The sequence below is a fragment of the Flexivirga caeni genome (assembly GCF_003724155.1).
In the GTDB taxonomy this organism is placed as follows: domain Bacteria; phylum Actinomycetota; class Actinomycetes; order Actinomycetales; family Dermatophilaceae; genus Flexivirga; species Flexivirga caeni.
In genome coordinates, this window is the sequence record NZ_RJJQ01000001.1 from 396,141 (window position 1) to 452,527 (window position 56,387).

A 56,387-nucleotide genomic window follows, 5' to 3' on the forward strand; every position below is an offset into this window, starting at 1 on the left:
AGCTTCGTGCCGTCACACTTGGCCGACACGGTCAGCGTGCCGCCGACCGCGGTCTTGAACGTGCCGGAACCTGCAGCAGCCGAGCCGGAGAACTCGAGGCCGTAGGGATCGGAGTACGCACCGGACGTCCAGCCACCGGACGTCTGTCCGGTGGTCCCATCGCCCCAGGCCACCCCGTAATACGTGGCACCGGAGGCAGCCGAACTCGAAGTGCCCGCCGCCACCAAACCAGCAGCAGCACCAATGCCCACCACCAGCGAGGCGCCGAACAACGCCGTGTTGCGTTTCATGATCTTGCTCCCCATCTTCTATTCCAATTCAGTCTTTGGGCCAGCGACGCGGGCCGTGATCACGGGATCTGAGCCCGCGCCGCTGGTGAAGCGTTGCTTCGGAGCGTCAGCCGCCGAAGGCAGTCAGGAAGTTCCCGCTCGGCTCGCCGAGCCCGGTGACGTCATCCCAGCCGGCCGTGATGCGCAGCGAGTCGGCCGGCTCCTGCAGGCCTTCCAGGATGTTGTCATGCGGTGCCGCGTTGAGCTGACCCAGCCAGACACCCCAGGTCCCAGGGAGCGGCTTGACGTCAGTGATGGCAGACGTGCCCTTCAGCTTGTAGAAGTACGGCGCGGCGTTGCCGATCTTCCGGCCGGTCAGCGCCTTGGACGCGGCGACGAGCGACGCGACAAGCGGGGAGGACTGGCTGGTGCCACCGCTGGTCGTTGCAGTCTGGCCGTCGAAGGACAGGAGGACGCCTGTTGCCGGGTCCGCGATAGCGCTGACATCCGGGAAGACGCGCTTGGTGGTCGAGCCGGTGACCTTGCCCTTCTGCCAGGCCGGCTGGGCATACATGTTGCTGACCCCGCCACTGGCGCCCACAGAGTTCTGGAAGAAGGGGTACTGCTTGATCCCGCTCAACGAGGCACCATTCGGCTGGTCCCACAGGGTGTTGGACCAGCCGGTGGTGAACTTGCGCCCGCCGGAGGAGTTCTCGCCAACCGCGGTGCCGCCGACCGCCGTGAAGTACGGAGAAGTCGCCGGATACTGCGGCGTCTTTGCTCGGTGGTATACCTTGCCCGTGGTCGGATTGATCGCGATGCTGCCGTCGCCCATGTCGCCGCTGCTGGCGAACAGACTGATGCCGGTGACAGACGCCTGCGCGGCGAGGCGGTCGAACTGCTGCTGGAACGAGCCCTTCTCCTCGTCGCCACCCCAGGACATGGAGATCGTGCTCACCGTGTGCTGAGTGACGGCCTTCTGGAACATGCTCACCAGCGCGGCGTCGGTCGGCGCCGACGCGCCGTAGTAATAGATCGACGCGTTCGGCGAAATGTAGTGCGACATCTGGACGTCCATGTCCTGCTCGCCGTTGGCGTCGGCCAGGCCGGCTCCCGAGCAGAAGCTCGGGTTCGAGGCGACCGACTCGTCGTAGTAGTGCTTCAGCGTCGGGTAGTCGTATGCCGCTGAGATCGTATTGGTCTTCGTCTGGACCTGCTTGTCCGCGCACCACAACAGAACGCCGATCTTGGGACTGACCGTCGCTGCCTTCTGTGCGTTGTAGAGGTCGGCAGTTTGCCGCGGGGTGTAGCCGCACTGGATGTTGGACATGTTGGTGAACTTCTTCGCGGTCACCGCGAGACGCTCACCCCAGTACGGCGCACAACCACCTTGGGCCGCCGCAGCCGTCACGCGAGACTTACCGAGGGGAACCGAGTGCTTGCGGACCGGGGAGGTGGGCAGCAGTGTCCTGCGCTGCAATGACACCGCGTGGGTGGGCACCGTGTTGCGGATCGGACCGGTCTGGCGGGTCGTGACCGTGTTCAGCCCCACGATGCTGCTGATGCCCAGCTTCTTCGGCACCTGCGGGCTGACGTTCGGAGCCAGTCCGGTGTGAACGCCGAGCGCGACCCGCTGCATCTGCAGCGAGAACGCCTTGTTGACCGTCCGCACCGGAGCACTCGCGCTGACCAGACCGCTTGCTGAGTCGCTTGACGTAACCTTCAGGCCCTGCTGCCTCGCCCAATCGGCCACCCTTTTCAGCGAGGCCGGCGAGGCGCCGAACAAACGGGTGTATTCGGCCGGCGAGATGACAGTGCCCTTGGCGAGCATCGAGTCGAGCAGTGCCTGATTACGTAGCGGCACTGCCAGTGTCAGGCTCATGGTGGTGCCAACGGATGCGCTGCCGAGGGTGCGCAGTTGCTGACTGCTGGGCAACGCGGTGCGGCCCGAGTTGGCCAGACGGACACTGTCGTTGATGTTACCGGCCGCGTGCGCCATTCCAGCACCCGCCCCTGCCATCGCGATGGCCGTTGTCAGTGCGACGGCCCCCGCCGCAATGTGACGACGCTTCATCGAAAGTCCTCCCAGTAGATTCATGCCTGATTCTTATGTGATAGATCGGGGTTTGAAATGTGGCCTGGCTAACCTACAGCGGGCCTATGTAGTTGGCTACCGATCCCACCTGTGAGGTCCCTGAACTGTCTCGCGGACCGGTCAGGTCACGATGTCGACCGGGGTGCCGGTCGGCAGCTTGGCAAACATCTTCAGCGCCGCAGCCGGCACCCGCACGCAGCCGTGCGACACATAACCATGCCGACCGGCAGCAGTGGGCCAGCCGTGTACGGCCACCGTGCCGGGGCCGCCGCCAAACGAATCAAGGGTGTTGGAGTGTGCTCCGAGCGCGTAGATGATCGGTGAGAAGGTCTGTGTCGGGTCAACGAATCCGCTGAGCAGGAACGTCTGCCCGGTCGGTGTCGGCGTCGCGCGCTGACCCTGCCCGACCGACCAACTCCCCTGCACGTGACCGGCTTTGCGCACGGTCAGGGTGCCCGCGCTGAGGTTCACGAGGACCGACCAGTCGGTGCGCGCTTCGTTGAGGCCGGCCATCGGCACCCATGCCGTGGCGCCGTTCGGCCGGGCCGGGAGCCGCACCTGCGCCCAGCCTGCTCGCGTGTGGATCACCGGCAGCCAGGTCGTCATGCCGATCTGCTTGTTGGGAATCAACACGATCGGATCGGCGCCGGGCCTGGCAAACCCCGGCATGTTCCGCGATATCTCGAGGGTCCGCCCGCCGCTGGGCGCCGTCAGGTTGATCACCGCCTTGGGCACCTTGCCCTCGGTGGTCGCCAGCGGAAGCTTGTCGAGCACCGCTTGCGACACATGCGGGACAGGTATGACGGGAGTGGTCGTCGTGCTCTGCGTCGGCGGAGCGACGGCCTTGGCCGGCGGCTTTTTGTGGCCGTTCTGGCCGAAGACCTCTGCGCCCATGACAACCAGCAGCGCCACGACCACGAATCCGGCGATGACCCCCACGATCACCGTGCCGACGCCGCCGAGCGGACCCGACCCCCGGCGATGCCTACCTGGCTGCGTCATACCCGCGCTTCTCTGTCTCGACCGTCACCTGGCGCCGCCCATCCCCCGGGCAGGCGTCGCTCGGCATTGTCCACTGCCAACCTGCATTTCACCCAATGGGGCTGTTCCGGACGTGGTCAGGCCCCGGTGGCCGGCTAGGTGCGACGGGCGGGTCCAGCCTCCTACACGCTCGCCCCAGAGCTGCCTGACCGAGGATGGTTGGCCTGCTTCCACGCTGCGGCCGCCAGTTCTCGTACCTGCGTGCTGCTCGCGCCGAGCGTGTTGATCTGCAGATAGTTCTTGCCGGCGGCGATACCGACGAGGGTGGTGACAACCGTCACGCCGCTCTTGCTTTCAGTCTCAGTCACTATCACCGTTTTGTCTCCGTATGGCGAAGCGCCGTTCGCAAGTTTCACCGTCACACTCACGCCCGCAGCGGCGTCCTTCAGGGGCGCATGGTAACCCGACACCCATTGCTGAAGTTTCGCCAGTTGGGCGGCCGGTGTCGCGCCGGAGGAAAATTGCTGGACCGTCTCGGTCGTCGCCGAGTCCTTGCCAGTGGGCGACCCGGTCTTGACGAACGCGACTGCCGCTCGCGCCGAAGGCTTCCCGCTGATGATTCCCTCCGAGGTCGCGGCTGCCGCCAGCTTCGAGCAGGTACCGCCAGAGCCGGTCAATTTCAGCCGCGGACTTTCCGACCCAGCCTGAGTGCCGGACGTCGACTTGCTGGAGACAACGCCCAACACTGGCTTGACATCGGCGGTCGTCAGCAGCGCCCCAGGCAGCTTGGCGGGGCTGAGGTGTGCGAACGACGTGCCGGAACTGCCCGGCTTCGATGGCGAGGAACTTGTCCCGGACGGGCTGCCGCTGCTCGACGAACTCGCACTGGCCGACGAGCCGGGGCCGGTCGGCGAACTGCCGCCCTTCGACGAGCTACCACCGGCGTGGCTGCTCCCCGACGAACTCCCACACCCGGCAACACTACCGATCAGAACCGAACCGGCCACCAAGCCGACGGGCCCTGACCCTGGTTCTTGGACACGCTGAATCCAGCATCTGCTGGGGAAGCGAGATGATCGACGCATCATGGCTAGGAAGAATTATGGCGAGGAGTTTCGTCGTCGGGCGGTGGACTTGTACGAGTCGACGCCGGGTGCCACGGTCCGTGGCATCGCCGAGGACCTCGGGATTGTGCGCGGCACGTTACGCGGATGGCTCGAGGTCTACGGGACTGGGAAGAAGACCGGCGCTGACGGGAGCTTGACCACCAGCCCACTGCAGTCCCGAGCGGCCCCTGATCCTGTGCCGAGGGATGAGTCGCCGCAGCAGACGATTTCCCGGTTACAGGCGGAGAACGCGGCGCTGCGCGCCGAGACGGTGAAGCTGACCACCGAGCGGGAGATCTTGCAGCGGGCGGCCAAATATTTCGCCGGGGAGACGCGCTGGTGAGTCGCTTCCAGTTCGTCGCCGACAACTGTGCCACCTACCCGGTGAAGCGACTGTGCGAGCTCGTCGAGGTGACGCGCTCATCGTTCTACGCCTGGCAGGCAGCAGCACCCGCGCGGGCGAAGAAGGCGGCTGAAGATGCCGAGTTGGTGACGCGAATCCGCAAGGTCCACGACGACGACACCACCGTCGGCGCGCCGCGAGTCACTGCCGAACTCAACGATGGTGTGCCCGAAGCCGAGCGGGTGAATCACAAGCGGGTCGCTCGGGTGATGCGTGCTGCCGGGATCGCCAGCTACGTCAAGAAACGCCGGGTGCGCACCACCGTGCCGGAACCGGCCGATCAGAAGGTTCCTGACCTGCTGGGGCGGGACTTTACCGCTGAGGCGCCCAACCTCCGCTATGTCGGCGATATCACCTACTTGCCGCTGGCGGACGGCACGAACCTGTACCTGGCCACGGTGATCGACTGCTACTCCCGCCGCCTGACCGGGTGGGCAGTCGCGGACCACATGCGCACGTCGCTGGTGCAAGACGCGCTGGCCGATGCTGCCGCGACCCGTGGCGGCCTGGCCGGTGCGGTCTTCCACTCCGATCACGGATCTGTTTACACCTCAAAGGATTTCGCCATGACATGCAAGGATCTCGGTGTTACTCAGTCGATGGGCGCGGTCGGTACCAGCGCGGACAACGCGATGGCCGAGTCGTTCAACGCGACGATGAAACGCGAGGTGCTGCAAGACGCCAAGTGCTGGAGTGATGAGCTGACCTGCCGTCGGCAAGTCTTCCGATGGCTTACCCGGTACAACACCAAACGGCGGCACTCCTGGTGCCGATACAAGGCACCCAACGACTACGAAGCCGCCCACACCACTACGCTGCCGGACGCAGCGTAATCAACCCCCGTGTCCAAGAACCGGGGGCAAGGCCCCTGTTACCCGACCCGTACGACCACTTCGCAAACGCTCCGGTCGGTGACGTGGACTGCGTCACCGAGTGGCCACTGTTGACACCCGATGAGTAACTGTTCGTCATCGTGCCACCGACGCCATTCGTCGCGGACGCGACATCGTTGAACGGCGTATAGGTGGCTGATTGCGAATGCCCCAATGGATCAGTCGCCTTGGACACAAGCTCGGTAGTCGGATTCAGGGCATACGTCGTGTGCGGCACCGAGCCAACCGCGCTCAACTGATTGGTGTCCGGTCCGGCAACGTCGGTCTCGGTCGACGACACGTAACCGAACCGAGTCACTGCCTGATCCGACCCTACACCCTGCGACACCGAGGTGACCCGATGCGAAGAGTCATAGGTGAACGCGGTCGTGTCCCCGTCGCCATCGGTGATCGAGGCCAGATCCCCGCCCGACGTCCAGGCGAACGACGCCTCCAGGGTGCTTGGTATCACCGGGCTCGGGGCAAAGTGCGCTGGAACCTGCCGGATCGAGGCCAACCGTCCCGAACCGTCATACAGGTATTCGACACCAGGCGGCACGCCGCCGCTTTGCTTGCTATCCGGGCCGTCCCAATCGGTGATGCCGGCAATCCTGCCATCGTCGTAATGACTGACTTGGACGTAGAAGTTGGCCGCAGACTGGATCGAAGACACCTCCCCGCTGGTGTACGTGAACGTCGTGACATTGCCGTTGCGATCGGTGATCGTGTCCAGCCTGCCACCCGTGGTGAAATGCAGCTTTGTCAAGGAGGGCACGTCCAAAACCGTCCACGTGCCGTCACTGTTACGAGTCAGCGTCTTGTTCATCGTCGCCGGCGCCACGTAGCCCCCTCCGCTGGCCGGCTTGAATAGTCCCTGCTCGGAGTCCATGCCCAGAAACAGCACCAAACCATCGTCGTTCTTGACGAGCCGGGTGTCCGCACCGAAAGGCATGAACCAGCCCCGACCGCCCTCTCCGCTGCTCACCGCCGAACCCGACCCCAGAGTCAACGAGTTGTAGGTCAGCCCTAACGACTGCAACTGGCCATTCAATGCCCCGATCAGGTGATCGGTTGTCGTCACCATGAGATTGCCTGTACCCACGTCGACCGACGCCGAAACCTGGGGGCTGACCGTGAACGGCACTCGGGTCGCGGACTGCCGCGCTCCCGTCAACACCGGAGACACCTGCGCGCTGCCCGCGCTGGAGACGACATACATACCCCCGTCGTTGCGATCAACCCGACGGACACTGCAGCAACCAGTACTGAACGGCACGGCACGTTGCGCATACCAGACTCCCCTTTGAGACCATGACCGAACTCCTCCGCAACCACGTCTTTGTGATCCCTATGTTTCGGTCGACGTTGAGCAGTCTGCCCGCGTTCGCCCTCCGTGTGCGCTCACAGAGCGGGAACGGGCGGAGTTCCCCCGTGCCCTTGTGCTACTCCTGCTAAGCGCGCAGCCTGCGACTCCACCTCGTCGACCGCCTCGACCGCACGCTCGGCCTTCGGCGCCAGTCGCTCACCGTCAGCGGTCAGCCCACCATCCACGCCTCCGCTACCCCGGCGCAGCAGTCGCAACCCCAGCTGGCGCTCCAGCCCGCGCACGTGCGACCGGATCGTCGAGGGGTCGTAGTGCTGCCGCCGCGCTGCGTCGCGCACGCTCCCCCACCGTGCCACCGACACGAATGACCGCAGACCCTGCAACTGCCGCAACATCGGTTTCCCCGCTTCCGCTCGCTTCGCGCGCCAACCTATCCGAGCATGACGGGTCGTCCGGCCGGAACGATCTGGAGAGTTTCAGCCGATCTCCTCTCACCATCCGACCAAATACTGACCGGTTGATCAGTTTTTCTCGCGCGGACGAGTCGACGATGCGATGCTGAGGACATGAGCGAGCGCAGCGAGCGATCCAGAAGGCACCGGGCGAATGCCGAGCGCCGAGGCACGAGCCGGTCGGTATGAGCTCACTGGATCATGTGCACGCGATGTGGCGGGAGGATCGCGCGTCGGCGGCACAGGGCATCGAGTTGGTCGACGTCGGAGTGGATGACAAGGGCCTCGGCTACGCCCGTGCCCGCATGCGCCTGGCCGAGCAACAGGTCAACGGGCACGGCATCGCGCACGGCGGGCACATCTTCCTCCTCGCCGACTCGGCATTCGCGCTCGCCTGCAACGCCGGCGGTCACACCACGGTCGGGTCCGGAGGCGACATCTCCTTCATCACCGCCGGACGGCTCGGCGACGTCCTGGTCGCCGAAGCTACCGAGCGGCTCACCTACGGCCGGTCCGGCATCACCGACGTGACGGTGCGCCGCGAGTCCGACAATGCAGTGATCGCTGAATTCCGTGGCAGATCAAGGAGATTGAAATGACCGGGGCACAGCTGGACGACGCCGAGAAGTGGTCGCTCGACGAGTTGCGCGCACACCAGCTGAAGCAGCTGCGGGAGACGGTCGCCGCGGCATACGCCAATGTGCCGCACTATCGCAACGCGCTGGACTCGGCCGGGGTGCACCCCGAGGACATCCGTGACCTCGCGGACGTGCGCCTGCTGCCGTTCACGGGCAAGGCCGACCTGCGCGACAATTATCCGTTCGGGATGTTCGCGGTGCCCCGCCCCCAGGTCGTCCGGGTGCACGCGAGCAGCGGCACGACCGGCACGCCCACCGTCGTCGGGTACACCCAGGCCGACATCGACACCTGGGCCGACCTGGTCGCGCGGTCGTTGCGCGCCGGCGGAGTGCGACCGAGCGACGTCTGCCACGTCGCCTACGGATACGGCCTGTTCACCGGCGGACTCGGCGCGCATTACGGAGCAGAACGTCTCGGCTGCACGGTCGTGCCGATGTCCGGAGGTCAGACCGCCAAGCAGGTGCAGCTGCTGCGCGACTTCGGCGCGCGGGCGATCATGGTCACGCCGTCATACTTCCTGTCCATCCTCGACGAGATGGCCGTCCAAGGGATCGACCCTGCCGGGCTTCCGTTGCAGATCGGCGTTTTCGGCGCCGAACCGTGGACCGACGCGATGCGCACCGAGATCGAGCAACGCGCCGGCATCGACGCCGTCGACATCTACGGCCTGTCCGAGGTCATGGGCCCCGGCGTAGCGATGGAGTGCGTGGAGACCAAGGACGGTCCGACGATCTGGGAGGACCACTTCCTGCCGGAGATCATCGACCCGATCACCGGCGAACCCGTCGAGGACGGTGCAGAAGGCGAGCTGGTGTTCACCACGCTGAGCAGGCAGGCGATGCCGGTGCTGCGCTACCGCACCCGCGACCTGACGCGTCTGCTGCCCGGCACGGCGCGACCGGCGTTCCGCCGGATCGCCAAGATCACCGGACGCAGCGACGACCTGATGATCGTGCGAGGCGTCAACGTGTTTCCGACACAGATCGAAGAGCTGACCCTGGAGTATGACGGGCTGTCGCCATACTTCCAGTGCGTGCTGAGCCGGCCAGGACGGATGGACGAGTTGACCGTGAATGTCGAAGCAGCAGAGGGCTTTCCGCAAGAGCAGTGGAGTGTCGTCGAGGAACGCCTCAGCCGCGACATCAAGGAACGGATCGGCACTTCCGCGCGGGTCACCGTGCTGCCCGTCGGTGGCATCGAGCGATCCATCGGCAAGGCGCGCCGGATCGTCGACAACCGCCCGAAGTAGCCGCGGACCTCGATACGCCCGCCGGTCTCGATACGCGGCCAGCCAGCGGGACGCTCCCCGAGCCACTCGGTCGCCCTGGCGGCAGGCACGCGCAACCCGGGTGAACGATCAGCGGACGCCCGCGAGGCGACGACCAGGTCAGGGGGAGCGACGGGCGAGCTTGCGAGCCGTTGCTCCACCTGCCCTGCAAGGAGCCGAGCCAGTGTCACCGCGAGGAGCCGAGCCAATCAACTCAGCGGCCGGATGCGTTCCAGCTGGTCGAGGAAGTGGTCGACTGCGGCGGCGTCATACCCGCCCCTGCCCGGGCGCGCCATGTGGAACTGCGCGCTGCGGATGTCGGGCAGCGGTTCGCCGTTCGCCATGGCGCGCAGCACGTTGTCGAGGAAGTCGTCCACTTGATCGGTTTCGTATGACGAGCCGAATCGCGTTGACACGAAAGTGATCTCACGCACCCACACCTGTTGTTCACGAGACCAGGTCAGGCCGGCGCGTTCGGGTGCCGGTCGTTCGCCGGCCGCGACCTCCACAGCCTCCTGCTGCTGGCTGAGCTGGCGCTGCCACTCGGCGACGTTGTCGAAGAGTGCCTTGACGGACTCGGGCGAGTAGCCTTCGCGGAACCGCGCCTGACGCAAGCCGGCCGTGCTGATCGGCGGAACAGGCTGCCCCGCCCTCATCAGTGAGGCGACGCGGTCGAGCTGGCGCTTGACGTCAGCGACGACGTAGCCACCGCGCGGTTGCAACGACAGCATCGGCTTCTCGATGCGGCTGATGTGATCAGGTGTCCACCGGGTCCTCGCCACACGCTCCATCCTTGCACCGTAACCTGGTTGCCCATGCAGGTACTCGTCTCCGGCGGCGCCGGTTACATCGGATCGCACACCGTCCTCGCGCTCCTCGAACGCGGGCACAGCGTCGTCATCGTCGACGATTTCGCCAACAGCAAACCGACGGTGCTCGGGCGCCTGGAAGCACTGTCCGGCAAGGACATCCCACTGCATGCGTTCGACCTGACCGACGCCGACAAGACGGAGCAGCTCTTCGGTCAGGAGAAGTTCGACGCCGTGATCCATTTCGCCGGCCTCAAGGCGGTCGGCGAAAGCGTGCAGCGGCCACTGGACTACTACCGCAACAACCTCGACAGCACCTTCTCCCTCCTGCGGGCGATGACCCGGCACGGGGTGGACAACCTCGTCTTCTCCTCCTCCGCGACGGTGTATGGCGACAATGCGCCCGTCCCCTATCACGAGGATTACGAACCGCTTTCGGCGTCTTCGCCATACGGCCGGACCAAGGTGATGATCGAACGCGTCATCACCGACGTCGCCAACATCACCGACGATTTCAAGGTCGCCCTGCTGCGCTACTTCAACCCCGTCGGCGCGCACCCGTCGGGCCGGATCGGTGAGGATCCGCAAGGCATCCCCAACAATCTGATGCCGTTCATCGCACAGGTGGCGGTCGGCCGGCGCGACAAGCTGACGATCTTCGGCGACGACTACCCGACCCGCGACGGCACCTGCGAGCGCGACTACATCCACGTGATGGACCTGGCCGCCGGCCACGTTGCGGCACTCGAACATCTGCCTGCCATGGGGGAGCCGGTCCGTGCGTTCAATCTCGGCACCGGAGAAGGCAGTTCAGTGCTCGACCTGCTGCACGCCTTCGAGCGTGCCGTCGGGCACGAACTCCCCTACGAGATCGGGCCGCGGCGTGCCGGCGACCTGCCGGCATACTGGGCCGAGCCGACCCGGGCCAACACCGAACTTGGCTGGCACGCCACGCGATCCATCGACGAGATGTGCGCCGACACCTGGCGCTGGCAGTCGGACAACCCGGACGGCTTCCCGGACTGAGTCTCCCGACCTTCGAGGTCAGCGGTGATGGCTGACGAGCTTCGGCGCGTCACTGCGATGGCGGCGGACGTATGCCGTGCACTGCGCGCGAGTGTCGGGTCCGAAGGCAACCTGCCATTCGGCGGGAATCGGGGTGGCACAGGGCCAGACGGTGCACCGGCCGACTCGACCGATCAGCACGAAATAGAGCTCTGTGTCCGGTATGCCGGACATCGCGACGCCTCCCAGCTGCGACCAAGCCCCCGAGGTATCAACCAAAGACCAGTGTGGCTCATGGGTGCCGCGAGTGCAGGCGTTTCGCCGAACCCGTGCGATCGGCGGGAACCCGTGCCACGGTTCGCCGCGTCAACCCTCACGAAAGCAACCACCAAGGTCTCCGCTCACCGCTCGGAGTGCGAAAGGGCGCAGGGGACGACGAAGGAGTTCGAATCATGCGCCGTCGCCTGTCGCACGCGCTCACCGTCAGTGCCGTGGCCCTCACCCTCGCAGCCAGCGGAGCAGCGTTCGTCGCCGCTCCCGCTCACGCTGTCGCTCAGTCCGACGATCTGTCGCCCACCCACGCGAACCTCTCGAAATACACCTCCCAGCACCTGACGTGGAGCGCAGCGGTGTGCCCGCAGGAGGTGCGCACGCTCGGGAAGGCTGCCGCGCGCACGGAGTGTGCCCGCGTGACGGCACCGATGGACTACGCCGACCCGAGCAAGGGCAACATCTCATTGATGGTCACCCGCACGGCACCCGAAAAGTCTTCCGGTCAGAGCCGATTCGTCTTCACCAACCCGGGGGGACCCGGCGCCCCGGATGCCCGCTTCTCGGTCATCGTCGCCGCGTTGAGCCCGATGGGCCAGACAGAAACCGTGATCGGGGTCGACCCGCGGGGAACGGGTGAGAGCACGCCGGTCAGCTGCGCCCAGCCGAAGACCGCGATCAAGGACAACCACCACATGACCGCCGCACAGCTCAGCGCGACGCAGGCCGCCGTCAAGGCTTCGGTCGACCAGTGCGTGGCACAGCACGGCAACTACCTGCCGTACATCACGACGGAGAACACCGCACGCGACCAGGATCTGGTGCGGCAACTGCTCGGCGCGAACACCATCGACTACTACGGTGTTTCGGCAGGAACCTGGCTCGGCGCCTACTACGCGACGATGTTCCCCACGCATGTGGGCCGGTTCGTGCTGGACAGCAACACCGACTTCACCTCGAACTTCCAGACCAGCTTCAGCTACCAGCCGATGGGTTTCCAGCGGCGTTTCTCCGACCAGTTCGAGCCGTGGGCGGCCCGACACGACTCCACCTACCACCTCGGCTCGACCGCTGCCGCGGTGAACACGACATACAACCAGGTGCGGCAAGCCGCGGTCGCCGGCCAGCTCGGCTTCTTCTCAGCGAACGTCGTCGACAATGTGCTGACCCAGCAGATGTACACCGACCAGGGGCTCGTCACGTCGGCGAAGTTCCTCGGCTTCCTCGACGAGGCGCGCCGGGGCGACAAGCTCGCGCTCTACCAGGCGTTCTCGCTGCTTTCCGGCGGCTCGGACAGCTACACGGACAACCGCGAGGCCACCACCTTCATGGCCATCACCTGCAACGACACCTCGTGGAGTAAGTCCCCCTCTTACTACGTCAGCCAGGCACGCAGTCTCGGCCCGAAGTATCCGTTGCTGGGTTACAACCAGGCTGTCAACCAGTGCGCCTACTGGCCGTACGAGGCCAAGAACCTGCGGGTCAACCTGTCGAAGGCCCCGAAGATCCTCATGGTCGACAACACCCTCGACCCGGCCACGCCCTACGAAGGCGCACTGGCAGCGCACAAGTTGTCGCCCAACACTGTCCTGCTCACGGTCAACAACCAGGGCTTCCACGGCGCGGTGCTCGGCAGCAAGAACACCTGCGTGACGAACGCGGTCTACGGGTTCCTGATGAACGGCAAGCAGTTGCAGCATGATTCGGTCTGCCAGGGGTTGCCGCTGCCGGGTGACAGCAAGGTCTACCCGGTCGGCACCCAGGTCACCGGCCCCGCGCCGAACGCCGGACAGCCCACGTCACCGACGCCGCCGCATCAGTCGGACAGCCTCGGCGAGACGATCCTGAAGCTGCTCGGCAAGCTGGTCGGCGACATCTTCGGCGGCACGCATGCGTGATTGAGCGGACCCACAACTGATCGAGCGGACCCGATATCGCAGGGGGATATCGGGTCCGCTCAATGCGGAAGGGGTCCTCTCGATCGGGAGAGGGCTACATCTGGTCGGGCGACTCAATGCCGAGCAGGCCGAGGCCCGTGACCAGCACCCTGCCGGTCAGCGCACACAGCGCGAGCCGGCTGTCGCGGGTCGCCGCGTCCTCGGCCTTGAGCACCGGACAGTGCTCGTAGAACGCCGTGAACGTCGTCGCCACGTCATAGAGGTATGCCGCCAACCGATGCGGCTCCAGCGACTCCCCGACCTCGGCAACCACTCCACCGAAGTCGAGCAACCGCAGGGCAAGCGCTCGCTCAGCCGGTTCCACCAACAGAATGGGACCGTCGGGATCCACAGCATCCGCCCGTCCCAGGATCGACCGGATGCGAGCGGTCGCGTACTGCAGGTACGGACCGGTGTTGCCCTGCAGCGCGAGCATCCGGTCCAGATCGAAGGTGTAACCCGAGTCATGCGACACCGACAGGTCGGCATACTTGATCGCGCCGATGCCGACCTGGTGTGCGATGGTCGCCCGGGTCTCCTCATCCAGGTCCGGGCGCGACTGGGCGACGACCTCAGCAGCGCGTGCCAGCGCGTCGTCGACGAGCGACTGCAACGACACCACGTCGCCCGAGCGGGTGCGCAGGATCTTGCCGTCGGCGCCGACCACGTTGCCGATCTGCACGTGGATCGGCTCGGTGCCCTTGATCCAGCCGGCGCGGTCGGCCGCCGCCCAGACCATCCGGAAGTGCAGGTTCTGCGGGGCGCCCACGACATACAGCGCACGATCGGCGTGCAGGTCGAGCGACCGGTGCCGGATCGTAGCCAAATCCGTTGTCGCGTAACCGTATCCACCGTCCGACTTGCGAACGATCAGCGGCACCGGCTTGTCGTCCCGGCCGATGAACTCGTCGGAGAAGACGCACAGCGCGCCGTCGCTCAGCACCGCGATGCCCTGGGCCTCCAGCTCGTCGCACACGCCCGCGAGCTCGTCATTGTATGACGACTCGCCACGGATGTCGTCGTCGGTGAGCAGCACACCGAGTTCGGCATAGACCCGGTTGATGTACGTCCGCGTGAACGCCATGATCTTGTCCCACAGCCGCAAGCTCTCCGCGTCGCCGCTCTGCAGCGTCGCGACCCGCTTGCGCGCCCGCGTAGCGAAATCGCCTGCAGATCCGGCCGGTTCGGCCTTGTCCGACGCATCGAACTTCGCCCGCGCGGCCTGATAGAACGCGTTGGGGTCGGTCTCCAGCAGCTTCGCCTCGTCGCTGTCCTCGCCGACCTCGAGCAGATGCTCGATGAGCATGCCGAACGCGGTGCCCCAGTCGCCCAGGTGGTTCTGCCGGATGACGTCATGGCCGAGCGCCTGCAGGGTGCGCGCCAGCGCGTCGCCCACGACGGTCGTGCGGAGGTGGTGGACGAGCATCTCCTTGGCCGCGTTCACCGAGGAGTAGTCGACGACGACGATCTCCCGCCCGGGGGTCGGTATGCCGAGCCGGTCGTCCGCGAGCTGGTGCGTCGCGGCAGCGGCAATCCACTCGGTGCGCAACGTCAGGTTGAGGAAGCCGGGACCGGCTACCTCGACCGACGCGATCAGCCCGTCATCCGGCGCGATCTGGTCGGCGACGTCCTGCGCGATCTCCCGCGGTGGCCGGCCGAGCTGCTTGGCGAGCGCCATCGCCGCGTTGGCCTGGAAGTCGGCGTCACTCTGCCGCTTGTTCGCGGGCCGGATCACCGGGTCCGCCTCGCGCCACTGCGGTCCGAAGGCGTCGGCGAGCGCCTGCTGGACACGGGTGGTCAGGGCGAGAGCGGGGTCCGTCATACCACGTAGGGTATGGCGTGCCCCTGGCCTTGGACCAATCGATTGCCGGGCGCCGCTGCGGACCCCTCCGGGACAACTACGATGCCGCTTATGAGGGCGGAACGCGGCATCGTCGGCGGCGCGGTCGCCGTTGTCCTGGCGGCCGGGCTCAGTGCCTGCGCAACCGGGGGCACCGTCACCGTCACCCCGCCCACCTCGGCCGGCACGACGTCGGCGGCCACGCACACCACGAGCACCGGCAGCGCGTCCGTCGCCACCGGCGCGGTCCCGGACGCCACGACCCTGGTGCACGAGGCACGCTCGGCATACCGGTCAGCGAAGTCGGCTCATCTGCACGCGACGCTCACCTCCGACGGCGTCACCCAGACGATCGACATCCGGGGGACGCTCGACGGCACCAACCAGCAACTCACGCTGGACGATCCGGGCCAAGGCGACGCAACGGTACGGACCGTGGACGGCAAGTACTACGTCAAGGGCGACAAGACGTTCTGGAAGACCGCTGCCAAGGGGCACAGCGACGCGACGACGGCACTCCTCGCCAACCGATGGGTGCTCGCACCGAACGACTCCTCCGCGGACTTCGCGAAGCTGACCATCCGGCACGTGCTCGACGACATGATCGGGCCGGCCGCCATCGGAGATTCGGACACCGCCCAGATGACCACCAGCGCGGCGAGCCAAGCGGGCGTGAACCTGTTCGTGGCCATATCGAGGAGCGCGACGGCGAGCGTCGACACGCTGAAGGTGCTCGCCGCCGATCCGCACAACGTCGTCCAGGTCACCGGTGCGTCGACCGACGGGTCGGACGGCACCGCGAACTTCGACGGCTGGAACACCCAGGCCGTCGTGACTGTGCCGCAGGGCTACCTCAACCTGTCCGGACAGGACGGCACCACGACCTGACGCCACAAGCCTTCCACGGTGCGGGCAGCCGAGCCGCCGGAAGCCCGGTCACGTAGCGTGTGGACGCATGCGTACCGTCACCCGTGTTGCCCCGGCCGCCGCCGTCGCTGCTCTCGGCCTGACCCTCGCCGCCTGCGGATCGAGCTCCAGCTCCAGCAGTTCGGCGATCGCCAGCCGCTCCTCGACGTCGAGTGCCGCAGCCACCTCGTCATCCACACCCAGCCCCTCGACCTCGTCCAGCACGTCCGCCACAGCTGGCAGCAACTCCGCGACTCCCGACGCGACAACCCTCATCCACGAGGCGCGCGCGGCATACAAGACGGCGAAGTCGGCGGCGCTGCAGACCGACACTGTGAACGACGGCATCCGGCAGAAGACCGACCTGACCGGCACCCTGGACGGCTCGAACCAGGACCTCAGCGTCTCCCGCGGCGCCGACGGTTCCGCCACGGTGCGGACCGTCGACGGCGGATACTTCGTCAAGGGCGACAAGGCCTTCTGGATCTCGACCACGAAGGCGCCCGAGGCGACCGCGCTGTTGCTCGCGGGCAAGTGGGTCAAGGCACCCGGCAGTATGGCGGACAGCCTCTCCGGCCTGACCATTCGCAGTTTCCTGGACGAGAGCATCGGGCCGGGCAACATCACCGACGCGGAACTCGCCAAGGCAACGACCAGGACGACGACCTTCGACGGCAAGCCCGCCTACGTCATCACGGACGCCAAGACGGGCAACACCATCACCCTTGACGCGGCCACGAAGTACGTCCTGCAGTTCGATGGCGAACAGGGCACGAGCAAGACCAAGGGCAAGGTCACCCTGACCGGCTGGAACCAGCAGCCCACCCTGACGGTGCCGCCCGGCGCGATCAGCGCGCCCAGCTCGATGGGCAACTGACCGCCCAGGCACAGCGAAGGGCCCGGCGAGCGCGCTGTTCGCCGGGCCCTCCGTCGGTATGCCGCTCAGGCGTTCGCCAGGACCGAATCCTCTTCGGACTCAGGAGCCTTCGCAAGCTTCTTGCCCAGCTTCTCACCCTCGACGTCGACCCGCGGCAGGATCTTGTCCAGCCACTTCGGCAGCCACCAGGCCTTGTCGCCCAGCAGGTACATGATCGCGGGGATCAGCGTCATCCGGACCACGAAGGCGTCGAAGAACACCGCCGCCGCGAGCGCGAAGCCCATCGACTGGATCAGGCTGTTGCTCTGCAGCATGAACGCCGCAAACACCGAGATCATGATGGTCGCGGCGGCCGTGACCACCCGGGCGCCGTGCCGGAAGCCGTCCACGATGGACTCGCGGGCGCTCGCCCCGTGCACGTAGGCCTCCCGCATTCGCGTCACGAGGAAGACCTGATAATCCATGGCCAGTCCGAAGACGATCCCGATCAGGATGATCGGCATGAAGCTGACGATCGGCTGCCCTTCGACCAGACCGAACAGGCCGTTCTGGAACACCGCCACCGTCGCGCCCAGTGTCGCGAGCACCGACAGCAGGAAGCCCAGCGTCGCCATCAGCGGCACCAGCACGGACCGGAAGACGACCATCAGCAGGATGAACGCCAGTCCGATGACGACCGCCAGATACTTCGGCAGCGCACTGGTCAGCTGAGTCGACACATCCGTCTGAATGGCGGTCGTGCCGGTGATGCCCACCGTTGCGCCCGTCTTCTTCTCGATGCCGGACTGTCCGCTGCGCAGGTGATCCAGCAGGGTCAGCGTGGACTGTGCGTCCGCACCGTCCTTGGGAGTGATCAGGATGGTCGCGCCCGTCTTGTCCGCGTTGACCTTGATGATCTGCGAGTTCACGACGTCCTTCTGCGAGCCGGCCCAACCCATCACCTGCCCGAAGGCGGCCAGCCGCTGCTGGGAGTCGGAGATGCCGGTCGCGTCGACGACAGCGATGAACGGCGCTTGCCGACCGGCCCCGAACGCCTCGGAGATCATGTCCGCGGCCTGGCGCTGTGTCGTGGACTTGGCTGCCGTCGAGTCGCTCGGCAGCGCCAAGTGCAGGCTCTTCATCGGTATGGCGAGTCCGCCCAGCACCACCACGACCATGGCCACGAAGATCGCCGGACGCTTGCCCAGCAGCTTAGCCCAGCGCACACCGTTGTTGATGGTGCGGCCGTCCGCGCCGAGTTTGTCCTCGCGCTTGCGCAGCTGGGCCGCGAACACCTTCGACTTCAGCAGACCTAGCACCGCCGGCAGCAGGGTCAGCGCGACGCACACCGCGAAGAACACCGAGCCGGCTGCGGCCAGGCCCATCGAGGTCAGGAACGGGATGCCGACGACCGACAGGGCGCACAGTGCGATGAGCACCGTCAGGCCGGCGAAGACGACTGCGCTACCTGCCTTTCCGACGGCCAGGCCGGCCGCGTGCGCCCGGTCCTCCGTCTCCCGTAGCTCGGTGCGATAGCGAGCCAGGATGAACAGGGTGTAGTCGATGCCGACCGCCAGGCCGATCATGGTGGCCAGGATCGGCGTGGTCGTGCCGATGGTCGTGAAGCCGGTCGCGAACTGGATCGCGAGCTCGCCCATCATGACGCCGACACCGGCGGAAATGATCGGCATGCCGGCCGCGACGAGCGAGCCGAAGGTGATGAACAGCACGAATGCCGCAACGAGCACGCCGAGCAGTTCGCTACTGCCTCCGGTGCTGACCATCGCCTGCATCCCGGAGCCATTGACCTGCGCCTCCAGCCCGCTCGCCCGAGCCTGGGCGACCGCCTTCAGCACGTCATCCTGCGTGCTCGCCTTCACGTCCTGGACCGTCTTCGTCGCGAAGGTCCAGGTGATCGTGCCGGTGCGGCCGTCGGCCGAAAGCGGCGAGACCGCTTGGGCATTCGCCTTCGCGGTGGCCTGCTCCTGCGCGGTCTTGCCGGCTGCGGCGAGGATTGCCTTCTGCTGTGCCGCCGCGGCCACGACCGGGTTGACCGGTTTGGCCTTGGCGTCGGTCGGCATCTGCGGTACGGCGTCCAGCTTGGTGATCAGCGTGTTGACCGCGCCCGTGTACTTCGCCTCCTTCAGGGTGTGTCCCTTCGGAGCGGCGACGACGACCGTGGCGCTCGCCTCGTCCTGCGCGTCCGCGGTGCCCGGGAAGAGTTTCTGCTGCATGCTCTGCGCCGCGAGCGACGGGATGCCCGGAATGCTGAACGTGTCAGCCATCGGTTTGCTGACGCCGACTGCGACGGCACCGAACCCGACGAGCACGATGATCCAGCCGGCGATGAAGAGCGGCCACCGGCGATAGGCGGTGTGCCCGAGCCGGTAGAGGAGGGAAGCCATGGAAGTCCTATCCGTGGAGATGAATTACGTGAATTCAGTGGAGGATCCGTCGTGCGACGGAAAGATTGTGGAGAAAGATGGTGGCCAGGTCGCGCTCGTCGTCCTCGGTGATGAAGTCGCGCAGCGAGACGTCGAAGACGGCTCCGAAGATCGCCACCAGCACCTGCCCGCGGGGGTCCTCCCCAGGTATGTCGCTGCGCTGGGCGAGCAACTCCTGCACGCCCTCCACGAACTCCGAGAACGCTCCGTGCGCCGCGATCACGAGCTTCGGGTTGAGTTCGAAACACCGCCGCATGGTGCGCCAGTCCTCGCGTGTCAACTCGGCGCTGGCCCGCAGGATGGCCAGCACCAACGTCGCCACGTCGTCGATGAACTCCCCCGTGGGGCCACCGGACAGGAACGTGTCGACGTCGGACTGCTGCAACTGCGGGCCGCCACCGATCGTCGCTTCGAGCTTGCTGTCGAAGTAGTTGAACAACGTGCGCCGCGAGACACCGGCGCGCTCGGCCAATTCGTCAAGGGTGAAGTCGTCATACCCCTTCTCGACGGCGAGTTGCTGAGCGGCCGAAGTGATCCGGTGCGAGGTGAGCGCCCGCTTCGGTGCCATCGGCCCGACAATGCGCAGCCGCGCCGGCACGGGGGTCGAAGTGGTGTTTCGCACGTTCCACAACTTTGCCCTTTCGATGTCTAGAGTGCAAATTCACGCCGCGTGATAACGCTCACTTGGACAGCACCGCCGGCCCGCCGGTGCGCTGGCCGGGGAAGGTACGCCGCAAGCGCTGCTCCAGGAACAGGCCTTGGGCGCCGAGGCTCACACCCAGGTAGACCAGCATCGTGGCGGAGTCGAATCCGCCGAACCCGTGCGAGGTTTCGCCGAACACGACCGGTCCGGCCCACGCCGTCGCGATGTGCCCGACGATCGCGACCGCCCACCAGCCCATGGTGCGCAGGTTGCCCTTCCGCAGCCAGGTGCCGTCCGCGTCGCGCCATACCTTCATCGAATGCGCCCGCGGCCACGCCACCGCCGCCGCAACCACGAGCCCGGCAACCACACCCGCGACCTGGCCGGTCGTCACCGAGTGATTTCCGGCGAAGCGCGACGCCTCGACCAGGCCGATCACGGCGAGGATTGCGGGCATCTTCAGCAGGTTGTCCTTGATGCGCTGGGTCCGCAGCTGGCGGGCCAGGATCAGGCCGATGACGAGCAGGACTTCGAGGACGATGATCGCGGTGTTCATGTCATCCACTCTCGCGGTCGCGGTCTCGTGACGCCTCAACCCACGGGTGGAAACCGGGTGGAGATCCGGCCGCGCAGCGGGTGGACAACACCGGGTGCGTCGTAGGTTGGCGCCGTGCAGATACGAGCGCTCCGCCTCGACGACATCCGGCTGGACCGCGCGGTCATCCGGGTGGTCGTCGCCGCGTCGTTCACCGCATCGCTGCTCTCCGCGACAGGAGTGACCAGCAACCGCCATCCCGGACCAGCCGCGATCGCTGTCGGGTCGGCCGCCGGAATCCTGACCGTGCTGGCGTTCCTGGTCGGCGGCTCCTGGTGGCTGCCGGAGGCCGCCGGCGCCGAGCGGACGAGGTGGCGAGCGGGGCAACTGTGGGCGTTGTCCCTCGGCGCCGCCGCAGTCGCGGTGGCGTTGCCCTACGACAGCCTGTCCTGGATGCCGTTCCTGCCGATCATGATCGCCGCCCGGGCCTGCGACCTGCCCCAAGCACTCGGCTACGCGGCCGCGCCCGCTGCGGGGCTGGTATGGCTGCAGGCGCGCCATCCGAACCCACTGAGCGGTGTCCTGCTCAGCCTCGCGATCGCGGCAGCGATCATTGCCATCCTGCAACAGCGCAGGCGGCAGGTGGAGGCCGCCGAACTGTATGCCGCACAGCAGCAGGTGATCGTCCAGGAGCGCGCCCGGTCGGCGACCGCGGAAGGGCAGCGAGAGATCGCCGCCCAGTTGCACGACGTGCTCGCACACACTCTGTCCGGGCTGGTCGTGTCGGTGCAGACCGCGGAACTGCAGGCGCGCCAAGAGGGCGCGAGCATCGAGCTGCAGCAACGACTTTCGGCTGCCGCGGACCTCGCGAAGGACGGGTTACGGGGCGCCCGCCAAGCAGTCGAGGCACTCCAAGGTGCAGCCAACCGGGCCGAAGCCACACCGCTCGCCGAGTGGCTGGCACAGACCGTCGACCGGCTGCACACCGCGTCGGACGCCGACATCAGCGTCGAGGGCGACGCCTGCGTCATACCGGCCGACCGGCAGGAGACGGCTCGGGCCGTCCTGCGGGAGGGCATCACCAACTCACTGCGCCACGCGCCCGGGCTCCCCGTGCGGATCTCGTTGACAGCGCGGGAGATCCGGGTGCTCACGGCCGGCGACCCCACGGACCTGCCGCAGACCGATCAGGTCAGCGGCAGACACGGACTCGCCGGGCTGCGCCGGCGGGTGCAGGCGCAGGGAGGACGGTTCGAGGCGGGCGCGACGGCGGCCGGCTGGCTCGTGATCGCGCGATGGGAGGACGGATGACGGTGCGTGTGGTGCTGGCCGACGACCAGACGGTGGTGCGCGAAGGCCTGCGCTCGCTGCTCGGGCTGATCGAGGGCATCGACGTGGTCGGGGTCGCGGCCGACGCCGAGACGGCACTGGAACTGGTCGGGCAGACCGACCCGGACGTGCTGCTCACCGACCTGCGGATGCCCGGGATCGGCGGCGTCGAAGGCATTCGCCGGCTGCGCGGCGGCCGTTCGCGCACCCAGGCCGTCGCTCTGACGACGTATGACGACGACGCCACCATCGTCGAAGCCCTCTCGGCCGGGGCGCTCGGTTTCCTCAACAAGGACGCCGACCCGGCCACCATTGCGGACGCGATCCGAGCCGCGGCGAGCGGCCGGTCACTGCTGGACGCCAAGGCCACCCGGGCGATGCTGCAGCGGCCGGGCGAGGCGACGCCCACGGCATACGAACCACCCGACGGGCTCACCGAGCGGGAAGTCGACGTGCTGCGGCTGGTCGCGTCCGGCCTGGCCAACCCGCAGATCGCGCGTGAGCTCTTCGTGTCGGTCAGCACCGTGAAGACGCACATCAATCACGTCCTGGCCAAGACCGGCTGCACCGGGCGCGCCGCGCTGGTCCGCTATGCCTACGAGCACGGCCTGGCGGGCTGAGAGGCCGCGGATCGCCGGATTTCTCGGTGCGGAAGTTGGACGCCTCGCCGATCACCAGGTTGGATGGGTGGCGACAGCGGCCCAGCACGCCGGGCCTCCCCATCACCAGGAGGAATCTATGTCGACGCCCACAGGTGGCTCGTGGAACAACGAACAGGGCGACGAAGGCGCGCCGCAGGGGGGACAGCGCTACCAGAGCCAGAGCCTCGGTCAGGGTTTCGGGCAGCAGCAGTCCGCTCAGCAGCAGCCCGAGAGCGACCAGACCCAGGCCGCGCCACAACAGCCCGAGCCGGCCCAGCAGCAAGCGCAGCCGGACTACGGCCAGCAGCAGGCCGCACCACAACAGGCGCCCCAGCAGCCCGACTACGGCCAGCAGCAGGGCTATGGCCACCAGCCCGACTACGGCCAGCAGGCGCAGCAGCCCGACTACGGCCAGCAGCCGAACTACGGACAGCAGGGTTACGGGCAGCAGGCACAGGGCCAGCACGGCAACTTCGGCGGGCAAGCCCAGCAGGCCGGCCAGCAGTGGGCCTCCGACGCCGGCCAGATCGCCTCCGGTGCCGGCGAGGGCATCGGTGAGCTGCTCTCCGACCTGCAGTTCAAGAAGTCGCTGACCGAGCGGATCGCCGGGCTCACCTACCTGATCGTCATCGTCTGGGCCGCGATCAACTTCATCAGCAACCTGATCTACAACTTCGGCAGCGAAGACTTCGGCGGCACGCACGTCAAGCACATGAGCACCATCGCCGCGATCTTCCACTCGCTCGCCGACCTCGCCTGGCTCGTGGTCATCATCGCGGTCGTCCGCGTGCTCCTCGAACTTGCCGTCAACGTGACGCGCATCGCGCGGCGCTCGAAGGACTGACAACCCGCGCATGCGACTGCGGCCCGCGCCTCCTGCCGGAGACGCGGGCCGCTGCGTGTCCCCGGGCTCCAACCCACTCCCGACCAGACGTCACCAAGTCGTGATACAACGTAAACGCACATTTTCAAACGTTGAAGTTTCTTCGGGACCCCCAAGGAGTCGGGATGGAGCGCACCGAGGGTCGGCTCGCCGACGGACGGCAGATCATCTGGTATGACGCCGACGGCACCCACCGCACCGCCGTGCCCGACCGGCGCGATCTGCCCACCACGGTCACCGGCTCACAGCTGCGGCTCGATCCGCTGACCGGCCAGTGGATCGGCATCGCATCGCATCGGCAGAGCCGCACCTTCATGCCTCCCGCCCAGGAATGCCCCCTGTGCCCCTCTCGCGATCACCTGTCGGAGATCCCGTCCGCCGAATATCAGGTGGTCGCGTTCGAAAACCGTTTCCCGTCATACGAACTCAACGCCGAGGCGCCCGAGGCGAAGAGCGACGGCATCGAGCAGAGCCGCGCCGGTCGCGGCCGCTGCGAGGTGGTCTGCTTCACCAGCGACCACAGCTCCACCTTCGCGGCGCTGTCTCCCGAGCATGCCCGCCTGGTGGTCGACACCTGGGCCGACCGCACCACCGCGCTGAACGCGATCGACGGCATCGAATACGTCTTTCCGTTCGAGAACCGCGGCAAGGAGATCGGCGTCACCCTGCAGCACCCGCACGGGCAGATCTACGCCTACCCGTTCCTGCCTCCACGGGCCACAATCGAGCTGGAACGCGCGCGGGCCTATCGCGAGCAGCACGGGCGCAGCCTCTTCGGCGACATCATCGAGCGCGAGGCCACGGACGGCACCCGGGTGATCGCCCGGAACGACGAGTGGATCGCGTTCGTGCCGTTCGCCGCCCGCTGGCCGGTCGAGGTCCACCTCTACCCCACGCGGCAGGTGCCCGACCTACCTGCACTCGACGATGTGGCCCGCGACGGATTCGTGGAGGTCTACCTAGACGTGCTGCAGCGTTTCGACCTGCTGTATGACGATCCGACCGGCTACATCGCCGCGTGGCAGCAGGCGCCCGCGCGCCGGCATCGCGACGACGCCTGGTTGCACCTGGAGCTCTTCTCTTTCCGCCGGGCGGCGGACAAGGTGAAGTACCTCGCCGGATCCGAGTCCGGCCAGGGCGCGTTCGTCAACGACGGCTCCCCCGAGGATGTCGCCCAGCGCTTGCAGGACGCGAAGTGACGGCGATCGTGCAGACCCCCGCCGAGGTCGACTTCAACGCGCTGACGGCCCGCTTCCGGAAGCTGTATGGCGCGGCGCCCGACGGCCTGTGGGCCGCACCGGGCCGGGTCAACCTGATCGGCGAACACACCGACTACAACGGCGGATTCGTGCTGCCGATCGCACTCGCGCAACACACGGCCGTCGCCGTCCGGCGTCGCGAGGACGACCTCGTGCGCGTCGCCTCGACGTCGATGAACCACGACGAGCCGATCACCGTGTCGCTCGGCGAGGTGACCCCCGGTGGTGACTACGGCTGGGCGTCATACCTCGTCGGGGTGGGGTGGGCGGCCCGCCGCCGCGGCCTGGACGTCACGGGAATCGACCTTGCGCTCGACTCGAACGTGCCTGTCGGCGCAGGACTCTCGTCGTCGGCGGCGATCTCGTGCGGCACCGCGCGCGCCTGGTCGGATCTGTCCGGCTGGGCGCTGGACCAGGAGACCGTGGCCGATCTCGGGCGCGATGCGGAGAACGAGATCGCCGGAGCGCCCACCGGGCTGATGGACCAGCTGGCCTCGGTGTGCGGGCGTCCCGCGCACGCCATGCAGATCGACACCCACGCGGTCACCATCAAGCAGATCCCCTTCGATCTGCCAGCGGCCGGGCTCTCCCTGCTGGTCATCGATTCGCATACCCAGCACACCCACGCCGGAGGCGAATACGCCGAACGCCGGCACTCGTGCCAGGAGGCCGCGCTGCAGCTCGGGGTGCACGAGTTGCGGGAGGTGCCCGTGGCGGACCTGGCGACCACCCTCGACAAGCTGCCGCCGCTGCTGCGCCGGCGCGCACGTCACGTGATCACCGACTCCGCGCGCGTCGAGGAGGTGGCGGCGCTGCTGACCTCCGGCGACGACCCACGCCGGATCGGCTCTCTGCTCAACGCATCGCACGCCTCCATGCGCGACGACTTCGAGATCACCGCACCGAGCGTCGACGCGCTGCAGGAGGCGGCGGTCGCGGCCGGCGCATACGGGGCGCGGATGACCGGTGGCGGCTTCGGCGGCTCGGTCATCGCACTCGTCGACCGCGAACGGTCCGAGACGGTGGCGCAAGCCTGTGTCGCCGCAGCCGCCGCGGGTGGCTTCGCGACACCGTCCGTCTTCGAAGGCGTAGCGAGCGGGGGTGCCGCGCGCGTCCGGTGACGTAGGGTCGTGCGGGTGACCTACGCAGTCTGTTTCGTGTGTTCGGGCAACATCTGCCGCTCACCCATGGGCGAGGTGATCCTGCGCGCGATGCTCGACGACGCGGGGCTGGCCGACGAGGTCAGCGTCGACTCCGCCGGCATCGGCGACTGGCACGTCGGGCAGGGCGCCGACCCGCGCACCGTCGCCGCCCTGGAGCGCGGCGGGTATGACGGATCGGCCCACGTCGCCCGGCAGTTCGAGGCGTCATACCTGGACGATCGCGACCTGATCCTGGCCGCCGACCGCGGCCACTTGCGCGACTTGCTGCAACTGGCCGACGGACACGAGGTCCGGGCCGAAACGCGGCTGGTGCGCGAATTCGACACCGACGCCGCCGCGGCGGGCGAACTCGAGCTGGACGACCCCTACTTCGGCAACGCCAGCGACTTCGACCGCTGCCGACACGAGATCGAACTGGCCTGCCGGGGGCTGGTCGCCGAAATGCGGCGCGAGCTGGGCTGACTCACGCGACCGGCGCGGCGCCCCGGGCGAAGTCGGTCGCCCAGCGCAGCACCTGTGCGGCATCCGGTTCGTCGCCCGCCAGGCAGGTCGGGCACTCGCGTGCCGTGGCGTAGTGCACGGCTGCCACCACCACGGCGCACCGTGGGTCGGTGCGCAGCGCCTGGGCGGCCGCATCGGACAACCCGGGCTCGGTGAGTTCTTCGATATGCGCGTCGATGATCGCTTCGGCAATGTCCAGGTGAATGCGCGTCGCGATGTCGATGCCGCGTGAGCGCAGCACCGTCTCGGCATACACCAGCAGCATGCGCAGCCCGTCGGCGTCGCCGAGCAACGCCGACGCCGCCTCTTGTGACACCTGGAACCGCTGCGTGTCCCGTGGATCATCAGTCATCCCAGCACCTCCCACCCTCTTCGTCCCTCGCCGTCAACGGTAGGGCCGTCGCAGGGCGCGCGCGCCCTGCTTGGTGAAACTTTGGCGATTTCCTGACGATCCGGACACGGACCCAGACCTCGGCCGAACCTGCCGCATAAGCTCGCCTCATGGTTACTCGCTCCACGCCCTGGCCGGCCGGCACGCCCTGCTGGGTCGACTGCTCCTTCGCACCGGCACACCGCGGCATGCACCACGCTCAAGACTTCTACGAGAAGCTCTTCGGCTGGGACGTGCGCCGCGACCAGACCGACGAGGACTACCTCGTCTGCCGCAAGGACGACCAGCCGGTCGCCGGGCTGCAGCACCAGTACGGCGGGGAGGCACCGCCGTACTGGACGACCTACTTCGCGACCGAAGACGTCGAGGCGACGTGCGCCGCGGTCACGGCCGCCGGCGGTCAGGTCCTGACCGAGCCTTTCGACCTGCCCGGGCTCGGCCGCAGCGCCTACTGCGCCGACTCGAGCGGCGCATTCTTCGGGTTGTGGCAGGCGGCCGGGCTGCTCGGGGCCGGCCTGGTCAACGAACCTGGCGCGGTCACCTGGAACGACCTGATGACCCGCGACCTCGAGGGCTCGAAAGCGTTCTATGCCAGCGTTTTCGGCTACACGTATGACGACATGGGCGACGCCTACGTCGTCGCGAAACTGCCGACCGGGCGGACCGTCTGCGGCATACACCAGGCGGCGCAGCTGCCCGACGAGGCACCGCCGAGCTGGCTGGTGCACTTCGCGGTCGCCGATCGTGACTCCTCGGCGCAGATCGCCCAGGAACTCGGCGCGCAGATCCTGATGACGATGGACACGGCATACGGACCCGAGGCGCTGCTGCAGGGCAAACACGGCGAGATCTTCTCGGTGATCGCGCTGGCCGACCCACCGCAGGAGTGACTCCGCGCGAGTGACCCGCGTCATACCCGGGCCCGGGCGGTGGACGGGTGGCTCGACGCGTCCGCCCGCTCTGGGACACTGATCGGCATGCGTTCGCTTGCTGCTGCCCACCCGCCGATCGCGCTCGGCCCCCTCGACGGGCGCTACCGCGCCGCCGTCGCCCCGCTCGTCGACTTCCTCTCCGAGGCCGCTCTCAACCGGGAGCGGGTGCACGTCGAGGTCGAGTGGCTGATCCACCTGACCCGGCAGGGCGCCGTGCCCGGCGTGCGGCGGCTCACCGACGAGGAGATCCGGCAGCTGCGCGACATTCCGGTGCAGTTCGACGTCGCCGACATCGCCGAGCTTGCCGACATCGAACACGAGACCGTGCACGACGTGAAGGCGGTCGAGTACTACCTGAAGCGGCGGCTGCCGCAGATCGTCGGCACCGCCGACGCGCCCGGCCTGTCCGAGCTGGTGCATTTCGCCTGCACCAGCGAGGACATCAACAACCTGTCCTACGCGCTGATGGTGCAGGGCGCCACCCGCCGGGTCTGGCTGCCGAAGGCGTCGGCGCTGGTCGAGCAGATCGCCACCATGGCCCGCGAACTCGCCGACGTGCCACTGCTCGCGCACACCCACGGCCAGCCGGCGACGCCGACGACCATGGGCAAGGAGCTGGCCGTGCTCGCCTACCGGCTGCGGCGGCAGCTGCAGCGCATCGAGCGGGCGGAATATCTCGGCAAGATCAACGGCGCCACCGGCACGTATGGCGCACACGTCGCCGCCGTGCCGACCACGGACTGGGTCGAGGTCTCCCAGCTTTTTGTGGAAGGCCTTGGGCTGCAATGGAATCCGCTGACGACGCAGATCGAGAGCCACGACTGGCAGTCGGAGATCTACAGCGACATCGCGCGGTTCAACTCGATCCTGCACAACCTCGCGACCGACGTGTGGACCTACATCTCGATGGGCTACTTCGCTCAGTCGCGCGGCCAGGGCACCGTCGGGTCGAGCACGATGCCGCACAAGGTCAACCCGATCCGCTTCGAGAACGCCGAGGCCAATCTCGAGCTGAGCAACGGCATCTTCGACGTGCTGTGCCGCACCCTGGTCAACTCCCGGTTGCAGCGAGACCTCACCGATTCCTCGATGCAGCGCAACATCGGCACGGCATACGGGCACTCGCTGCTGGCGATCGACAACGTCTCGCGCGGCCTGGCCGGGCTCGACGCGGTGCCGGCCAAGATGGCGGCCGATCTCGACGCCAACTGGGAGGTGCTCGGCGAGCCGATCCAGTCGGCGATGCGCGCACTCGGCGCCCGCGGCGTGCCCGGCATGGAGCAGCCCTACGAGCGGCTCAAGGAGCTCACCCGGGGGCGGCGGATCAGCGAGGCGGACCTGCGCGAGTTCGTGCGCGGTCTCGGGTTGCCGAACACCGTCGAGGCGCGGTTTCTCGAGCTCACGCCCGAGACGTATGTCGGACTGGCTCCCCAGCTGGTGCGCTTTCTGTAGCTGCTGCGTGGCGGCGGGGGTGCGCGGGGTGCTACGGCTGCGCCATCGGCACCCGGACCGACGAGTGCCCGCAGGTCACCGTCACCACCAGCGGCTCGATCGACTTCGGTATGGCGGGAGCGGCGGTCACGGCATACAGGACGCCGCCGGTTGCTGCGGGACGCTGGGTGACGACCAGTTTCCGCTGCCCCGGCGCATGTGCGCTGATGGCAGCCGGAGCCCAGCCGTAGGCGACTCGCGGCGCCTCTGCACCACCGCTGATACCGGCCAGCTCCTGCCCGATCGGCTGCGGCGGCGGTGACGCGCCGGGCTTGTTGAGTTGCAGCCGGTCGCCGCTGCGCACCAGCAACAGCTGATCCGCATGCGGGTCGTCCGGCGACGGCTGAGTCCGGAACACGAGCGTCGCGACCGCCGCGGGAGGACTGGGCATGACGAGCGCGTCATACGTGCCGGCATTCGAATCCACGAATACGAGACCGATCGGCGTAAACCCTTGCAGTGCAACAGCATCGGGCCACAGCAAGGTAGCTCCCACGAGAGTCCCCCATTGCAGCTCGACGCTCGTTGCCGGCTGACGGTCCGGCGGGAAGACCAGCCGGAGGCCGTAGCCGTTCACCTCCGCACCGGCGATCAGGAAGAGGGCGCCGCCGAAGTGTCCGGTGACGATCTGGCCCGCTTGGGGCATGGCGACCGTGACGGGCTCAGGACCGCGAGCGTCAACCGACCCGATCCGGTATGCCGTGGCCGGCCGACCAACGTCGCTGATGGAGATCATGCGGTGCGCGCCGCTGGGGAAGGTTGCCATGAGCGCTGCGATCCCCGGCCCGACATACTCGGTTGCCGGCGTGTCCGCGGGCCGTTTCGCGGGGGTGGTCGAGGCCGCCAGGTGGCGCGCAACCGGCACCGCCGCGGCACCAAGCACAGCCGCGGCGGCCACTCCGATAGCCGAACGCCGCCGCAGTTGCCGGCGTCGCAGGATCGAGTCCCCGGCGCGCACGATGTCGTCGAGCTGCACCGTCAGGGTGGGCGGAAGCGTCACGTGCGCCATCGACTCGCGCAACCGCCGCTCCACCGAGGCATCGTCCGCAGGCATGGTCATCGCCGGTCATCTCCTGTCAGGGTTGTCAGGTCCCGCAGCGCTGCCAGGCCGCGGGAAGCCGCCGACTTGACAGCCCCGAGCGAGATTCCGAGGGCGTCGGCGACCTGTCGCTCCGAAAGATCGGCGTAGTAACGCAGCACGACCACTTTTCGCTGCTGCTCCGGCAGGTGGCGGAGCAGTCGCACGATCTCGTCACGGTGATCGACGTCCGATGTCTTCCCGACCGCCGCGAGCTGCCGTGCCTCGATCTCCCCAGTCGGCACTTCTCGACGGGTGCGGCGCCAGGAGTCGGTGTGCTCGTTGACCACGATGCGCCGCACATAGGCGAGCGCCTCGGCCCGGCGAATGCGCGGCCAGGCTACATAGGCCTTCACGAACGCGGCCTGCACGAGGTCCTGTGACTGGTCGACACGTCCGGTGATCAGCCACGCGGTGCGCAGGAGCGCCGGGGTCGCTTCACGGACGAAGTCCGCGAAGTCCGCCCGCGGGTCGCGTCCCGTCATACGCCACCTCCCTGTCGCAGTCTCCTACGCAGACGGGTCCGGAAAGGTTGCTTCGCCGAGTGACGGCTTCCTCGCCGAATGACGGCGGTATGACGCCGTCGCTCGCGGAGGAAGCCGTCACTCGCGGCTAGGGATACCCCAGTGGGGTATGCTCGCCGTATGGCGGGCTACACGGGGACCAAGGACGACTACCTGAAGCGACTGCGCCGCATCGAGGGGCAGGTGCGCGGGATTCAGCGCATGGTCGAGGAAGACACCTACTGCATCGACGTGCTGACGCAGGTCAGCGCGGTGACCAAGGCGTTGCAGAACGTCAGCCTCGGCCTGCTGGAGGACCACGTCGGGCACTGCGTGGTCGACGCCGCGCGCGAGTCCGACGAGGCCGCCGCCGCGAAAGTCCGCGAGGCGTCCGACGCGATCGCGCGCCTGGTCCGCAGCTGACCCCGCCCGCAACGCCACCATCGAAGAAGGAGTTCTCCATGACCCAGACGGCGATCCTCGTGCACGGAATGACCTGCGGCCACTGCGTCAGCGCGGTGACCGAGGAACTCAAGGCGATCGACGGCGTGCAGGAGGTGCAGATCGACCTGCACGAGGGCGGCGATTCGCCGGTCGTCATCACGAGCGAGCGCGAACTCGACGCGCAGGCCGTCGTGGACGCCGTCGACGAGGCCGGCTATCAGGTGGTCGGCTGAAACACTACAACGATGGCGCGGCGCGGACCGAAGGGTCCGCGCCGCGTCATTGTCGTCAGGGTCAGATGCTGACTTCGCCGTTGGCGCAGGTGAACTTCACCGACATGACGCCAGGGGTGCCGTGCGGTGCTGCGAAGTCGAAGTCGATTTCCGGCTCCCACTCGTCGCGGTCCACACCGGGCTCGCCGACGAGACCGAGCCATTCGCGGACCCGGTCGGGCGACCCGGCGATCTGCAGGCCCGCGAGCGTGGCGGTCGTCGGCCCCTCGGCCGACGGGTGGTACTCGGTCGACTGCCACTCGATGAAGAACGGCACCTGCGGGTCGGCCATCAGGCCGCGTATGCCGATCTGCTTCCAGCAGATCTCGACCCCGTCGGGGCGGTGCCGGTTGCCCGGAACGGCGCTGCGACCGAGCAGTCGCTCGGGGATGGACATGTCCTCGACCTCGACGACCCAGCCCAGCCAGCCGCCTCCCGCGGCCGAACGGGCGCGGACCGCCTGACCGAACGGCGCCTTGTCGGACGCCGGGTGGTCGAGCACCTCCACGACCTCGACGAAGCGGTGGTCGGTCAGCGGGATGATCGAGTTGCGAGTGCCGAAGCGTGGGTGCAACCCGCCGTCGACCGGCTCGACGCCCAGCAGATCGCCCAGCCGCTTCGCCGTCGCGACCATTCCGTCGGGCTCTGCGGCAAAAACCAGATGATCAACTCGCATGAACCGATCGTGCCATTGTGCTCCGGATCAGCGTGCAGCGGGTCCGCGCTGCCGCACCGCCTCGTAGAGCACGATCGCGGCGGAAGTGGCCACGTTCAGCGAGTTTGCCTTGCCACCCATCGGGATGCGCACCTGCACATCGGCGACGTCGAGCACCTCGCGAGACAGCCCCTCCTTCTCCGTGCCGACCGCGATGGCGATGGGTCCGGTCAGGTCGACGTCTGTGTGCAGCGCGGTCGCTGCCGGCGTCGCCGCGACCACCTGGATGCCTCGATCGCGTGCCCACGCCAGGGTTTCCGCCGTCGTCGCAGTCGCAACCGGCACGGAGAAGACCGTGCCCTTGGAGCTGCGTACGACGTTCGGATTGCCCCAGTCGGTGACCGGGTCGGCGGCGACGACGGCATCCACCCCGGCGGCGTCCGCGGTGCGCAGCATTGCGCCGAGATTGCCCGGTTTCTCGACGCTTTCGGCGATCAGCACCAGTGGCGCCGCCGGCAACAGCAGCTCGCGCGGAGTCGCACCGACCGCGGGCACGACCGCGAGGAACCCGTCCGCGCCCTCCCGGTAAGCGACCTTCTCGAATGCCGGCCGGCTCAGCCGGACCACCTGCGCGTGCGCGGCACGGGCGGCCCGCACGACGTCGTCCTGAGCTCGTGGGTCGGCCATGAGTTCGGGACACACGAAGAGTTCATGGGGTCGCACGCCGGCCGACAGTGCGAGCGCGAGTTCGTCATACCCCTCGAGCAAGGTGCGGCCGGTCTCGTCCCTCGTGCGGCGGCGGCGCAGCGCGACGAGCGCCTTCAACCGTGGGTTCGCCGCCGACGTGATCGTCTGGTCGCTCACGTCATACCAGCTGACGGAGTATGACGGCGACGCCGTCGTCCTCGACCGGGAGCGTCACCTCGTCGGCGGCAGCGCGCACCTCGTCGGGCGCCTGGCCCATCGCGACACCACGGGCGGCCCAGCGCAGCATCTCCAGATCGTTGGTGTGGTCGCCGACCGCGACGGTGTCGGCAGGCTCGACCTGCAGCGCACGCCGGACCTGCTCCAGCGCAGAGGCTTTCGAGACCCCTTCGGGGTTCACGTCCAGCCAGGCGGTGTAGCCGACCGCATAGTTGACGCCGTGCAGCCCGAGGCGATCGACCAGCTGCACGAAGTCCTCTGCGGTGCCGCTCGGCGACCGGAAGGTGAGCCGGGTCGTCGGCTCCTTCCCGAGCTCGTCCCATGGCAGCACCTCGACCGGGCCGATCAGCTCGCCGTCCGGGAAAGGTGCGCTGACCTTCGTGCCGACGCCTGGATCCTCCACTGCGACAACGGCATCCGGCCAGGCGTCCTTCAGCACGCGGAGTACCGGCGTCACATCGAAGGTGACCTTGTCGACGATCTCCCACTCCGTGCCATACAGCTGGGCTGTGACCGCGCCGTTGGAAGTCACAGCGAATCCCCTTGTCAGGGAGAGGAGTTCGATGACCGGAGCGGCTCCGAGAATGCTGCGCCCGGTGGCGATGACCACATGATGACCGGCGTCGGCCACCGCCTGGACCGCGTCGCGAACCTCGTCGCTGAGATGTCCGTCGTGATGGAGCAGGGTGCCGTCGATGTCGAGAGCGACCAGTTTCTTCTGCACGCCGCAAGCCTATGGAGGCTAGTGCGCACGGGCGCGGGAGGCACGCCGGGTCACCAGGACGACCAGCACGCCGGCGAGCAGGGTAACCACGGCACCCGCACGCAGCGCGGTGTTCGCGCCCGAGACGAAGGCGTCGGCGATGCCGGCGTGAGCCCCTGGGTCGAGCGCCAGCGCGCCGGCGACCGTGCGCGGCACCGGGTGATGGGATTGCAACGACGTCGGCAGATGCGCAGCGAAGCCGGCGACGGTGATCGTGCCCGCGACGGCGACGCCCAGCGCACTGCCGAACTCCCGAGTCGCGGACTGCAGGCCGCCCGCCACACCGGCCTGCACGGCGGGCAGGCTGCTGGTCAGCTCCGCCGTGAGCACCGGCAGGGCAAGGGCGAATCCGACGCCCAGGACGACCTGCCAGGCCGCGTAACCGGCGAACGGCGAATGCGTGGCCGTCGACAACCCCAGCAACCCGGCGCCGATAGCGACGAAACCTCCCGCGAGCGTGGGCCAGACGCCAACCCGGGCGGCGAGTGCGGGGACGAGCCGGCCCAGCAACACCATCGGAACGGTCAGCGGCAGTGTCGCCAGGCCGGCCTGGAGCACGGAGAACCCGCGGCTGTACTGCATCAGCGAGGCGTTGAGATAGAAGAAGCCGAAGCTGCCGAACCACAGCGTCACCATGCCCACACTGGAGCCCGTCAGCAGTTGCGCACGGAAGAGTCGCGGATCGAGCAGGGGGTGTTCGATGCGCAGTTCGACCAGGACCCACGCGACCGAAAGCAGGACGCCCAGCACGAATGCTCCGAGGACCAGCGCGCTGTGCCAGCCGTGTTGCGGACCCTCGATGATGCCGCCGAACAGCAGGAACGTGGCCGCGACCAGCAAGGCGGTGCCGGGCACGTCAATGCTGCGGAACACCCGGGCGCTGCGCGTCGCGCCGAGGCCGATTGCGACACCGCACAGCAGCGTCACCGGGACCGCTCCCCAGAACAACGCCTGCCAGGAGCCCGTGTTCAGCAACGCGCCGCCGGCCAGATTGCCCACGACGCCGCCCAGTCCGGAGATCGCTCCCCACATGCCCAGCGCCCGCTTGCGCCGCTCGGGCTGCGTCGCATGCACCAGCACCCCGACGCAGTTGGGCAGCACGAGCGCCGCGCCGAACCCGGAGACGATCCGCCCGGTCAGCATGGCCGGCACGCTCGTCGCCAGGGCGCAGGTCACCAAACCAGCGGCGAAAACCGCCAGGCCGGCCATGACGCAGCCCTTGCGGCCCACCCGGTCACCCAGCGCACCAGCCGGTATGACGAGACACGCAAACACGATCACGTACGCGTCCACGATCCACAGCAGCTGTGAGGAGTCCGGTCGCAGCCGGCTGCTCGCCAGCAACGGCACGGCAAGGTTGACGGCTGCGACGAAGCCCACCACGAGGACGGTGCAGGCCGAGGTCGCGATCAGGGTGAGCCGCTCGTGCCGGTCGCGCTCCCGCTCCAGTCGCGGATCTTGTTGCAGAGCAGCTGATTTCGTGATCATGAGGTGGGCAGCTCCTGGGTGTAGGCACCGGAGCGGATGTCGTCGAGCAGCGTCGGGCCGGTCGGCTGCCAGCCGAGCAGTTCGCGGGTCGCCGCGCTGGAACCCGTCATCGTCTGCCCGAAGAAGTGCCCGACGACGCCGAAGTGCCGGGCCGCGTCCGCCGCCGCGACGCGCACGACCGGCAGGCCGAGGGCCATCCCGACTTCTTCGGCTATCTGCCTGGTGAGCACCGACTCCTCGGCAACCGCGTGCACGCGAGTGCCCCCAGGAGCTTCCTCCAGCGCGAGCCGGATCAGCCGTGCGGCGTCGGTGACGTGCACTGCCGACCAGGCGGCCGCTCCGTCGTCGATGTAACCGGAGACGCCATTGCGTCGTGCAGCGGCGGTCAGCCAGTTGACGAATCCCCAGTCGCCGCAGCCGTGCACGCTCGGTGCGAACCGCACCGCGATCGACCGGATGAGGCGGCTGCTCGCTTCGAGCGCGAGGTTCTCGCTGCCGCCCCGATCCGAGCCCGGACCAACGGCGGGAGATGAGTCGGACTCCAGCACGGCCCGTCCTTTGACGATGCCGGAAAGCCCGTTCGCGACGACAACCGGCTTGCCCGAGCCTTCGAGCCCGGCGAGGAGCGCCATCACCGCCGCGCGCTCGGTGCGGTTGTTCCCTTCCTCGTCGGCCCAGTCGTGCTTGTTGGCCAGGTGGACGACTCCGTCTGCTGCACGTGCGGCCTCTCGCAGTGCGTCCGGCTGATCCAGGTCACCGCGGACGACCTGGGCACCCTTGGCCTCGAGTGCGGCGGCCGCTGCATCGGAACGGGCGAGCCCGGAGACCTCGTACCCGCTGCGGAGGAGTTCGTCCACCGTCGCCGAGCCGATCCAGCCGGTGGAACCTGTGACGAAGATGCGCATCCCGCGATCTCCCTTCTGCCCCTGCGGGCACTGCGCCGGCGCATCGCCGACTTTTACGAGACACTATGTATTGAAATTAGCAGTTTCGAGGCGCGATGTCTAATAAGTGGCGATTGCGGGGCAGGCTGTCTCGTACTGTGTGCGTATGACGGTGGCAACTCCACAGAAGGGTCGTCGATGATCGAGCGCCAGCAGGTCGGGCGCCCCCGCAGCGAGCAGGCGCGGGCTGCGATCCTGCACGCGGTGGACGATCTCGTCGTCGAATCCGGTTATGGCGCAGTCACTCTCAAAGGCATCGCGGAACGCGCCGGAGTGTCGCGGCAGACGATCTACCGGTGGTGGTCGACGAAGGCCGAGATCCTGCTCGAAGCAAGCGCCATCGACGCGCGCCAGGAGCTGCAGGTTCCGGCACACGAGACGCCCGCCGAGGATGTGGTCGCCTACCTCGACGCGCTGCTCGCATTCCTCAGCACGTCGGACGCCGGCACGGCCTACCGGGCGCTCGTCGGCGAAGCGCAGCACGACGCGAAGGTCGCCGAGTTGCTGCGTGATACCGACCCGGTCGGCCAGAGCGCGGCAGAGGTGATCGAGCGCGCGCTGCCCGGCCACGAAATGCGGCTGCCCGAGGCGACGGCCGAGCTGGTCGGTCCGGTGTTCTTCTGGGTGCTGAGCGGACGCGACCCCGCCGAGCTTGACACTGGTCGGCTGGCCGCAGCCTTCCTGCGGAACGGCCCGGGCGTTAGCCGCGCGACGGCTGCTCGGCGTCGCGGCCGGTGAACGCCTCGCGCAGGCTCAGCTTGCGCGAGGTCTGCAGCAGCGCGCGCCGATACATGCGTTCAGCCACCCGCAGGATCGCGTGGGCCCCGGCAAGCGCAATCACCAGGGATACCAACGGTTCCCACCAGGTGGCGTGTCCGGTCAGCACACGTGCGGGCATCGCGATGGTGGAGAAGACCGGCACGAAGGAGAGCACGGCCTGCGCGGTGCCCGTGACGAAGATGCCGCCGAAGAAGACGATCGCCACGAGCGCCGTCATCGGCGCCGATGTCGACTGCACGTCCTCCGACCGGGTCGCGAGCGCGCCGACGACCGCCCAGAGCGCCGCCAGCGCCAGGAAGCCGACCAGGAAGAACGGCACGAACCAGCCGATGCCGCCGGCCAGCTGGCCGAGCAGACTGCTATTGCCGGTGACCAGCAGCCCGCCGACGCCGACCAGCGCAAGCAGCACCACCTGCGCCATGGCCAGCACGGTGTTGCCGACGATCTTGCCGATCAGCAGCTGCCGCAACGGGATTGCCGCGGCAATGATCTCCACGATGCGGTTCTGCTTCTCCTCGACGACGCTGTTGGCGATCGCCATACCGAAGAGCAAGGCCGCCAGATAGAAGAGCATGCCGAAGACGACTCCGCCGATGCGCGCCGCCTTCACGTCGTGCCCGTTCGGCTGCAGCAGGCCGTAGGGCAAGTGAGCGCCACGCTGCAGGGCCGGCAGTGAGGTCCCGGCCGCAGCGGCGTTGCGTCGCACGGCATCCTCCTGCACGGCCTGCCCCAGATACGTCGCGAGCTGGGCGTCACGGTCGGACTTCGACACCAGCCGCCAGCCGTCGCCGGCGCGCAGCAGGCCCGCGTCGGCCTTCCCCGAGATCACCTCGGCTTCAACGTTTGCCGGTGAATTTGCCGGCACAGGAACGAGTTTCAGCTTGGCGTCGGCCGCTTGCGCCATACTCGACGCAGAGGTGACGACAGCAGTCGCGGCCGGGCCCTGGACGGCGATCTTCTTGGTCGACGTGTGCCCGGAGAAGGCGAATTGGATGCCGAGCACTGCCATCACCAGGACCAGCATCAGCGCGGTCGACACCAGGAAATTGCGATCGCGCAGCTTGACCCTGATCTCACGCGCGGCGACCAGCCGCCATACCGAGCCGGTGGAGTCAGCGGCAGTGCGGGCCGGAGCAGCCAGGTCGTGGGCGGTCATCGGGTCACCTCGCGGTAGATGTCGGCGACGGAGGGCACGAGTTCGGCGAGTTCACGCACCGAGCCGCGTCGCATCGCTTCGGTGAGCAGCCGGTCGGTGTCGGCTTCGGACGCCAACTGCACGATGGCTGTGTTGCCGGACACGTCGATGGCCTGCAACCAGTCCAGGTCCCGGACCCAGCCGACATCGGTGCCGGCGACCAGCCGGTGGCGGATCGTTCCGCTGCGGCGGAGCTGCTCCGCGTCGCCGTCCGCAACCACCCGGCCGCGCGCGAGGATCACGATGCGATCGCAGAGCCGCTCGACCAGGTCGAGCTGGTGGGAGGAGAAGAGCACCGGGACACCGGCCGCGGTGAACTCCCGCAGCAGCACGACCATGTCGTCCACGGCAGCCGGATCGAGCCCGGAGAACGGCTCGTCGAGGATGAGCATCGTCGGCCGGGAGATCACCGCGGCAATGATCTGGACGCGCTGCTGATTGCCCAGCGACAAGGTCTCCAGCTTGTCCTTCGCCCGCTCGGCGAGGCTGAAGCGGGACAGCAGCTCGTGCGCTCGATCACGTGCCTCCGGCCGCGAAACCCCGTGCAGTTGCGCGAGATAGGCAAGTTGCTCCACGATCGACTGCTTCGGATAGAGACCGCGCTCCTCGGGCATGTAGCCGAAATCGCGGCGGTCGCTTGCGGTGAGTTCCTGCCCCTCCCACCGCATCGAGCCGGAGCTTTGCGCGAGCACGCCCATGATCATCCGCATGATGGTCGTCTTGCCGGCGCCGTTGCCTCCGACAAACCCGACCAGGTGCCCGTCCGGCACCTCGAAGCTCACCTCGTCGACCGCCAGGGCATCGCCGAAGCACCGGGTGAGTTGCTCGACCTGCAGCATCAGCAGCCTCCTTCCGTCGCACCGTCCCTGACGTGCCCCACGGTATGGCGCAGGCTGTGCCCACCGGATCCGGCGCGCGGCGGAGTTTCGGTGTCCGGCAGCTCATCCGTCGTGGGACGGAGATCGTGAGTGACGGCGGCTTCGCCGAGTGACGGTGTGATTTCGGCGTCACTCGGCGAGGAAGCCGTCATTCGCGAGATGGGGGCGACGACCGGGCGGGGAAGCGCGCTCAGGTCACGCGGGGCGTATGACGTCCGTGCCCAGGAACGGCTGCAGCGCCCGCGGCACGCGCACAGAGCCGTCGGCCTGCTGGTGATTTTCCAGCAGCGCGACGATCGGGCGGGTGTCGGTGAGCATCGTGCCGTTCAGCGTCGCGACGAACGAGGTCTTGCCGTCGTCCCCACGCTGGCGGATGTTCAGCCGGCGCGCCTGGTACGTCGTGCAGTTCGAGGTCGAGGTCAGCTCGCGGTATTTCCCCTGCGTCGGCACCCACGCCTCACAGTCAAACTTGCGCGCGGCCGAGCCGCCGAGGTCACCGGCGGCGACGTCGATCACCCGGTAGGGCAACTCGAGACCGTCCAGCAGGCGGCGCTCGATGCGCAGCAGGTTCTGGTGCTCGGCGACCGCTTCCTCCGGCGTGCAGTAGATGAACATCTCGGTCTTGGTGAACTGATGGACCCGGAAGATGCCACGGGTGTCCTTGCCGTAGGAACCTGCCTCACGGCGGTAACACGTCGACGTCGCGGTGTACCGCAACGGCCCGGCGGACAGATCGATGATCTCGTCGGTGTGGTAGCCGGCGAGCGCCACCTCACTGGTGCCGGTGAGGTAGAGATCTGCCGACTCCAGGTGGTAGACGTCCTCGTGCGCGTCGAGGTAGCCCGTGCCGCCCATGGTTGCCGGGCTGACCAGAGTCGGGACCACCAGCGGAGTGAAGCCCTCCTCGACCGCGATGCTCTGGGCGTAAGCCATCAGCGCGTTCGACAGCCGGGCACCCGCGCCCTTGAGGAAATAAAAACGCGACCCGCTGACTTTCGCCCCGCGCTCCATGTCGATCGCGCCGAGCCGCTCGCCGAGCGTCAGGTGGTCGAGCGGCTCGAAGTCGAACTCCCTTGGCTCGCCGACGGTTTCGAGTGTGACGAAGTCGTCCTCGCCGCCGGCCGGCACCCCGTCGATGACGATGTTGTCCAGCTCGCGGATCAGCGCGGCAAACTCCTTGTCCTCCTGGTCGGCGGCCGCCTCCCGCTGCTTCACCTTCGCCGCGAGCTCCGCGGCGCGTGTGCGCGCCTCGTCGGCCTCCTGCTGGAGCGTCTCGACGTCACCCGAGCCGGACTTCCTGGCGCCGGCGAGCTTGCCCATCGCCGCGCCCACCGACTTGCTGACCGACTTCTGCTGCGCCCGCAGGCTCTCGAACTCGGTGATGGAAGCGCGGCGCTTCTCGTCGGCGGCGAGCACCTGGTCGACCAGGGACTCGTCGGCGCCGCGAGCTCGCTGGCTGGCACGCACCAGGTCGGGGTTCTCACGCACTAGCAAAATGTCGATCACGACAGGCAAGGCTACGCGGCGCCCGGGTGCCGCGTGCAACCCGATAACGTCACCCCCGACCTCTAACACGGGCACAGGAGAAAGGTGGCGGCGGTGAAACGTGGCGCGATCGTCGTCAACCCCACCAAGGTCAAGGACCTGCGCTCGGTGCGCGACCACCTGACGGCGGTGTTCCGCGGCGACGGCTGGGCGGCTCCGCTCTGGTTCGAGACGACGGGTGACGAACCGGGCACCGCTCAGGCGTATGACGCCCTCGCCCAGCACGCCGATCTGCTCGTCGCGCTCGGCGGAGACGGCACCGTGCGGTGCGTGGCGGCCGCGCTGCTCGGCACGGGCGTCCCTCTCGCGGTCCTCGCCGGGGGCACCGGCAACCTGTTCGCCCGCCAGCTGGGGCTGCCGGTCGGCCGGTATGCAGACGCCCTGCGCATCGGCCTGGCCGGCGTGGACACACCGATCGACGCCATCCGGATCGACCTGGACACCACGGGTTCCGGCGAGTTCGACGACCACCACATGGGCCTGGTCATGGGCGGCATCGGCCGGGACGCAGACATCATGGCCGACACGACCGAGCGGCTGAAGTCCCGGATCAGCTGGGCGGCATACCTCGTGGCCGGGCTGCGGCAATTCAGCCACGAGCTGATCCCGGCGACCATCGGCTTCGACGACCAGCCGCCCTTCACCCGCGAGGTCTCCGCCGTGCTCGCCGGCAACTGCGGACTGCTGCAAGGTGGCATGCGGCTGATGCCGGACGCCGTCGTGGACGACGGACTGCTGGACGCCGTCGTCGTGCGCGGCAGCGGACTGCACTGGGTGCCCGTCTTCGGCAAGGTGCTCAGTCGCTCCCGCACCGACTCGACGCATTTCCGCCGGGCGCAGTGCGCCGAGATCGTCGTGCAGGTGCCTCGGCCGGAGCGCGTCGAGGTCGACGGCGACGTGATCGGCACGGCTCGTGCTGCACGCTTCCGCGCGGACCGCGGCGCGCTGACCGTGCGGCTGCCCAGGTGATGAACCGACGTTTCCGGTTTGCCAGCACCCATCGGCTCTGCGCGCCACGTGACGCGGTCTTCGACATACTCGCCGACGCGGAGCGCTGGCCGCAGTGGTGGCCGCAGATCCGGTCGATCACCCGGTATGACGACGCCCACGGGGCGGCGCAGATCCGCAGCGTGCTGCCACTGACCCTGCACGTGGAGCTGACCTCCGAGCTCGCGGATCGCGAATCCGGTGTGTTACGAGCCGAATTGGCCGGCGACTTGGTGGGCTGGTCGCAATTCGAGCTGCGCGCGGCAGGCGCGGCCACCACGATCCTGAAATACACCCAGGAGGTGGACTTCGCACCGTCGGGTGTGGCGGCGAGACTGGGCGCGCTGCCACTCTCGCGACCGGTGCTGCTGGCCAACCACTGGTTCATGATGCGCAGCGGGATGCGCCGGCTCGCTGACGCGGCCGAGGGCCGGGCGCCGAGACACAGCTGAAACGGTCATAATCGACACGCCACGTGGGGGTCGATCCGGTCCGCACACCCGATGACCGAGGATTCGCATGGAGACCCGCAGATCGAAGCGTCGGTCCCGCAAAGTCGCGGGGGCGGCGATCGCAGCCGGCGTCGTCGTGCTGATCGCAGGTGGCGTCACGCTCGCGACCGCGCTGCACCACGACTCCGCCGGCGCGGCCGCGGCGGAGTCCGCCGGCACCCTCAGCTCGGGTGGAATCTCCGCACACTCCTCGTCGGCGTCGAAGTCGGGCAGCGCCAGCGGCACACACGGCAAGACCCACCTGACCGCCCTCCCCAACCCAACCGGCCACAGCACCCGGGTGCCAATCGCGAATCCCGCTGGGGCGCCGTGCATTCCGCGCAACCTCAACGTCGCGGGAGTGGGCATCGACGAGTCCGTGGTGCCGATGGGCACCAACGCGCAGGGCCAGATCTATCCGCCCCCGCACACGACCCTGTGGTACGACCGCTCGGCGCAACCCGGGCAGGACGGCATCGCCGTGATCGCCGGTCACGTCACATATGACGGCCCCGACAACTTCTACAACCTGCGCAATGTCGAGGTCGGCACCCGCGTCACCATCACCTGCGCGAACGCCAAGGTGGTCAAGCTGACCGTCACCGGCATGCAGTCGATCCCGAAGCCGGCCCTGACCACCGACCAGCGGGTCTGGGGTGCCAGCGCGACCCCGGTGGTCACGTTGGTCACCTGTGACATCAAGTCACCGATGATCGCCGGTCACCACCTGAACAACTTCGTGGTGTGGGCCAAGCCGATGGCGTAGCGACCTCGCCTATCCGGCCGGTCAGACGCGCTCGGGAGCTGCCGGGTAGACGCCGAGGATCTTCACGTCGGTGGTGAAGAAGCGCAACTCGTCCAGCGCCCGCGCGAGCGCAGGCTCATCCGGGTGGCCGTCGACCTCACTGAGGAACTGAGTGGCCGCGAACCTCCCGCCGACCATGTAGGACTCCAGCTTGGTCATATTGATGCCGTTGGTCGCGAAGCCTCCGAGCGCCTTGTAGAGAGCGGCCGGGATGTTGCGGACGTTGAAGATGAAACTGGTCACCATGGGTCCCGAACCCACCGGCGGCACCACGAAATCGCGCGACAGCACGACGAACCGGGTCGTGTTGTGGTCCTCGTCCTCGATGTCGTCCCGCAGCACCTCCAGCCCGTAGATGGACGCGGCGAGCGGCGGGCTGATCGCCGCCATCGTCAGGTCGCCGGCCTCGGCCACCTCACGCGCCGCGCCCGCGGTGTCACCGGAGATCACCGGCTCCAGACCGAGTTCGCGGATCACCTTGCGGCACTGCCCCAGCGCGTGTACATGACTGTGCACCGTGCGCAGCTGGCCGGTCGACACACCCGGCACGGCCATCAGCGCGAACCGGACCCGGTGGAAGTGTTCGGCCACGATGTGCAACCGGCTGGCCGGCAGGAAGTGGTGTATGTCGGAGACGCGTCCCGCCAGCGAGTTGTCGATCGGGATCAGCGCCAGGTCGGCTTCCGGACCGCCGGAGTCGGTGCGCTCGACCGTGGCGAAGACGTCCTCGAACGACGCACACGGCACTGCTTCCAGCTGCGGATATTCGCGTTCGCACACCGTGTGCGAGTTGGAGCCGGGTTCGCCCTGATAGGCGATGCGTCGAGGTTGGATCACCCGCGAAGCCTACGGAATGTGCCGCATGCCGGACAGCCCGGTCACTGCGTGGACAGCGTTCTGTGGTTCCGTCCCGTTGTCGCGACCGTCGCGCCTCCGGGACGCCATACCACCGATTTCGCGTCCCCAACTCGCGACCGTCGCGCCTCCGGGACACCTTCCGCGCCGAATCCCGTCCCTAACGCGCGACCGTCGCCGGTTAGGTACAGGTTTCACGCGAAATCGCATGCCGAAACGGCAACCGTTGCCGGAAATGTACGCCCGCGCCCGGATTTTCGCCCGCAAGCTGCTGGTCTCGCGCGATCTTCACGCCCGAGTGGGAACTTACTGGCGAGTATGGCGTGGTTACCCGGAAGTAACTGCCCACTCGGGACAGTCGTCGCAGTTGTGGGCGCCGCGGCCGTCCCGCACTCGCGACCGTCGCGCCTCCGGGACACCACACACCACACACCACACGCCAGGCGCCGTCCGCCATACCACCAGCCGAATGAGCACCGGCGCCGAATGCTCGGTCCCGTACGCTGTGGCTGATGTTCCGACGGTGGCTGGCATGGGTGGTGGGCCTCTCGGTCGTCGCCGTGGCCGGGTCGTTTCTGATCTCCTACCTGACCCAGTGGCCGGCGGCCAAGGCGATTCAGCAGCCCGGACCGATCATCGTGATCAGCGAACCCGCGCTCGCCTGGGATCAGGTCAGCCCCGAACGCACGCCCAACCTGTGGCGGCTCGCCCGTGACGGCGCATCCGGGTCGCTGACGACACGCAGCCTCAGTTCGCACAGCTGCGACTACCAGTCGTGGCTGACGTTCGGCGCTGCGAAACGCACGAGCTACGGCCCGGTCGTTGCGATGACGCCGCCCGGCAAGCGGCCGGCTCGGTGCCCGGGACCGCCATACCCCGCCCTGCTGGCCGCGACGCCGGCCACGGGCGCCGGAGCGCCGGCGATCTACACCAACTGGGCCAAGCTGCGCACTCGCACGCTGTCCCGCTCGGTCCCGGCCGACCCGTCCAATCTCACGACCCGGCTGACCCGGGCCGGCCAGTGCATCACCGCAGCCGGTCGCTACGCGCCACTGGCTGCGGCCACCTCGACCGGGCGCGTCGAGCACTACGTCGCCGACCCGTCCACCGTCGACCTGACCTCGTGCCCGGTCACCTTCGTCAGCCTGGCGAAGCGAGACGATGCGCAACTTGGCCGGCTGCTCGCCCGGGCTCCCGCCGACGCGACCATCGTCGTCGCCGGCTTTGCGGACGGCAAAGGTCCCGAGTTGCTGCACACGGTTGTCGTGAGCGGCCCGGGCGTGCCGCACGGACTGCTCACGTCATACTCCACCCAGCAGCCGGGGGTCGTGCAGCTCACCGACCTGAGCGCATTCGTGCTGGCCCGGCTCGGCGCCGCTGCACCGCAGCTACCCGAGGGCCGTTCCCCGATGGTGCAGCCTCGCCCGACCGGCACCAGCGCGATCACCGACGCGTCGATGGTCGCCATGCAGCTGCAGGTCGAGCACGCCCTGTCCGGTGACTTCCTCACTCGCTATGTCGTGACGATGGCGGTGCTGCTCGGCGCCGGCGGCGTGTGGTGGCTGGTCCGGCGGCGGCGCGCCCGCGCCGGCCAGCCGGTCGGATCGGGAACGCTGCTGCGGTGGTTCGTCAGCGGGTCGGCCGCACTCACCGCCTCGATGCCGGTCAGCACTTGGCTGATCGGACTGGTCCCGTGGTGGAACGCGGCCAATCCGCGGACCGCCCTCGCCTGGGGCATCGTCGGCTTCGCTGCGCTGATCGCGGCGCTCGCCCTGCTGGGCCCGTGGCGCCGCCACCCGGTCGGACCGCCGGTCTTCGTGGCGACGGTGACGCTGTCGGTGCTGTTGCTGGACGTCATACACGGCACGCCATTGCAGTTCGTGTCGGTCATGGGCCTGCAGCCGGTGTATGGCGGGCGCTTCTACGGCATGGGGAACGTCGGCGACTCGCTCATGGCGACGTCGGCACTGCTCATCGCCGCGCTGCTCGCCGGTGTGCTGCGCGGCAAGGGAAACCCCAGGCTCGCAGCAGCCACCGTCATCCTGATCGGCCTGGCTACGCTGGTGATCGACGGCACCCCGACGTGGGGCGCGGACGGCGGCGGGCCGCTGGCGATGTTCCCGGCGTTCGCCTACCTCGCGCTGAACGCGGGCGGGCTGGCGCTGACCTGGCGGCGCGCGGCGCTCATCTGCGGCACCGCGGTCGGCGTGGTCGGCGTCTTCGCGGTACTCGACTATCTACGACCGCCGAAATACCGCACGCATCTGGGCGATTTCGTCGCCCAGATTCGCTGGCACCGTAACTTCTCCGGCCTCGAGCCGATCGTGACCGCCAACTGGAACATGCTCAGCAGCAACGTCTTGACCGCGATCGTGCCGCTGATCCTGCTGCTGTCGTTCGCCGTGATGCTCACCCCGAACCACTGGCCCGGACGATTGCTGATGCCACTGGTCAGGCGGGTGCCGTTGCTCGGCGAGGGCATCGCGGCCATCGTGGTCTTCTGGTTCATCGGCTTCGTCAGCAACGACTCCGGCGTGTCGATCCCGCCCACCGGATTGCTGCTGCTCGCACCGCTGCTCATCGTGCTGGCGGCCTCGCCGACGGCCACGCCATACATCCGGGAGCGGCTACGCGGCACGCTGGCGCATCCCCGCACGCGGGAGGATCCGGCAGCCGACTCGGAGTAAGCATTCCGATCCGGGGTCCCCGCGAAGTATCGCAGCGACGAAGGAGCGGAGAACTTCGTGGGGTTTAGCGAATCGTGATCTGCCGCGACACCAGGCCGGCGCGGGCCCGGCGTTCGGCGTCGGTCAGGGCATCGCCGGCACGCACCGACGCGAGGGCCTCATCGAAGCGGCTGGCGAGTGCCCCCATCCCCTCGTCGTATGACGCAGCGTCGCTCCCCGGGTCAACCTCCCAGACCGGCACCAGCAGTCCGCAGGTGCGGAACGCGCCGAGCAGCCGGCCGTCGCTCAGACCGTCGCTGCCGGCAGCGTGCAATCGGGCGAGCGCGGCTGTCGCCTCGTCCTCCGCGTGCGGCAAAACCCAACGGACGTAAGTGCGTTCGCCGATCTTGCACCAGTATGCCGAGGGCGTCGACGGCAGCGCTTCGGTCGGAGAGATCGCGGCGTTTGCCTGCTCCAGGGACGCGGCGACCGAGTCGTCGAGCGCGTCCTGCTCGACCCAGAAGTCGAACCCGTCATGCAACTGCGGCTCGATCGCCTCGTCGGTGACCAGATCCTGCAGCCGCGGCGTCTCGGCGGTCACCGGCGGCGTCGTGGGCAGCGGCGTACCGGGCTCGGACTGCAGGGTGGCGATCAGGGCCGCCGCCAGGTCACGCGACAGGTCGCCCGAGCCGCCGCCGGACTGCGTGGCGACGAAACGCTCGCCGTCGGCGCGGTGCAGGCCGGCCCAGGCGAGGGGAAGCACCGTTGCAACAGTTGCCGCGTGCTCGGCTCCGTCATACGTGAAGGTGAGGCGTGCGGTGGCGGCCGGCAGCAACTCCCGCATGGCGACCCAGCCGGTCTCGCCGGGCAACCCGTCGAACGGCCTGGCGGCAAACGGAACTCGCGCCGGCTTCTGATGAGCGCCCTTGCGGCGCGATGCCTTACCCATAAGGGTCCACCTTACGCACGACGAGCCCGCCCGAGACCTCGACCGTCGAAGGTTAGGTATGCACCGTGCCGCGGATCGCGTCTGTCACGGCCGCGAGGGCGAGCAGCCGGATGACGTCGACGGGCGCGTCGATCCGGCCGGTCGCAGCGGCGACGAAGGCGTCCCCGTCGAAACGCGTGTGCGGCGGGGTGATCGTGCGGGCCAGCCCGTCGTGCGCGCCCTGCGCGACGATGCGGCAGCCGGTCTTGTCCAGCCGGGCGTTCGTGGCGACCAGCCCGATCGTGGTGTGCGTACGGTCCGCGCCGAAGACCTGCTGCAACCGCTCCGCCGAGGCGAGATCGACATCCACGGATCCCAGGTCGACGTCGCCGAAAGCGTTGAGCACCACCAGTGCCCACACCACGACATCGCCCAGCTGCCGGGTCGCGACGCGCACGCCGCCGGGCTGGGCGCCGTCCGGGCCGCGCCAATGGCTGACGTAGGCGCCGGTGCCCGCACCGACCTGCCCGGTCGCCGGGTCGTCGGCTGCTGCGGCAAGTGCCGCGGCATACCCCTGCTCGGGGCCGGGACGGACGTCGGCGGCGCCGACGGCCAGGTCGAAGAGGCCGAGCGCGGGCACGATCGGGACCGCCCCGCCCGGCGTGGGAACGCCACGGCCGAGTTCCTCCATGCGCCGCATCACCCCGTCGGCAGCCGCGAGCCCGAACGCCGAACCGCCGGTGAGCAGCAGCGCGTCGATGCTGCTCACCGTCTTGTCGGGTTCGAGCGGAGTCAGCTCGCGGGCAGCCGGGGCTCCGCCCCTGCACTCGTATGACGCGACAGTCCCAGGCGGGAATTCGACCACGGTGCAACCGGTTCGGGACGTTGCGTCGGTCCAGTGCCCGACCTTCACTCCGTCGACGGGGATCGGCACGAGGGTCCGTCCGCTCTCAGATCCGGCGCCGGGAGGCGCCACCGAGGGCCGCCCACACCATGGTGTGGCCGTCGTCGTCCGAGACTCCCCACTCATAGGCGAGCGAGCGCACGATGCGCAGCCCCCGGCCGCTCGGCGCCCAGTCGGCCTGTGGTTTCGGCTTCGGCTGTTTGCCCGAACCGCCATCGGTCACTTCGATTTCGACCCGTGGCGGGCGAGCGCGCCATCGCGCGCGGACCGTGCCGTCCGGCATCGGCCGCCCGTGCAGGATCGCGTTCGCGACGAGTTCGGCGACCACCGTCTCGGCCTCCTCGACGACGGATTCGGGCAGGTCGCCGGCGTGGAGATCCGCGACGATCTCGGCGCGGACTTGCGGCACCGAGTCGATGGTCCACGGCAGCCGGACCGTTCGCACCCAGGGATCGGCCTTCTTCTCACTCACGCCCGACATCATGCCCGACCGGTGTCACCTCTCGGCATCGGCTTGCTTGACGTCACCGGTCGGCATACGCGTCGTCCACCATCTGCCGGGCAAGACCGGGACGGTTGGAGATGATCGCATCGACACCCAGCCGCAGGCACAGCTCGATGTCCGGCTCTGCGTCGACGGTCCACACATGCACCTGGTGGCCGTAATGATGTTGCCGCGCAACGAATTCCGGGTTGCGCCGGATGATCCCCAGCCACGGTCCCACGATGGCGACATTGGGCGGCAGCCCGTCCCGGAAGAGGGGCGAGGTGCTCACCTCGATCAGCTGCACCCGTTGCAGATGCGGCGCCAGCCTGGCAATCCGCTGGATGGCCATGGAGGAGAAGGACATCACCCGCACGACGGGCTTGTCCGGCGCAGGCCGCAACAAGTCGAACTCGGCCAGCACGTCGACGAGCCGGCGCTCGACCTCCCCGGCATACCGGGTGGGGTGCTTGGTCTCGATGACCAGGTCGGGCTTGCGTTCGCTGGCAAGAGCCGAGCGGATCAGCTGCCGCAGCGTGAGGATCTTGGCGTGATGCCGGTCCGGCTGCTCGGCGTCGCCGGCATGGGCGACTTTCCAGCTGCCCCAGTCCATTCCCTCCAGTTGCGCGAGCTCCAGTGCGGAGACCACGCCGCGGCCGTCGGAGGTGCGGTTGACCCGGCGGTCATGCACGCAGACCAGGTGCCGGTCGGCGGTCAGCCGCACGTCGCATTCGAGGCCGTCGGCGCCTTCGGCGATGGCTCGCTCGTAGGCACCGAGGGTGTGTTCGGGGTTGTCGTGACTGGAGCCGCGGTGAGCGATGACCTTGGGCGGGCCGCCACCGAGCGGTGAGCCGATTGTGCGCACGGGAACATCGTTGCAGGGTCGTTGCCGGACGCGTCGGCGACCCGCGGAAAGAGTCGTCCGGCGCCGCGGATCGCGGCACCCGGTCAGCGAGCGGCGAGCAGTTCGGTCACCACGGTGGCGTCGTGGAAGGGGACGTCCCCGGACGCGAGGTGCTGCACCCGCTCGTGCCCCTTCCCTGCGACGACCACGACGTCGCCGGGACGCGCCTCGCGCAGCGCGGTGTCGATCGCCTCGCGCCGGTCGGGCACGACACGGGTGTTGGCCGGGTCGGCGCCCGCCAGCACTTCGCTGGCGATGTCCTGTGCGTCCTCGTAATAGGTGTCGTCGGTGGTGATGATGGCGACGTCCGCGAGCTCGGACGCGACAGCGCCCATCTTCGGCCGCTTGTCGCGATCGCGCGCACCCGCCGCGCCATACACGCACAGCACGCGGCCGTCCCCCGCGACCTCGCGCGCGACCTCGAGCACCGCGCGCAGTCCGACGTCGGTGTGTGCGTAGTCGACGACGACCTCGAACCCGCGCTCGAACGCAGCTGGGACGCGCTCGAATCGCCCTGGCACTTGGCCCATTTCGAGCACCGCGCGGGTGAGCACGTCCGGCGTCATGCCCATCTCGAGCGCGATGCCGGCCGCCCCGGCGACGTTGTGTACGTTGTAGCCGCCGAGCAGCGGCATACGCACGGCGAGCGAGCCGTGTCCGGGCGTCACCAGGTCGAAGACGGTGCCGGCGCCGTCGCGGCGCTCGTGCTCGATGCGATAGTCGGCGTTCGCGTCGGTGCCGAACGTCAGCGTGCCGTCGATCTCGCGGGCCAGCCGGGCGCCCCACGCGTCGTCGGCGTTGGCGAGCTTGGGCCCAGCCGTCCATTCGAAGAGCTTCCGCTTGGTGCGGTAGTAGTTCTCCATGGTGCCGTGCAGATCGAGGTGATCTCGGGTCAGATTGGTGAAAATAGCTGCGGCATAACATGTTCCGTCAACTCGATGCAGATGTATGCCGTGTGAGCTGGTCTCGAGCACCACGTGCTGCACACCGGCATCGCGCATCCGCGCGAGGTTCGCCTGGACACTGGTCGCCTCGCCCGTGGTGCGCACCGCCAGCTCGTGCTCGGAGCCGACGATGACCTCCGCGGTCGTCATCAGGCCGGTGGCCGCCTCGCCATACGCAGCGCTGAGGATCGCGTGCAGCACGTATGACGTGGTGGTCTTCCCGTTGGTCCCGGTCACGCCATAGACGGTCAGGTCGTCCGAGGGATGCCCGGCCAGCTCGGTCGCCAGCGCCGCGAGCGCGATGCGGTCGCTAGGCACCACCGCGGTCGGAACCCCGGGAACTGGCTGTTCGGCGACGATCAGCGTCGCCCCGCGCTCCAGCGCCTGCGGCACGAAGTCGGCGCCGCGTGACGTGAATCCGTTGATGGCGACGAACGCCCCGCCGGGCACGACGGTGCGGGAGTCGTGCGTGACGGCGACGATCGGCCCCGCCAGCGGGGGCACCTCGACGCCCAGCACGCGGGCGACGCTCTCCTGGTCCAACGGCATCGCAGGAGCGTATCGGGGACCGTTCCACCAGTCTCGCTCCGGCACACCGGGAGCCGGCAGTCGATGTGCTTCGCTAGGGTCATCTAGTTATTTCCGAAGATATCCACATAGTCGCCGATCGCCACCTGGCGGCGCGCACCCGGTGATCGATCCGGGTGAAGGTCACGAAGCAGTCTCACCGGCCTTCTCGATGGCCGGATCGGCCGCTGATCGTGTCAGACTCGGGCGGTACGACGATGAGCAGGCGCGGGCAGCACCACCCGGCAGCTGCACCGCCACCAGGAAAGACGACGCACCCAGATGACCGAGCCTGATCACGACCTCCCGGCACGCCCGGCGTTCGTGCTCCGCGTGCGGGCGGGCGCATCGGGTGCCGAGACCGGCTGGCTGGACGACGAGCAGGTGATTCCGCCTCCGGGCGTCAGCATCCACCGGGCGCTGATCCGTGCGGCGCGCAGCCGCGCGGACCGCACTCAGCCGGGCAGCACGATCCGGGTGATGGGGGTGACTCCGGACGGCGCGGTCTTCCATCTGGGCATCGGCCCCGACGGCGCCGCCTGGGAGGTGCCCCCACCGCAGCAGGACGATCCGCAATCCGTGCCCGACGAAATCTCGCACGTCGCGCAGTTGCAGGAGCGGGACGGCCGGCTGGTTGGCCTCGTCGACGACGAGCCGGTGCCGCTCGTGCCGGGCGAGGACCCTTACGAGCAGTTGCTGCACGAGGCGCGCCGCCGCGCGGACCGGTATGCCGCCGGGCGCACCGTCCGGGTGCTCGGCCGCACTCCGGATGGCAGGGAGTGGCAGATCGCACTGGCCGCCGACGGCACGCAGAGCATCCTGCCGCCGCCCGAGTCGTCGCAGCCGCCCGCACCAACGGAGACCGCGGCCGCCCCGGCGCCTGCAGCTGTCAACGCGTTCCGCCCGGTCGATCCGGCAGCAGTGGCGAAGGCCGAGGAGGCTGGCGAAGCGGCACCGCCGGTCGCCGACGAGCCGGCGCCACAGGCGGCATACGCCGAGCCCGACGACGAGGAGGCTCCGACTGCCGACGTGCCGGAACCCGCGGCACGCACAGCTGCCATGAGCACCCTGACCGACGACCTCGGCCGCCCGATCCGGACAACCACTCGTGCCTCGGTGCTGCCGGTGTATGACGCTGCCCCACCTGCACCGGCGACCGCCACGGCAGGATCCGCCCCGGCATACGACCAGGGCGAGCCGGGCAGCCTGTCACGCCGGCGGCTGCTGCTCGGGGGCGCCGGCGTGGTCGTGCTCGCGGGCGCGGCGACCGCAGGGTACGTGACGCTGCGCGGCAACAGCAGCACTCCGAAGTCATCGCCGACCGCTGCCACGGGGTCGCCGCTGCCGGACGGCTTGCAGCCGCCGGCGGGACTGCCCGCGAGTTATCTCTGGTTGGTGGTCAATCTCTCCGACATCGCGCCGCGCCTGGCGGTGACGGGCTCGCAGCTGATCTGCACGGTTGACAACGACACGACCGGAGGCACCCAGCTGGTGTCGCTGGATGCCACGAGCGGCAAGGCGCAGTGGAAGGCCGACCTGCCACTCGACGCGATCCTCGCGGGGGGTCCGACGCTGTGCCCGATCGATGGCTCCACCTCTATCCTGCTGGTCAGCCAGAACCAGATCATGGCCTACCCGCTGGGCGGTGGAGACCCGAAAACGTGGCCGTTACAACACAATTGGAACGCCCCAATCACACCGAGCGGGGTGATCGTGACCAAGCCGGGAGACCCGGAGAATGCGTACGTCCTGCTCCACGACACCCTGACCCGGCGGGCCGTCGAGAAAGGCACCAATCCCGTGGCCGTGCTGCGCGACGGCACCGTGGTGACGACCGACTTGCACGGTCACGTGTGGCTGTCGGCCGACGGGACGAAGGCGCCGAAGCCGACCACCCTGCAGGCGCCGAAGGGGACTGTTCCGGGGACCTTCGTCGCTGCCACCCAGAACCAGCTGATCACCGCGTTCGTGCCGCGTGACCGGCCGACCGCCTCGATGCTGCGGTCGTTCAGCCTGCCCGATCTCACCCCGCGGATGACCACGGCCGCCATCGAACCTGCGGTCTTCCCGAGCACCTTCATGCTCGCGCCGGACGAGAGCTGGGCGGTCGGCAGCAACACCTGGATCAACATGGCCACCGGCGATACCCGGCTGATCACCGCTCGCTGGTCGCCCATCGCGATCTCGGCGCACAACACCTGGAGCAAGTCCGGGGAGAGCATCCTCACCGCGGACGACACGGGCAAATATCTCGGCCCCGCGAAGGAGACCGGCGGCCAGGTGATCGTCCCCCGCGGCGGCACCGCGCAGCTCGCCTTCTGCGCCGGCTCGGTCGCCAATGAGACGACCCTGTATGCCGTGCCCGTCACGCCGTCTGCGGAGTGACGGGCTGGGTTGTCGAACGGCCGGCGTTCGAGCGCCGAGCGGGGTAGTTCCGCACCGAGCGGGGTAGAACGGCCATCGGCACCAGCAGCAAAGGCACCAACAAGGCAGCCCGGGTGCAGGTGCGGCGCCTGTTCACCCACCCCGGCACCGGCGACCTCATCGGCATGGAATCGAGGGCCCGCACCTACCCCGGGCTCCTCGCCCACCTCATCAAACTGCGTGACCACACCTGCCGCACGCCGTTCTGCATCGTGACGATCCGGCACATCGACCACATCCGCCCCCACGCCACCGGCGGCGAAACCACCGAACGCGACGGCCAAGGACTCTGCGCACGCTGCAACTACCTCAAAGAACACCCCGACTACACCGTCACCGGCGATGCCGGCGAAACCACCACCTCCACCGGCAGCCTCGTCGCAACCAGCCACCCACCCAGCCCGCCCGGGCTACCCCCACCCACCCGTCACACACCGAACGCACCCTCATCGACTTCATCTGGATCCAGGACATCTACCGAGAAGCCAGCTGAGCTACGTGCTCAATAGTTCGGCGCGCAGCGGACTCGCGCGAGACAGACCGGGGACGAAACTCAGGTGCGCACTCGGGCTCTCGTGGGCGAGGGTTGCCTGATGGCGACCGACGTAATGCCCGGCCATTGGTACAAGAACTACGAGCGCGGGCGACCCGGTTACCCGAACGCGGTCCTTGACCTGGTCGACCTCGCACCAACTGCGGCGGTGCTGGACGTCGCGGCTGGCACGGGGAAGTTCACGCAGCTACTGGCAGCACGGTTCAGGCGTGTCGTTGCCGTCGAGCCGGACCACGAGATGCGGCACATGCTCACGGTCGCGTGTCCCGAAGCGGTGTGCCTCACGGGCAGCGCGGATCGCCTGCCGGTCGCGGACGATTCGGTTGACGCAGTGTTCGTGGCCCAGGCCTTCCATTGGTTCGACAACGAGGCGACGTTGGCCGAGTTCGCGCGGGTTCTGCACCCAGGCGGGGTCGTGCTAGTGGCATGGAACGTCGCGACGGGAGAGGTGACACCGGACATCTCGCCCGTCCTGGAGTTGCTCGCGCCGATGTGGCCGGACGAGTTCGGCTTCCCGCTGGACATGTTGCGCGGCGACTGGAGCCCGACCTGCTGGAAGCTTCCATACGCCCGGGCAACGTTCAGCGACATCCGCACTGCGCACTTTGCGAACCCTCAAAGCGTTGACCCTGAAGGCCTGGTCGCGTTCTTCGGCTCCATGGGGTGGATCGCAAACTTGCCCGACACCGAACGGCTGCCGCTCCTCAAGGAACTGCAATCGAAGCTCACCTCCGACCACTACTCGCTGCCGTGGCGAACGCGCATCGAGTGGACTCAATCGATCGCGTGAGTGCATCCCCGATTGACAAGCGAGCCGGCGTTTCTTCCGCGCTGTCTCGCGGAGGAATGTGAAGAGACGACGATCCGGATCGAGCGGGCCATTTCGGCACTGGCACTGGTGTAGCGATCCCGGCGCCGGCACGCAGCGCAAGATCACCCACAAGGCGACCAAGCGCTCAACCTCACCAGGTCACCGGGCACGTGCGGCCGGCCTGGGCAACAATGACACCGTGCTGACCGTCGGATTGCTCGTGGTCGCGGTCCTGCTCACCTGGCCGGTGCCGCGACTGCTGCCGCGCCTCACGCTGCTCGAACACGTCCCCGGCGCAACCCTGCTGCTCTGGCAGGCGGTCGCCCTCTCCGCCATCTTTGCCGCCGTCAGCCTCGCCCCGATGGCGATCCTGCAGACGGTTCGGCACGGGCGGGAGATCCCGGCGCCGGCCGCGAACTATCCGATGCTCGCCATCGGCCTGGTCATCTCCGGGCTGGTCATCGCCCGCCTCTTGCTGCAAGGGCACCGCATCGGACGCGACCTGCGCATCGCCCGGCGCGAGCACGCCGAACTCGTCGACCTGCTCGGGGTGAGTCCCGACCCCGAGGGTGGTGACGAATCCATCACCGTGCTGGCACACCCGACGCCCACGGCATACTGCATCCCTGGCCGCCGGCACCGGGTCGTGTTGACCGACAGCACGATTCGGTCACTCCCGGCCGATGAACTCAGCGCGGTGCTCGCGCACGAACGCGCCCACCTGCGGCTGCGTCACGACCTCGTGCTCGAGTTCTTCACCGTGCTGCACACGACGGTGCCCCCCGCCATACGCAGCGATCTCGCCCTGCGAGAGGTGCGGCTGCTGATCGAAGCCCTCGCCGACGAGTCCGCCTGTCGCGCAGTCGGCCCGGTGCCGGTGGCACGTGCGTTGTTGCAACTCGCCGGTGCGAACCACCCAGGCGCCACCTTGGGTATGGCGGGCGCGGCGCAACGCCGCATGGAACTGCTCGGCGACACCGACGCGCATCGGGGGCTGGCAACGGCCGTCGCGACCGCGGCCGTCCTGGTGCTCTGCGTGACCGGGTGCCTCGCCTGGGGCGCGCTGCTAGGCCTCGCCTGACCCGACGGCTCAGCGCGACTGCTTGCGCTCGACCTCCGCGAGCCCGGCCCGCAGCACGTCGAGGTCCTCGGCCGATGCGTTGTCCAGGAAGTGCAACAAGGCCGCCTTCCGGTCCCCCGGCTCGAGCGGATCCAGGCTGGACTGCAGCACCTCCGCGGTGAGCTCGTCACGCCCGGACGCCGCGCGATAACGCCAGGCCCGGCCCACCCGCTCACGACTGACAAGGTGCTTCTTGGCCAGCCGGTCGAGCACGGTCATCACCGTCGTATAC

General features: G+C 68.3%; 57 protein-coding genes (2 of these 57 cut by a window edge). 27 read left to right on the forward strand and 30 right to left on the reverse strand.

Features of this window, described 5'->3' with window-relative positions:
- The 4 genes from EFY87_RS01990 to EFY87_RS02005 all read right to left on the reverse strand — a co-directional run.
- Positions 1-290: the 5' end (the start) of a hypothetical protein gene (locus EFY87_RS01990; RefSeq protein ID WP_148043211.1), read on the reverse strand. Its footprint begins 373 nt before the window's first position; the window shows 290 of its 663 coding nt (coding positions 1-290); the start codon lies at positions 288-290; the stop codon falls past the left edge of the window.
- Between the two features lie 106 nt (positions 291-396).
- Positions 397-2,343: a S53 family peptidase gene (locus EFY87_RS01995; protein WP_158607465.1), complete on the reverse strand. Its 1,947-nt coding sequence runs from the start codon at positions 2,341-2,343 to the stop codon at positions 397-399.
- A gap of 141 nt (positions 2,344-2,484) precedes the next feature.
- Positions 2,485-3,366: a L,D-transpeptidase gene (locus EFY87_RS02000; RefSeq protein ID WP_148043212.1), complete on the reverse strand. Its 882-nt coding sequence runs from the start codon at positions 3,364-3,366 to the stop codon at positions 2,485-2,487.
- Positions 3,367-3,527: 161 nt separating this feature from the next.
- Entirely contained in the window at positions 3,528-4,088 is a 561-nt protein-coding gene (locus tag EFY87_RS02005) for a hypothetical protein (RefSeq protein WP_148043213.1), read from the reverse strand.
- A gap of 70 nt (positions 4,089-4,158) precedes the next feature.
- Here EFY87_RS02005 and EFY87_RS02010 point away from each other — a divergent pair, with 70 nt between their 5' ends.
- A complete protein-coding gene (locus EFY87_RS02010; protein ID WP_148043214.1) occupies positions 4,159-4,392 on the forward strand; it encodes a hypothetical protein in 234 nt (77 codons plus the stop codon).
- Positions 4,393-4,431: 39 nt separating this feature from the next.
- A protein-coding gene (locus EFY87_RS02015; RefSeq protein ID WP_123269638.1) for an IS3 family transposase occupies positions 4,432-5,687 on the forward strand; the annotation gives its coding sequence in 2 pieces (ribosomal slippage) (positions 4,432-4,774 and positions 4,774-5,687; 1,257 coding nt in all).
- Here EFY87_RS02015 and EFY87_RS02020 read toward each other — a convergent pair.
- Both EFY87_RS02020 and EFY87_RS02025 read right to left on the reverse strand, forming a co-directional pair.
- Positions 5,665-6,945, reverse strand: a complete 1,281-nt coding sequence (locus EFY87_RS02020) for an RHS repeat protein (RefSeq protein ID WP_123269640.1) — start codon at positions 6,943-6,945, stop codon at positions 5,665-5,667. The genes EFY87_RS02015 and EFY87_RS02020 overlap by 23 nt on opposite strands.
- Positions 6,946-7,127: 182 nt before the next feature.
- Entirely contained in the window at positions 7,128-7,445 is a 318-nt protein-coding gene (locus tag EFY87_RS02025) for a LysR family transcriptional regulator (protein ID WP_123269641.1), read from the reverse strand.
- A 242-nt stretch (positions 7,446-7,687) separates the two neighbouring features.
- Between EFY87_RS02025 and paaI the strand changes: the two genes are divergently transcribed.
- Complete coding sequence (gene paaI / locus EFY87_RS02030; protein WP_220093457.1) at positions 7,688-8,101, forward strand: hydroxyphenylacetyl-CoA thioesterase PaaI; 414 nt, start codon at positions 7,688-7,690, stop codon at positions 8,099-8,101.
- A complete protein-coding gene (gene paaK / locus EFY87_RS02035; RefSeq protein ID WP_123269643.1) occupies positions 8,098-9,390 on the forward strand; it encodes a phenylacetate--CoA ligase PaaK in 1,293 nt (430 codons plus the stop codon). Before paaI ends, paaK begins: the two co-directional genes overlap by 4 nt.
- 227 nt (positions 9,391-9,617) lie before the next feature.
- Here paaK and EFY87_RS02040 read toward each other — a convergent pair whose 3' ends face one another.
- A complete protein-coding gene (locus EFY87_RS02040) occupies positions 9,618-10,190 on the reverse strand; it encodes a DivIVA domain-containing protein (protein ID WP_158607467.1) in 573 nt (190 codons plus the stop codon).
- A gap of 33 nt (positions 10,191-10,223) precedes the next feature.
- Here EFY87_RS02040 and galE point away from each other — a divergent pair, with 33 nt between their 5' ends.
- Positions 10,224-11,243 (forward strand): UDP-glucose 4-epimerase GalE, encoded by a 1,020-nt coding sequence (gene galE / locus EFY87_RS02045; RefSeq protein ID WP_123269647.1) that lies wholly within the window; start codon positions 10,224-10,226, stop codon positions 11,241-11,243.
- Positions 11,244-11,261: 18 nt separating this feature from the next.
- On the opposite strand, the gene EFY87_RS02050 is transcribed toward galE, so the two are convergent.
- Complete coding sequence (locus EFY87_RS02050; RefSeq protein WP_123269649.1) at positions 11,262-11,456, reverse strand: MbtH family NRPS accessory protein; 195 nt, start codon at positions 11,454-11,456, stop codon at positions 11,262-11,264.
- Between the two features lie 218 nt (positions 11,457-11,674).
- Here EFY87_RS02050 and EFY87_RS02055 point away from each other — a divergent pair, with 218 nt between their 5' ends.
- Positions 11,675-13,390 carry an alpha/beta hydrolase gene (locus EFY87_RS02055; RefSeq protein WP_123269651.1) on the forward strand — a complete coding sequence of 572 codons (1,716 nt, stop codon included), beginning with the start codon at positions 11,675-11,677 and terminating at the stop codon, positions 13,388-13,390.
- Positions 13,391-13,484: 94 nt separating this feature from the next.
- Here EFY87_RS02055 and argS read toward each other — a convergent pair whose 3' ends face one another.
- On the reverse strand, positions 13,485-15,251 hold the full coding sequence (gene argS, locus EFY87_RS02060) for an arginine--tRNA ligase (RefSeq protein WP_123269653.1): 1,767 nt from the start codon (positions 15,249-15,251) through the stop codon (positions 13,485-13,487).
- A gap of 90 nt (positions 15,252-15,341) precedes the next feature.
- Between argS and EFY87_RS02065 the strand changes: the two genes are divergently transcribed.
- Positions 15,342-16,157 (forward strand): LolA-like protein, encoded by an 816-nt coding sequence (locus EFY87_RS02065; protein WP_123269655.1) that lies wholly within the window; start codon positions 15,342-15,344, stop codon positions 16,155-16,157.
- 67 nt (positions 16,158-16,224) lie between these two features.
- Positions 16,225-17,052, forward strand: a complete 828-nt coding sequence (locus EFY87_RS02075; protein ID WP_148043215.1) for a hypothetical protein — start codon at positions 16,225-16,227, stop codon at positions 17,050-17,052.
- Positions 17,053-17,117: 65 nt separating this feature from the next.
- Here EFY87_RS02075 and EFY87_RS02080 read toward each other — a convergent pair whose 3' ends face one another.
- The 3 genes from EFY87_RS02080 to EFY87_RS02090 are packed head-to-tail and all read right to left on the reverse strand — an operon-like array spanning position 17,118 to position 20,674.
- Complete coding sequence (locus EFY87_RS02080; RefSeq protein WP_123269660.1) at positions 17,118-19,436, reverse strand: MMPL family transporter; 2,319 nt, start codon at positions 19,434-19,436, stop codon at positions 17,118-17,120.
- A gap of 34 nt (positions 19,437-19,470) precedes the next feature.
- Positions 19,471-20,097, reverse strand: a complete 627-nt coding sequence (locus EFY87_RS02085) for a TetR/AcrR family transcriptional regulator (RefSeq protein WP_148043216.1) — start codon at positions 20,095-20,097, stop codon at positions 19,471-19,473.
- A gap of 58 nt (positions 20,098-20,155) precedes the next feature.
- A complete protein-coding gene (locus EFY87_RS02090; RefSeq protein WP_123269664.1) occupies positions 20,156-20,674 on the reverse strand; it encodes a hypothetical protein in 519 nt (172 codons plus the stop codon).
- Positions 20,675-20,788: 114 nt separating this feature from the next.
- Here EFY87_RS02090 and EFY87_RS02095 point away from each other — a divergent pair, with 114 nt between their 5' ends.
- The 6 genes from EFY87_RS02095 to EFY87_RS02120 all read left to right on the forward strand — a co-directional run bounded on the left by EFY87_RS02095 (position 20,789) and on the right by EFY87_RS02120 (position 26,390).
- Complete coding sequence (locus tag EFY87_RS02095) at positions 20,789-21,964, forward strand: sensor histidine kinase (RefSeq protein WP_123269666.1); 1,176 nt, start codon at positions 20,789-20,791, stop codon at positions 21,962-21,964.
- Positions 21,961-22,602 (forward strand): response regulator, encoded by a 642-nt coding sequence (locus tag EFY87_RS02100; RefSeq protein WP_123269668.1) that lies wholly within the window; start codon positions 21,961-21,963, stop codon positions 22,600-22,602. Before EFY87_RS02095 ends, EFY87_RS02100 begins: the two co-directional genes overlap by 4 nt.
- 118 nt (positions 22,603-22,720) lie before the next feature.
- Positions 22,721-23,467, forward strand: coding sequence for a DUF4282 domain-containing protein (locus EFY87_RS02105; RefSeq protein WP_123269670.1), 747 nt, complete (start codon positions 22,721-22,723; stop codon positions 23,465-23,467).
- A gap of 164 nt (positions 23,468-23,631) precedes the next feature.
- A complete protein-coding gene (gene galT / locus EFY87_RS02110; protein WP_123269671.1) occupies positions 23,632-24,705 on the forward strand; it encodes a galactose-1-phosphate uridylyltransferase in 1,074 nt (357 codons plus the stop codon).
- A complete protein-coding gene (galK, locus tag EFY87_RS02115; protein ID WP_245988305.1) occupies positions 24,702-25,886 on the forward strand; it encodes a galactokinase in 1,185 nt (394 codons plus the stop codon). The genes galT and galK overlap by 4 nt, the downstream gene beginning before the upstream one ends.
- A 15-nt stretch (positions 25,887-25,901) precedes the next feature.
- Positions 25,902-26,390: a low molecular weight protein-tyrosine-phosphatase gene (locus tag EFY87_RS02120; RefSeq protein WP_123269673.1), complete on the forward strand. Its 489-nt coding sequence runs from the start codon at positions 25,902-25,904 to the stop codon at positions 26,388-26,390.
- A 1-nt stretch (position 26,391) separates the two neighbouring features.
- Here the strand turns inward: EFY87_RS02120 and EFY87_RS02125 are convergent, their stop codons facing one another.
- On the reverse strand, positions 26,392-26,781 hold the full coding sequence (locus EFY87_RS02125; RefSeq protein ID WP_123269675.1) for a hypothetical protein: 390 nt from the start codon (positions 26,779-26,781) through the stop codon (positions 26,392-26,394).
- Positions 26,782-26,930: 149 nt separating this feature from the next.
- On the opposite strand from EFY87_RS02125, the gene EFY87_RS02130 reads away from it, so the two are divergent.
- Positions 26,931-27,710 (forward strand): VOC family protein, encoded by a 780-nt coding sequence (locus tag EFY87_RS02130; protein WP_123269677.1) that lies wholly within the window; start codon positions 26,931-26,933, stop codon positions 27,708-27,710.
- 87 nt (positions 27,711-27,797) lie between these two features.
- The gene (gene purB, locus EFY87_RS02135; RefSeq protein WP_123269873.1) at positions 27,798-29,204 is read left to right on the forward strand and encodes an adenylosuccinate lyase; all 1,407 of its coding nucleotides are present in this window, start codon (positions 27,798-27,800) and stop codon (positions 29,202-29,204) included.
- Positions 29,205-29,235: 31 nt separating this feature from the next.
- Here purB and EFY87_RS02140 read toward each other — a convergent pair whose 3' ends face one another.
- Positions 29,236-30,303 (reverse strand): hypothetical protein, encoded by a 1,068-nt coding sequence (locus EFY87_RS02140; protein ID WP_123269679.1) that lies wholly within the window; start codon positions 30,301-30,303, stop codon positions 29,236-29,238.
- A complete protein-coding gene (locus tag EFY87_RS02145) occupies positions 30,300-30,806 on the reverse strand; it encodes a SigE family RNA polymerase sigma factor (RefSeq protein ID WP_123269681.1) in 507 nt (168 codons plus the stop codon). The genes EFY87_RS02140 and EFY87_RS02145 overlap by 4 nt, the downstream gene beginning before the upstream one ends.
- Before the next feature lie 159 nt (positions 30,807-30,965).
- On the opposite strand from EFY87_RS02145, the gene EFY87_RS02150 reads away from it, so the two are divergent.
- Entirely contained in the window at positions 30,966-31,247 is a 282-nt protein-coding gene (locus EFY87_RS02150) for a metal-sensitive transcriptional regulator (protein ID WP_123269682.1), read from the forward strand.
- Positions 31,248-31,285: 38 nt separating this feature from the next.
- On the forward strand, positions 31,286-31,501 hold the full coding sequence (locus tag EFY87_RS02155) for a heavy-metal-associated domain-containing protein (RefSeq protein ID WP_123269684.1): 216 nt from the start codon (positions 31,286-31,288) through the stop codon (positions 31,499-31,501).
- A 61-nt stretch (positions 31,502-31,562) separates the two neighbouring features.
- On the opposite strand, the gene EFY87_RS02160 is transcribed toward EFY87_RS02155, so the two are convergent.
- From EFY87_RS02160 to EFY87_RS02180, 5 genes are read right to left on the reverse strand one after another with little or no spacing between them, the layout of a single operon-like run.
- On the reverse strand, positions 31,563-32,216 hold the full coding sequence (locus tag EFY87_RS02160) for a VOC family protein (RefSeq protein WP_123269686.1): 654 nt from the start codon (positions 32,214-32,216) through the stop codon (positions 31,563-31,565).
- 27 nt (positions 32,217-32,243) lie between these two features.
- Complete coding sequence (locus tag EFY87_RS02165; RefSeq protein WP_123269688.1) at positions 32,244-33,059, reverse strand: TrmH family RNA methyltransferase; 816 nt, start codon at positions 33,057-33,059, stop codon at positions 32,244-32,246.
- Position 33,060: 1 nt separating this feature from the next.
- On the reverse strand, positions 33,061-33,843 hold the full coding sequence (locus EFY87_RS02170; RefSeq protein ID WP_123269690.1) for an HAD family hydrolase: 783 nt from the start codon (positions 33,841-33,843) through the stop codon (positions 33,061-33,063).
- Between the two features lie 18 nt (positions 33,844-33,861).
- Positions 33,862-35,370: an MFS transporter gene (locus tag EFY87_RS02175; RefSeq protein ID WP_123269692.1), complete on the reverse strand. Its 1,509-nt coding sequence runs from the start codon at positions 35,368-35,370 to the stop codon at positions 33,862-33,864.
- The gene (locus tag EFY87_RS02180; RefSeq protein ID WP_123269694.1) at positions 35,367-36,275 is read right to left on the reverse strand and encodes an NAD-dependent epimerase/dehydratase family protein; all 909 of its coding nucleotides are present in this window, start codon (positions 36,273-36,275) and stop codon (positions 35,367-35,369) included. The genes EFY87_RS02175 and EFY87_RS02180 overlap by 4 nt, the downstream gene beginning before the upstream one ends.
- Before the next feature lie 177 nt (positions 36,276-36,452).
- On the opposite strand from EFY87_RS02180, the gene EFY87_RS02185 reads away from it, so the two are divergent.
- Positions 36,453-37,052, forward strand: coding sequence for a TetR/AcrR family transcriptional regulator (locus EFY87_RS02185; RefSeq protein WP_123269696.1), 600 nt, complete (start codon positions 36,453-36,455; stop codon positions 37,050-37,052).
- Here EFY87_RS02185 and EFY87_RS02190 read toward each other — a convergent pair.
- From EFY87_RS02190 to serS, 3 genes are all read right to left on the reverse strand, one after another.
- Complete coding sequence (locus tag EFY87_RS02190; RefSeq protein ID WP_123269697.1) at positions 37,015-38,250, reverse strand: ABC transporter permease; 1,236 nt, start codon at positions 38,248-38,250, stop codon at positions 37,015-37,017. The genes EFY87_RS02185 and EFY87_RS02190 overlap by 38 nt on opposite strands.
- On the reverse strand, positions 38,247-39,128 hold the full coding sequence (locus EFY87_RS02195; RefSeq protein ID WP_123269699.1) for an ABC transporter ATP-binding protein: 882 nt from the start codon (positions 39,126-39,128) through the stop codon (positions 38,247-38,249). The genes EFY87_RS02190 and EFY87_RS02195 overlap by 4 nt, the downstream gene beginning before the upstream one ends.
- A gap of 234 nt (positions 39,129-39,362) precedes the next feature.
- The gene (gene serS / locus EFY87_RS02200; protein WP_123269701.1) at positions 39,363-40,673 is read right to left on the reverse strand and encodes a serine--tRNA ligase; all 1,311 of its coding nucleotides are present in this window, start codon (positions 40,671-40,673) and stop codon (positions 39,363-39,365) included.
- 93 nt (positions 40,674-40,766) lie between these two features.
- On the opposite strand from serS, the gene EFY87_RS02205 reads away from it, so the two are divergent.
- The 3 genes from EFY87_RS02205 to EFY87_RS02215 all read left to right on the forward strand — a co-directional run bounded on the left by EFY87_RS02205 (position 40,767) and on the right by EFY87_RS02215 (position 42,956).
- Positions 40,767-41,681: a diacylglycerol/lipid kinase family protein gene (locus EFY87_RS02205; RefSeq protein ID WP_158607468.1), complete on the forward strand. Its 915-nt coding sequence runs from the start codon at positions 40,767-40,769 to the stop codon at positions 41,679-41,681.
- Positions 41,681-42,151, forward strand: coding sequence for an SRPBCC family protein (locus tag EFY87_RS02210; protein WP_123269705.1), 471 nt, complete (start codon positions 41,681-41,683; stop codon positions 42,149-42,151). Before EFY87_RS02205 ends, EFY87_RS02210 begins: the two co-directional genes overlap by 1 nt.
- A gap of 67 nt (positions 42,152-42,218) precedes the next feature.
- Positions 42,219-42,956, forward strand: a complete 738-nt coding sequence (locus EFY87_RS02215; RefSeq protein WP_123269707.1) for a class F sortase — start codon at positions 42,219-42,221, stop codon at positions 42,954-42,956.
- 21 nt (positions 42,957-42,977) lie between these two features.
- Here EFY87_RS02215 and EFY87_RS02220 read toward each other — a convergent pair whose 3' ends face one another.
- Entirely contained in the window at positions 42,978-43,832 is an 855-nt protein-coding gene (locus EFY87_RS02220) for a prephenate dehydratase (protein WP_245988307.1), read from the reverse strand.
- Between the two features lie 530 nt (positions 43,833-44,362).
- Between EFY87_RS02220 and EFY87_RS02225 the strand changes: the two genes are divergently transcribed.
- Positions 44,363-46,537, forward strand: coding sequence for a hypothetical protein (locus EFY87_RS02225; RefSeq protein ID WP_123269709.1), 2,175 nt, complete (start codon positions 44,363-44,365; stop codon positions 46,535-46,537).
- 64 nt (positions 46,538-46,601) lie between these two features.
- On the opposite strand, the gene EFY87_RS02230 is transcribed toward EFY87_RS02225, so the two are convergent.
- From EFY87_RS02230 to EFY87_RS02250, 5 genes are all read right to left on the reverse strand, one after another.
- Positions 46,602-47,465 carry a DUF5926 family protein gene (locus EFY87_RS02230; protein WP_123269711.1) on the reverse strand — a complete coding sequence of 288 codons (864 nt, stop codon included), beginning with the start codon at positions 47,463-47,465 and terminating at the stop codon, positions 46,602-46,604.
- Between the two features lie 52 nt (positions 47,466-47,517).
- Positions 47,518-48,378 carry a P1 family peptidase gene (locus tag EFY87_RS02235; RefSeq protein WP_220093459.1) on the reverse strand — a complete coding sequence of 287 codons (861 nt, stop codon included), beginning with the start codon at positions 48,376-48,378 and terminating at the stop codon, positions 47,518-47,520.
- A 16-nt stretch (positions 48,379-48,394) separates the two neighbouring features.
- Entirely contained in the window at positions 48,395-48,820 is a 426-nt protein-coding gene (locus EFY87_RS02240; protein WP_245988309.1) for an ATP-binding protein, read from the reverse strand.
- 52 nt (positions 48,821-48,872) lie between these two features.
- Positions 48,873-49,697, reverse strand: coding sequence for a glycerophosphodiester phosphodiesterase (locus EFY87_RS02245; RefSeq protein ID WP_220093460.1), 825 nt, complete (start codon positions 49,695-49,697; stop codon positions 48,873-48,875).
- A gap of 83 nt (positions 49,698-49,780) precedes the next feature.
- Positions 49,781-51,229: a UDP-N-acetylmuramoyl-L-alanyl-D-glutamate--2,6-diaminopimelate ligase gene (locus EFY87_RS02250; RefSeq protein ID WP_123269715.1), complete on the reverse strand. Its 1,449-nt coding sequence runs from the start codon at positions 51,227-51,229 to the stop codon at positions 49,781-49,783.
- Between the two features lie 300 nt (positions 51,230-51,529).
- On the opposite strand from EFY87_RS02250, the gene EFY87_RS20185 reads away from it, so the two are divergent.
- The 4 genes from EFY87_RS20185 to EFY87_RS02280 all read left to right on the forward strand — a co-directional run bounded on the left by EFY87_RS20185 (position 51,530) and on the right by EFY87_RS02280 (position 56,116).
- Positions 51,530-53,632, forward strand: coding sequence for a hypothetical protein (locus EFY87_RS20185; RefSeq protein ID WP_158607469.1), 2,103 nt, complete (start codon positions 51,530-51,532; stop codon positions 53,630-53,632).
- A gap of 113 nt (positions 53,633-53,745) precedes the next feature.
- A complete protein-coding gene (locus EFY87_RS02270) occupies positions 53,746-54,180 on the forward strand; it encodes an HNH endonuclease signature motif containing protein (protein ID WP_245988311.1) in 435 nt (144 codons plus the stop codon).
- An 84-nt stretch (positions 54,181-54,264) separates the two neighbouring features.
- Positions 54,265-55,014 carry a class I SAM-dependent methyltransferase gene (locus tag EFY87_RS02275; protein WP_148043217.1) on the forward strand — a complete coding sequence of 250 codons (750 nt, stop codon included), beginning with the start codon at positions 54,265-54,267 and terminating at the stop codon, positions 55,012-55,014.
- A gap of 58 nt (positions 55,015-55,072) precedes the next feature.
- Complete coding sequence (locus EFY87_RS02280; protein WP_148043218.1) at positions 55,073-56,116, forward strand: M56 family metallopeptidase; 1,044 nt, start codon at positions 55,073-55,075, stop codon at positions 56,114-56,116.
- A 9-nt stretch (positions 56,117-56,125) separates the two neighbouring features.
- Here EFY87_RS02280 and EFY87_RS02285 read toward each other — a convergent pair whose 3' ends face one another.
- On the reverse strand, positions 56,126-56,387 hold the 3' portion of the coding sequence (locus tag EFY87_RS02285) for a BlaI/MecI/CopY family transcriptional regulator (RefSeq protein ID WP_281276137.1). Its footprint extends 131 nt past the window's final position; only the last 262 of its 393 coding nucleotides appear in the window; its start codon lies beyond the right edge, outside the window; the stop codon is at positions 56,126-56,128.

What these genes read in the sequence shown, in the direction of transcription:
- EFY87_RS02130 (WP_123269677.1), top strand. Translation starts at nt 26,931, where the DNA reads ATGGTTACTCGCTCCACGCCCTGGCCGGCCGGCACGCCCTGCTGGGTC.
- EFY87_RS02020 (WP_123269640.1), bottom strand. Translation starts at nt 6,945, where the DNA reads ATGTATGTCGTCTCCAGCGCGGGCAGCGCGCAGGTGTCTCCGGTGTTG.
- EFY87_RS02050 (WP_123269649.1), bottom strand. Translation starts at nt 11,456, where the DNA reads ATGTCCGGCATACCGGACACAGAGCTCTATTTCGTGCTGATCGGTCGA.
- EFY87_RS02090 (WP_123269664.1), bottom strand. Translation starts at nt 20,674, where the DNA reads ATGAACACCGCGATCATCGTCCTCGAAGTCCTGCTCGTCATCGGCCTG.
- EFY87_RS02140 (WP_123269679.1), bottom strand. Translation starts at nt 30,303, where the DNA reads ATGACCATGCCTGCGGACGATGCCTCGGTGGAGCGGCGGTTGCGCGAG.
- EFY87_RS02175 (WP_123269692.1), bottom strand. Translation starts at nt 35,370, where the DNA reads ATGATCACGAAATCAGCTGCTCTGCAACAAGATCCGCGACTGGAGCGG.
- EFY87_RS02145 (WP_123269681.1), bottom strand. Translation starts at nt 30,806, where the DNA reads ATGACGGGACGCGACCCGCGGGCGGACTTCGCGGACTTCGTCCGTGAA.
- EFY87_RS02125 (WP_123269675.1), bottom strand. Translation starts at nt 26,781, where the DNA reads ATGACTGATGATCCACGGGACACGCAGCGGTTCCAGGTGTCACAAGAG.
- EFY87_RS02250 (WP_123269715.1), bottom strand. Translation starts at nt 51,229, where the DNA reads ATGCCGTTGGACCAGGAGAGCGTCGCCCGCGTGCTGGGCGTCGAGGTG.
- EFY87_RS02150 (WP_123269682.1), top strand. Translation starts at nt 30,966, where the DNA reads ATGGCGGGCTACACGGGGACCAAGGACGACTACCTGAAGCGACTGCGC.
- galT (WP_123269671.1), top strand. Translation starts at nt 23,632, where the DNA reads ATGGAGCGCACCGAGGGTCGGCTCGCCGACGGACGGCAGATCATCTGG.
- EFY87_RS02190 (WP_123269697.1), bottom strand. Translation starts at nt 38,250, where the DNA reads ATGACCGCCCACGACCTGGCTGCTCCGGCCCGCACTGCCGCTGACTCC.
- EFY87_RS02195 (WP_123269699.1), bottom strand. Translation starts at nt 39,128, where the DNA reads ATGCTGCAGGTCGAGCAACTCACCCGGTGCTTCGGCGATGCCCTGGCG.
- EFY87_RS02160 (WP_123269686.1), bottom strand. Translation starts at nt 32,216, where the DNA reads ATGCGAGTTGATCATCTGGTTTTTGCCGCAGAGCCCGACGGAATGGTC.
- EFY87_RS02180 (WP_123269694.1), bottom strand. Translation starts at nt 36,275, where the DNA reads ATGCGCATCTTCGTCACAGGTTCCACCGGCTGGATCGGCTCGGCGACG.
- purB (WP_123269873.1), top strand. Translation starts at nt 27,798, where the DNA reads ATGCGTTCGCTTGCTGCTGCCCACCCGCCGATCGCGCTCGGCCCCCTC.
- EFY87_RS02025 (WP_123269641.1), bottom strand. Translation starts at nt 7,445, where the DNA reads ATGTTGCGGCAGTTGCAGGGTCTGCGGTCATTCGTGTCGGTGGCACGG.
- EFY87_RS02230 (WP_123269711.1), bottom strand. Translation starts at nt 47,465, where the DNA reads ATGGGTAAGGCATCGCGCCGCAAGGGCGCTCATCAGAAGCCGGCGCGA.
- EFY87_RS01995 (WP_158607465.1), bottom strand. Translation starts at nt 2,343, where the DNA reads ATGAAGCGTCGTCACATTGCGGCGGGGGCCGTCGCACTGACAACGGCC.
- EFY87_RS02100 (WP_123269668.1), top strand. Translation starts at nt 21,961, where the DNA reads ATGACGGTGCGTGTGGTGCTGGCCGACGACCAGACGGTGGTGCGCGAA.
- EFY87_RS02210 (WP_123269705.1), top strand. Translation starts at nt 41,681, where the DNA reads ATGAACCGACGTTTCCGGTTTGCCAGCACCCATCGGCTCTGCGCGCCA.
- EFY87_RS02000 (WP_148043212.1), bottom strand. Translation starts at nt 3,366, where the DNA reads ATGACGCAGCCAGGTAGGCATCGCCGGGGGTCGGGTCCGCTCGGCGGC.
- EFY87_RS20185 (WP_158607469.1), top strand. Translation starts at nt 51,530, where the DNA reads ATGACCGAGCCTGATCACGACCTCCCGGCACGCCCGGCGTTCGTGCTC.
- EFY87_RS02185 (WP_123269696.1), top strand. Translation starts at nt 36,453, where the DNA reads ATGATCGAGCGCCAGCAGGTCGGGCGCCCCCGCAGCGAGCAGGCGCGG.
- paaK (WP_123269643.1), top strand. Translation starts at nt 8,098, where the DNA reads ATGACCGGGGCACAGCTGGACGACGCCGAGAAGTGGTCGCTCGACGAG.
- EFY87_RS02080 (WP_123269660.1), bottom strand. Translation starts at nt 19,436, where the DNA reads ATGGCTTCCCTCCTCTACCGGCTCGGGCACACCGCCTATCGCCGGTGG.
- EFY87_RS02275 (WP_148043217.1), top strand. Translation starts at nt 54,265, where the DNA reads ATGGCGACCGACGTAATGCCCGGCCATTGGTACAAGAACTACGAGCGC.
- EFY87_RS02105 (WP_123269670.1), top strand. Translation starts at nt 22,721, where the DNA reads ATGTCGACGCCCACAGGTGGCTCGTGGAACAACGAACAGGGCGACGAA.
- EFY87_RS02215 (WP_123269707.1), top strand. Translation starts at nt 42,219, where the DNA reads ATGGAGACCCGCAGATCGAAGCGTCGGTCCCGCAAAGTCGCGGGGGCG.
- EFY87_RS02225 (WP_123269709.1), top strand. Translation starts at nt 44,363, where the DNA reads ATGTTCCGACGGTGGCTGGCATGGGTGGTGGGCCTCTCGGTCGTCGCC.
- EFY87_RS02065 (WP_123269655.1), top strand. Translation starts at nt 15,342, where the DNA reads ATGAGGGCGGAACGCGGCATCGTCGGCGGCGCGGTCGCCGTTGTCCTG.
- EFY87_RS02055 (WP_123269651.1), top strand. Translation starts at nt 11,675, where the DNA reads ATGCGCCGTCGCCTGTCGCACGCGCTCACCGTCAGTGCCGTGGCCCTC.
- EFY87_RS02075 (WP_148043215.1), top strand. Translation starts at nt 16,225, where the DNA reads ATGCGTACCGTCACCCGTGTTGCCCCGGCCGCCGCCGTCGCTGCTCTC.
- paaI (WP_220093457.1), top strand. Translation starts at nt 7,688, where the DNA reads ATGAGCTCACTGGATCATGTGCACGCGATGTGGCGGGAGGATCGCGCG.
- argS (WP_123269653.1), bottom strand. Translation starts at nt 15,251, where the DNA reads ATGACGGACCCCGCTCTCGCCCTGACCACCCGTGTCCAGCAGGCGCTC.
- EFY87_RS02155 (WP_123269684.1), top strand. Translation starts at nt 31,286, where the DNA reads ATGACCCAGACGGCGATCCTCGTGCACGGAATGACCTGCGGCCACTGC.
- galE (WP_123269647.1), top strand. Translation starts at nt 10,224, where the DNA reads ATGCAGGTACTCGTCTCCGGCGGCGCCGGTTACATCGGATCGCACACC.